This is a genomic window from Halorubrum vacuolatum, assembly GCF_900188065.1.
GTDB classification, from domain to species: Archaea; Halobacteriota; Halobacteria; order Halobacteriales; family Haloferacaceae; genus Halorubrum; species Halorubrum vacuolatum.
In genome coordinates, this window is sequence record NZ_FZNQ01000011.1 from 56,553 (window position 1) to 102,832 (window position 46,280).

Consider the following 46,280-nt stretch of genomic DNA (forward strand, 5'->3'; position numbering starts at 1 on the left):
GGGAACTTTCCGGCGAAGCTCCCGACGAGGAGGAGGCTGCCCTCGCTCGCGCGAAGCGCCGGGAGCGCCGCACGCGTGAGGTAGAAGACGCCGTCGACGTTGGTGTCCTGCATCGCGTGAAACTCCTCGTCGGTCATCGTCTCGACGTCGCCGCCCCGGCCGAGGCCCGCGTTCGCGACGACGACATCGAGACTGCCGAATCGGTCGACCGTCGCCTCGATCGCCGTATCCGAGGTCGATCGCTCCCGCACGTCGCCTGCATGGACGAGGACGTCGACGTCATATGCATCACGGAGCGTCTCCGCGAGCGACGCCAGCCGTTCCTTCCGCCGCGCAACGAGCGTCAGGTCTACGCCCCGTTCCGCCAGCTCGTGTGCTGTCGTCTCGCCGATCCCCGCGCTTGCTCCGGTGACGATCGCGGTTGCATCCTCTAGGGAAGCCATACGATCGGGACCGTCCGAACCGACTTAAAAGGAAACGGGGAAGCGGCGACGGTTCGATTAACCGTTAACCGGTTGACACCACGATATCTTCGTCGGCCTCCGGAAGTCGCTCGGGTTCCGTAGTAACGGCGGCGTCGACGGCAAGCACGTCGGCGACGTGATCGGCGACCGATTCCGCCATGAGCCGATAGGTGGTGAGCTTTCCGCCGCCGACGCTAGAGCAGTTCTGGACGCCGTCCGCGTCGTGATCGAGGAGGGAAAAGCCACGTGAGATGCCACGCTCCGCACCGGTACCGGAGGGTGGATCTGCGTGAAGGCGTCTGCTCCTGTCCCGATTTTACGGAGAATCGAAGCAAGCCGCGCGCTTCAGCGCGTGGAGGATGTCAATCGGTGTTGGCTATGTCCTCGGTCGGACCGCGAACGATGCTTACGTTACCCGTCCCGCTTCGAGCGATCCGCTCGGCGATCGAGCCGAAGAGCTGTCGCACACGCTTGTCCTTCGCTGACAATCCGACACAGACGATGTCGTATTCCGCGGCGGCCGTAACGAGCGCGGAATCGATGTCCTCGGCGACGATGACCTCCGATTCGTACTCACCGGGGTCGAGCCCGGCGCGCTCCGCGATCCACTGGATCGCCTCCTGGCCGCGGTCAAACGGCACAGCACCATCCCCGTCCGGCCGCTGTGCGTTCAGCAACACCGGCAGCGTCCCGGCGGCGTCCGCCAACTGCTTGGCACGTTTGACGGCGGCATCCGTGTTCGGGCCGGGGCCGGCGAGGGCGGCCGCGGTAGTGACCTCCGCCTCGGTCACTTTGACGAGCGAGAGTTCACAGTCGACGTCGGCGAGGACGGTATCGATCACGCTTCCGAAGACGTGGGTACCCTGCTCGATCTCGCCCGTCCAGCCGAGCAGCACCTCGTCGGCATCCACCTCGTCGACGAGGGTGACGATCCCCGACCCGACCTCCTCGGCAACGACCGCCTCGGTACGGATGTTGACCGGGAGCCCCTCGGCGATCTCGGACGCACTGGAGAGGAGTTCGCGCTGGCTCTCGAAGCGTTCCGCCTCGACGTTGCGTCCGTCGGCGTCCGTCGCCTGCACCACGTTGATGACGACGAGTTCCGCGCCGTTTTCACCGGCATGCCGCTCTGCCGCCGCGGCCGCAAAGCGCAACAGCCCCCGCTGTGTCTCCGGGTTCATCACCGGCACGACGACGCGATACGGCTGCTGTCCGCGACTCCGGTACGCCCGCTCTACGACGCCCGCGTCAAGCCCCTTCGGGCGCCCATAGACGAAGTACCAGCCCACCCCGATCCCGACGATACCGGTTCCAACGATGAGGACGAGCGGTGCCATCTGGGAGATAACGACGAACGTCATCACCACCCCGAGGATCGGCACTCCCGGGTAGAGGCCCCGAGGGAGACGGAACGCCGGATCGTAATCGGCCGGCTCGGCATACCGGAATCCAACGAGTGAGATATGAACCAGCGCGTAGGAGACGAGGAAACTGAAGCTTGCGACCTCGGCCAACAGTTCGACGATCGCCTCCACCCCCAGACCGAGGCTGATGAGCAATCCCGTCACGAGGCCGGTCGTGATGACGGCTCGATGGGGCGTGTTGAACGAGCCGTGCGTCTCGTTGAGCCAGGAACTCATCAGCCCGTCTCGGCCCATCGCGTAGATGACCCGTGACGCCGCGAGCGTGGAGGAGTTCGAGCTCGAGATCGCCGCGACGGCGGCGGCGAAGACGATGAGTCCGACGCCGAGCGGGCCGGCGATCACCGAGGCGACGTCCGAAACCGGGACGAGCGACCCGCCGAGCTCCTGATACGGGACCACCCCGGTGGTCACGAGCATCAAGACGACGTAGAGGATCGTCACGAGCACGACCGAGAGGATCATGGTCAACGGGATCAACTTCCCCGGTTTCTTGATCTCGCCGGCTACCGTGGCGATGATCTCAAAGCCCAAAAAGGTGACAAACACGATGCCCGTCGTTGCCACGATCCCGCTCGCGCCCCTCGGTGCGAAGTCGACGAGGTTACCGAGCGAGACGAAAAACAGCCCGAAAACGAGGTACAACAAGACGATCGACACCTGCGTGCCGATCATGATGTTCTGGGCTTTCCCGGTCTCCTCCGTGCCGTAGTAGTTGATAGAGAGGATCAACAACAACCCGATCAGTCCGACCAGTACCACGAGCACCCGCCCGTCGAGAAACGGCAGCGGCTGGACGATATACTGGCCGAAGCCGATCATGTAAAACGCGGTCGCGAACATCAGTCCAGTCCACATCCCCCAGCCGACGATGCTCCCGAAGAGTCCCCCGAGCGATCGATTGACGTAGTGGTAACTGCCGCCGGCCAGCGGCATCGCCGTCGCCAGTTCCGAAAGCGAGAGCGCAGCTAACAGCGCGACGAACCCCGCGATAGCAAACGACACCGAACTCGCCGGGCCGGCACCGTCGGCGGCGATCCCGGGAAGGATGAACATCCCAGCACCGATCATCGTCCCACCGCCGATCGTCATCGCCTCAAGGAAGCCTAAGTTCCGCTCGAGTTCGCCGGATTCAGCAGTCATCGGTCATACGTTGCTGTAACCCGGTCTCTCCAACGGCTGATCGGCCCAACGGCACCCCCGATCAACCTGCATGACCTATCCATGGGAACCCGTCCATGCTGCTTTCGTTTGGATACTGTGGCCGCGCCATAGTAATCCCTCGGATACCCACACGACAGGAGCCCCCACGCTGCCAGTTCATGAGTCGAGACGCCGAACGACGATCTGTGGGATGGTAAGCGTCGGTTGCAGCGCGCGGTATATTCCTCCGAGGATGTTCGTTCGTGATACCGGTTCGCTTTCGCCTGCGACTATCAGATCGAACCCCTCGGCTTTCTCGCGGATCCCTGCCGCGGGGTTCCCGGGGGCGGCGACGTTCGTATCGATTCGGGACGGGCCGATACCTCGGTCGATGAGTTGGTCCCTCGCGGTCGCAAGCAACGCTTCACCCGATTCGACCCCGTCAGCCGCTTCGGGAACGTGAAAGAGCGTTACTGACGTGTCGGCGTCACTGAGGAGATCGGCGGCGACGGCAAGGATCCGCTCGGCGTTGCGTCGGTCACGTAGCGGAACCAGCATCCGTGCGAACGGTTCGTCGGTGCCATCGCCCGGGATCAACACCGCATCGCAGCTTTTCTGTGCGGCGATTCGGTCGATCGGATCCTGGCGGTCGTGGGTGAACACTATCCGCGTCACAAGGCTCCCGTTCGATGAACCGAACTGTCCGGCCACTGCGGACAACCGCCGTTGGGCCTCTTCTCCCTTGGTCTCCCGAAGTTGTGATGGGGCCGTCTGTGCCGGCGTTGGGTAATACCCAAGCAGGACCACGTCGACCTGCTCTAGGAGCGAGACGAGTCCCGGAGAAAGCGTGGCCTCCGCCGAGAGGTCGACGGGCACAAGGACGACCGACTTACCCGTGAGTTCCATACTGGCCATTTGTTCGATCGCCCGATAAGTGTGTGGTGAGTTGTGAGACCGCTCGATCGCCCCTTATCGAACTGGCCGTAACCGACTCGCACCCATGGGAACACTCCAACTCCGGTCGGGATCGGTTGCCGCTACAACGCACCAACTCACGGCTCCAGAGTGGGGTATTAGTTATAAAGAAGCCGCGCCGTATGGGGAATGTTCCTCAGGCGCTCCCGTCATGGACTCGCCGGGATTTGAACCCGGGGCCTCTCCCATGCCAAGGGAGTGATCTACCGCTGATCTACGAGCCCGCGTACGCACTCATCGGTTTCGCCGTGTATCTCTTAAGGGCTTCGACTCGCGGGTAAGCGGGAGCGCTGACTCATGCCGATCGAGGCTTCTCGATGCGACAGCGCGGCTCAGACGACCGCGCTGTCGCCGTCGCCCTCGGAGTTCTCGGGCGACCCATATCGCTCGGTGAGGTAGTCGATCATATAATCGACGGTGCTCGGATCGTAGCTCCAGAAGCCGTAGAACTTCCCGGATTCGCGTTCCTCGGCGAGCAGGGCACACTTCGCTTCATCAACCCCGCCACCGTCGAAGGCGACGAACCACGTCTCGCGTATTTCGGGGGTCCGCTCGATGTGGACGGTGAAGTGTTCGGGCGTCGGCGCATCGCCCTCCGCGACGGCGTACGCGTGGACCTCCAAGTCGGGCTTCTCGCCGAGCCGGTCGTACGTCCGCGTTTCGCCCGTCAAGACGTCGAGCGTCTGAAAGCCGGCATGCAACTCGCCGCGGCCGACCCGCCATGCCCGATCCTCGATCTCGCGTGAGGCGGCGACCATGTCTGCCCGCGAGTAGGAGGTGAACATGGTCTCATCTAAGTGATCAAGGATCGGCTTGCCGGGACGTGCGGGCGTCGCCTGCGGTGACCCATCGCTCCCGGCGTCCGCACCGCGTCCATCCCCGTCCGGGCCGTATTCCGGTAACAGCTCCGAGACCGGCACCGCCGCGACGAACGCACCGTCGCGCGCGAGGACGGTAAACGAATCCGGCGCGTCCGGCGCCACCGCGGACTCGATCCGGATGTTCCGGTCGGAGAAGTACTCCGCGAGGTCCTCGGCGACCCCGGGGTCGGCGTTAAAGACCGTAAGCGTCGCCTCATGGGCCTCAACGCCGGCGATGAGTTCGATCAGCGACATACGTCAGTAGGATCCTCTCGCGGGGGGTATATGGTAGTACCCCTCCCAACAGTATAAGTCGTGTTGTTTGAGAACACGGATCACGGATTGGCGGCAAGCGAACCGATACCGTCACCGGTTCCATCGACCACGAATATGAAGCTATTTGCGCTCACGGCTCACGAGTACCGGTATGTTCATCCTGGTGAACCTGAAGGCGTACCCGTGTGATCCGATCGAGGTCGCGACCGCCGCACGCGACGTCGCGGAATCCTCCGGCGTCCGAATCGCTGTCGCCCCACAGGCGGCGGACCTCTCGCGCGTCGCGGAAACGGATGTGGAGACGTGGGCACAACACGTCTCCTCGAACGGTCATGGCTCGTACACGGGGTCGACGCTCGCGGAGGCGGTCGCGGACAACGGCGCGGCCGGGACGCTCATCAACCACTCGGAGAACCGCCGCAAACTCGCCGACATCGACGGGTCGGTGACCGCCGCCGAACGCGCCGGCCTCGAAACGATCGTCTGTGCGAACAACCCGACACAGACGGGCGCGGCGGCCGCACTCGGACCGGACGCCGTCGCCGTCGAGCCGCCGGAGCTCATCGGCGGGGACGTCTCCGTTTCGACGGCCGATCCCGGCATCGTCGAGGACGCTGTCGCGGCGGCTGCGGCCGTCGACCCCGACGTCGAGGTCTTCTGTGGCGCCGGCGTCTCCACCGGCGAGGACGTCGCGGCCGCCGCCGACCTCGGCGCCTCGGGGATCCTGCTCGCATCGGGCGTGGCGAAAGCCGACGATCCGGAGGCGGCCCTGGTGGACCTCGTCTCCGAGATCTGAGGTCACTCCGGCGGGCGACGAACTGGATTTGCGGATCAGTATAAAGACACCGTCTCACACGACCAGTGGTTTCTCAAAATCGCATGACAGAGCGAGGATACGCTGAACCGCGGTCTCGGCGTATCTAGTAACCTTTAACCGACGGAAGCCGATAGAATATCCCAAGATGGCGAGCAACAAGATCCTCGGTATCGACCTCGGTACCACGAACTCCGCATTCGCGGTGATGGAGGGTGACGAACCCGAGATCATCGCGAACGCGGAGGGCGATCGGACGACGCCTTCCGTCGTCGCGTTCTCCGACGACGGCGAACGGCTCGTCGGGAAGCCGGCAAAGAATCAGGCCGTTCAGAACCCGGACCGGACGATCCAATCGATCAAACGGCACATGGGCGAGGGGGATTACACCGTCGCGATCGGCGACGACGAATACACCCCCGAGCAGATCTCGGCGATGATCCTGCAGAAGATCAAACGCGACGCCGAGGAGTACCTCGGCGACGACGTCGAGAAGGCCGTCATCACGGTCCCCGCCTACTTCAACGACAAACAGCGGCAGGCGACCAAGGACGCCGGCGAGATCGCCGGCTTCGAGGTCGAACGGATCGTCAACGAGCCGACCGCCGCCTCGATGGCATACGGGCTCGACGACGAATCGGATCAGACCGTCCTCGTCTACGACCTCGGCGGCGGCACCTTCGACGTCTCCATTCTCGACCTCGGCGGTGGCGTCTACGAGGTCGTCGCGACGAACGGGGACAACAGCCTCGGCGGCGACGACTGGGACGAGGCGCTCATCGACCACCTCGCCGAGGAGTTCAAAAACGACCACGGTATCGACCTTCGCGAGGACCGTCAGGCGCTCCAGCGGCTGAAAGACGCCGCCGAGGAGGCGAAGATCGAGCTCTCCTCGAAGAAGGAGACGACGATCAACCTCCCGTTCATCACGGCGACCGATAGCGGCCCGGTCCACCTCGAACAGTCCGTCACGCGGGCGACCTTCGAGAGCCTGACGACCGACCTGCTGGATCGGACGGTCGAACCGACCGAGCAGGCGCTTTCGGACGCCGGCTACGCGAAATCCGACATCGACGAGGTCATTCTCGTCGGCGGCTCCACCCGGATGCCACAGGTCCAAGAGAAAGTCGAGGAGCTGGTCGGCAAGGAGCCGAAAAAGAACGTCAACCCGGACGAGGCGGTCGCGCTCGGTGCGGCCGTGCAGGGCGGGGTGCTCTCGGGCGACGTCGACGACATCGTCCTGCTTGATGTCACCCCGCTCTCGCTCGGTATCGAGGTGAAAGGTGGCCTCTTCGAGCGGCTGATCGAGAAGAACACGACGATCCCGACCGAGGAGTCGAAGGTATTCACCACCGCCGCCGACAACCAGACCTCGGTCAACGTCCGGGTGTTCCAGGGTGAACGTGAGATCGCCGAAAAGAACGAGCTGCTCGGCGCGTTCCAACTGTCCGGCATCCCGCCAGCACCCGCCGGCATGCCGCAGATCGAGGTGTCGTTCAACATCGACGAGAACGGGATCGTAAACGTCTCCGCGGAGGACCAGGGCTCCGGAAACGCGGAATCGATCACCATCGAGGGCGGTGCCGGGCTCTCCGATGAGCAGATCGAACGGATGCAGGAGGAGGCCGAGAAACACGCCGAAGAGGACGAGGCCCGCCGTGAGCGGATCGAGGCGCGCAACGAGGCGGAAACGACGATCCAGCGCGCAGAGACGCTCGTGGAGGAGAACGAGGAGAACATCGACGACGATCTCATCGGCGACATCGAGGCCGCCATCGAGGACGTCGAGGCGGTATTGGAGGACGAGGACGCCGAGACCGAGGCGATCACGAACGCGACGGAGGACCTCACCGAACAGCTTCAGGAGATCGGCAAACAGATGTATCAAGAGCAGGCCGCACAGGCCGGACCCGGCGGTGCCGGCGGAGCCGGTCCGGGTGGTATGGGCGGTATGGGCGGCCCCGGAGGAGCCGGACCCGGCGGTGCCGAGGCCGCAGGCGATGACGGGGAGGAATACGTCGACGCGGACTTCGAGGACGTCAAGGACGACGAGGAGTGACACGCGTCCATCGGACCGCCGACGATGTACAGACGGTCCATTTAAGCGGGTAGAAGAGAGACGAAAGCCCAACGACGACGATATATGAGCGAGGACTTCTACGACGTACTCGGGGTTTCACGGGACGCCAGTGAGGAGGAGATCAAAAAGGCGTATCGCAAGAAGGCCGCCGAGTATCACCCCGACGTCAGCGACGCCGAGGACGCAGAGGAGCGGTTCAAGCGGATCCAGAAGGCGAAGGAGGTCCTCACCGACGAGGAGACGCGCCGCCAGTACGACCAACTCGGCCACGACCGGTTCACCGAGGCAGACAAGCGCGGGGCTACGGGCGGCGGTGCGGGCGGGCCGGGCGGGGCAGGCGGCCCGTTCGGCGGCGGCGGCGGGTTCGAGGACCTCTTCAACCAGTTTTTCGGCGGCGGTGGCGGCCGCGACGACCGGCCGCGTCAGGGGCGTGACCTCCGGACGGGACTGACGATCGACCTCTCGGAGGCGTTCGAGGGCACGACGAAGGAGGTGACGCTGACGCGTCCGACCCGATGTGATGAGTGTAACGGCAGCGGGCATCCACCCGACGCAGACATCCGAACGTGTCCACAGTGTAACGGGCAAGGGCAGGTGCGGCAGGTTCAACAGACGCCGCTCGGCCGCGTCCAGCAGACCTCGACGTGTCCGCGCTGTTCGGGCGAGGGAGAGCTCTACAGCGAGGACTGTTCGGCATGTGCCGGCGACGGGATCATCCGTGAGGAGGCGACGCTCTCGGTGGAGATCCCCGCAGGCATCCGGTCTGGTCAGAGTCTTCGGATGGAGCGTGAGGGTGCACCCGGCGAGAACGGCGGGCCGAACGGCGACCTGCTGATCGACGTCGAAGTCGACGTGGGCGAGCGGTTCGAGCGTGACGGCGACGACCTGCGCGTCACGGAGGCTATCTCTTTCCCACAGGCGGTCTTCGGCGACACGATCGAGGTGGAGACCGTGGACGGGGTCGTCGAGATGGACGTCCCCGCCGGCACACAAAGCGGCGAGACGTTCAGACTGCGCGGGAAGGGCATGCCGCGCCTGCGACGGCGCGGGCGTGGACGCAAGCGCGGCGACCTCTACGTACAGGTCGCCGTTGTCGTCCCCGAGCGGCTCAACGACGAACAGCGGGAGGCGCTGAAGGCGTTCGCGGAGGCCGGCGGGGAGGAGGTCGACGTGGGCGGCGGCTTCTTCGATCGCTTGAAGGAGTCGTTCTGACTCACTGATCGTGATCGCCGGCGCGTCGTGACCGTTAACACCGGCTCACCCTGACGGATACCTATGAACGTCGTCGGCGATCTATTGACCCGTGACCGACGTAGCCGTGCGATTGCGCTCGTGACCGCCACGGGAAGCGAACGGAGCTATCACGATCTGATCACGAACGCGTACAAGTCGGCGAACGTACTCAGGTATCTCGGCGCGCGGGAGGGATCGACGGTCGCCATCGATCCGGACCCAGGGATCCATTCGATCACCGCGTTCCTCGGCGCGGCGCGGCTCGGCGCACGGGTCCGCTTCGATCCGGCCGAGGGTGTCGCCGCCGGGGACCGGATCGTGTTCGTTCCGGTCGGGGACGAGGAAAGATATCACCCGGACCCGGGAACGAACCTCGTTACCTACGGCGGTCCGCCAACGCGACCCGAGACTACCCACTGGGAGAAGGAGCTCTGGAGCGAGAACCCAGGGACGCCGCCCGCAACCGTCGGCGCGGACGACCCGTTGTTCGTGATGTCCGCGAGGGAAACGGATGAAACCACCTCGCATGAGGAACGCGAGGTGAGTCACGCGACGGCGATCGAGGCCGCCGACCGCGTCGTCACGGCACATGACCTCACGGCCGACTCACGGGTGGTGTTGCGGACGTCGCTTGTTCATCCCGGCGCGGTCGTCGCGGGCGTCCTCGCCCCCCTCGTTGCGGGCGGGTCGGTCGTGTTGACCGCATCGGAACGAACGAAAAACGGGGGCGAGAAGGATCGGCAGCGACGTGGCGATCTGGCAGTCGTGGCGGATCCGGAGGCTGATGGATCGATGGGATCGCAGACCGTTCCCGAGCCGCGGCGAGTGACGCCGCCGCCGCTCTGGTGACCGACGGTCGGGGCCGCCTTCGGCTTAGTCGAGGATGCCTTCGGCTCAATCGGGGCCGGCCTCCACTCAATCGGGATCTCGTAGCCCCTCCAGCGCCTCCGGGTTTTCCATCGAGGAGAGGTCGCCCGGGTCCTCGCCGGTGTGGACGGCCTCGATGGCGCGACGAATGATCTTCCCGGATTGGGTTTTGGGGAACGCGTCGACGAAGAGGAGCTCCCGCGGCCGGAACGGTTTACCGTGCTCCGCGCCGACGACCTCGCGAAGCTCCTCACGGAGGTCATCGGTGGGTGTTATGCCCGGCTCTAAGACGACGTACGCGACGACGGCCGTCCCGGTCGTGTCGTCGGGGACGCCGACCGCGGCGGCCTGGTTGACCGCGTCGTGTTCGATCAGTACCCCCTCGATCTCCGCCGGGCCGACCTTTCGACCGGCGACGTTCAGCGCGTCGTCCGCGCGGCCGTGGAGGAACCAGAAGCCGTCCTCGTCCTGCTGGGCGAAATCGCCGTGATCCCACAGATCCCCGAATCGCGACCAGTACTCGTCGAGATAGCGTTCATCACCCGACCAGAGGCTTTTCGTCATCGACGGACAGGAATCGCGGGCGACGAGCAGGCCACGTTCGTGCCGATCCCGGACCGACTCGCCGTCGAAATCGACGATGTCGATCGCCATCCCGAGACCCGGGCCGCCGAGCGTACAGGGTTTCAGCGGTTGGGTCGGCATCGGCATCAGAAAACAGCCACAGATCTCCGTTCCCCCGGAGATGTTGATGATCGGTGCCTCGCCGCCGCCGATCACCTCGTGGAACCAGAGCCAGGATTCGGGATCCCACGGCTCGCCGGTCGATCCGAGCAGTCGAAGACTGGAGAGGTCATGCCCCTCGACCCACTCGTCGCCGTGTTTACGGAGCGCCCGGATCGCCGTCGGGGAGATACCGAAGACGGTGAGCCCGTGGCGGTCGATCAGCTTCCAGAAACGGTCCGGTTCCGGGTGATCCGGTGCGCCCTCATACATAAAGACCGTGTTGCCGAAGGTGTGGTTGCCGATGAGCGTCCAGGGACCCATCATCCAGCCGATATCGGAGACCCAGAAGAACCGATCGTGCGGCTTGGCGTCGAAGCCGAAGTAGATCTCCTTTGCACACTGCACCAGCACGCCGGCGTGGGTGTGAACGATCCCCTTCGGCGTGCCCGTCGTCCCCGAGGAGTAGAGCAGCATCGACTCCTGATCGGAGCCGAGCCGCTTCGTCTCGTAGGTCGATGGCTGTGCGCCGATCGCCGATTCATAGGTGGCGTCGCGGTCATCATTCCATGGGACCGATCCGGTGGCTGTGGAGTCAACAGCCTTCGTATCGCTTCCGGATTCCGACGCTGGCGTCTCTCCAAGCCGATCGTAGACGACGACGTGTTCGACGTGGCCCGCCTCCTCGATGGCCGCGTCGGCGTCGCTCTTTAAGTACACCTCGCTCCCGCGCCGATAGAAGCCGTCGGCGGTGAACAACACGCGCGCCTCGGCGTCAGCGATCCGCGTCGCCGTCGCCTCGGTACCGAACCCCGAGAAGATCGGCACGACGATCGCGCCGACTTTTAAACACCCATAGAGGATGGCGACGACTTCCGGCACCATCGGCAGATATAACGCGACGGTGTCACCAGTCCCGATCCCGACCGATTCGAGGTAGTTCGCCACCCGGTTGCTCTCCCGGTGCAGTTCGTGGAAGGTAACCTCCCTGACGTCGCCGGGTTCACCCTCCCAGATCAGTGCGACCCGGTTTCGGTTCTGCGAGTCGATCGCCGCGTGTCGATCAAGCACGTTGTGAGCGATATTGATCTCGCCGCCGGGATACCAGCTCGTAAACTGTGGTCCCTCGGTATCATCACGGACGGCGTCGTACTCGGTATAAAAATCGATCCCGAGGTACTCGATTATCTCGTCCCAGAACCAGTCGATCCCCGAGTCGGGTGCGCCGTCGACCCTCGTCGTCGTCCGTTCGATCAGTTCCTCGTGGCTTTCGATCCCGTGTTCGCGCATGAACGCGGCCACGTTCGTCGACTCGACGAACGCCGGATCCGGCTCGTACACGACCTCGCCGAGTAACTCGTGATCGTCCATCTCGTCCGCCGATTTCCGGCCGAACGGTAAGTAACTTTCCTGAACGATCTGGCCCGGTCCTCAGTCGTCTCCGTGCTCGCTCGAAGCGTCCACGTCGCTACCATCCACGTCACGTCCGTCCACGGATGCGGCATCGTCGCCAGCGTACACCCGTTCCGGAACGATGTCGACGCAGGCGACCTCGTCGTCCTCATCGAGGGACATCACGATGACGCCCATCGTGTTTCGGCCAACCGTGGAGATCTCCTCGACGCGAGTCCGCATGATCTGGCCATCGGCGCTCATCGCGAGCAGGTGATCGCCGTAGGTGACCGCCTCGACGGCGACGACCGAACCGTTTCGGCCGCCAGTCTTGATGTCGACGAGCCCCATCCCGTTCCGTGACTGAGGTCGATATTCGTCGAGGTCGGAGCGTTTTCCGTAGCCGTTTTCGGTAACGGTGAGGACCCAGTTGTGTCGATCCTCGTCGATGGCGGCGACCCCCGCGACCTGATCGCCCTCACGAAGGTCGACGCCGTAGACGCCGCGGGCCGTCCGTCCCATCGAGCGGACCTCCGATTCATCGAAGCGGATCGCCATCCCATCACGGGTGCCGATGACGATGTCCGTCGTGCCGTCGGTCACCTCCACGTCGACGAGTTCATCACCATCATTGAGCGTCAACGCGCGGATCCCCGTCGAGCGGATGTTCTCGAAGGCCGTGACGGCGGTGCGCTTGATGTACCCATCCCGCGTGACCATCGTCAGGAACTCCTCGTCATCGAGGTCCTCGGTGGCGACGACGGCTTCGATCTCCTCGCCGTCGTCCAGATCGAGGAGGTTCACCGCGGACTTCCCGCGTGCAGTCCGTGACATCTCGGGGATCTCATACGTTTTCAGCTGATAGATCTGCCCTTGATTCGTGAAGATGAGGAGATACGCGTGGGAGTTCGCCCGGAAGACCGAAGAAACGCGGTCGCTCTGCTTTAACGCCGTCCCGATGATCCCCTTCCCACCGCGGTTCTGGGCGCGGAAGACGTCGAGCGGCATTCGCTTGATGTAGTCGTCCTCGCTCATCACGACGACGCACTCCTCTTCGGGGATCAGGTCCTCGTGGGTGACCGTCCCGGTGTCCTCGATGAAGCTCGTGCGTCGCTCGTCGCCGTACTCGGCTTTCACCGCCTCCAACTCCTCGACGATGACGGCATCGAGCTCGTCGGGATCGTCGAGGATCGTCTCCAGTCGCTCGATGCGGTCGGTGACGTCCTCGTACTCCGACTCGATCTCCGCGGTCTCCATCGACGTGAGCGAGCCGAGCTGCATCCGCACGATGTGTTCCGCCTGCGGCTCCGAAAAGTCGAATTCGGCTTCGAGCGCCGCCCGCGCCGCGTCGCGATCTTCGGAGTCACGGATCGTCTCGACGACGTCGTCGACCTGCTCCAACGCTTTTAACCGACCTTCGAGGATGTGGGCGCGGTCCGAACGCTCTTCGAGTTCGTGTTCCGAGCGCCGACGAACGACCTCACGTCGATGATCGACGTAGTGTTCGAGCGTCTCTTTTAAATTCAACACCTGTGGCGCGCCGTCGACCAACGCGAGGTTGATCACGCCGAAGGTCCGTTCGAGGTGACTCTCCAACAGCTGGTTTTTCACCACCTCCGCCATCGCATCCCGTTTCAATTCGACGACGATCCGGATCCCGTCACGGTCCGACTCGTCGCGAAGGTCGCGGATTCCCTCGATCGCGCCCTCGTTGACGTCGTCGGCGATGCGTTCGACGAGCCGCGCTTTGTTCTGTTGGAAGGGCAACTCGGTGATGACGATCCGCCCCGCTTCCTCGTCGACCTCGAACTCCGCACGGACGCGGATCCGCCCTCGCCCCGTCTTGTAGGCCTTGTGGACGGCGTTTCGTCCGACGATGTTCGCGCCGGTTGGGAAGTCCGGCCCCTTCACGTGCTCCATCAGGTCGGCGACCGTACAGTCCGGATCCTCGATCAGCTCGACCGTCGCGTCCACGACTTCCCCCAAATTATGCGGCGGGATGTTCGTCGACATTCCGACCGCGATCCCCGAGGAGCCGTTGACGAGCAGGTTCGGGAACGCCGCCGGCAACACCCCCGGCTCCTCCAAGCGGTCGTCGTAGTTCGGCTGGAAGTCGACCGTGTCGCGCTCGATGTCGGCCAACAGCTCCTCGGCGATCGGCGACATCCGCGCCTCCGTGTACCGCATCGCCGCCGGCGGGTCGCCGTCGACGGAGCCGAAGTTCCCCTGGCCGTCGACGATCGGGTACCGCAACGAGAAGTCCTGTGCCATCCGCGCCAACGCGTCGTAGATGGCGCTGTCGCCGTGGGGGTGATAATCACCCATCGTCTCGCCGACGATGGATGAGGACTTTCGGTGCGCCGAACGTGCCGAGATCCCGGCCTCGTTCATCGCGTACAGAATGCGGCGGTGGACGGGTTTCAACCCGTCACGGACGTCCGGCAGCGCCCGGCCGGCGATCACCGACATCGCGTAGTCGATGTACGACTGTTCCATCTCGTCTTCGATGCGTGCGGTCGTGATCCGGGCGGCGCCGACGTCTTCGGGCCCGGGTGCTGGTGTCTCGGAACTCATCAGATATCCACCCACTCGGCTTCGGTCGCGTGCTCTTTGATGAACTGCTTTCGCGGCTCGACGGCGTCGCCCATGAGCACGTTGAACATGCGGTCGGCGGCCGCCGCGTCGTCGATCGTGATCCGTTTGAGGATGCGGTTCTCGGGGTTCATCGTCGTCTCCCAGAGCTGGTCGGGGTTCATTTCGCCGAGCCCCTTGAAGCGCTGGACCTGCGTCGGCGAGCCGTCACACTCCTCCTCGATGATCCGGTCGCGCTCGGCGTCGGTCATCGCGTCGTAGGTCTCACCACCCTTCCGGATCCGGTAGAGCGGTGGCTGTGCCGCGTAGACGTAGCCCGCGTCGATGAGCGGCTTCATGTGGCGATAGAAGAAGGTGAGAAGCAGCGTGCGGATGTGTGCGCCGTCGACGTCGGCGTCGACGAGCAGGACGATCTTGTGATAGCGGGCGTCCTCGATGTCGAACTCCTCGCCGATCCCCGTCCCGATCGCGGTGATGAGCGAGCGGATCTCGTCGTTTTCGAGGATGCGATCGAGGCGGTGTTTCTCGACGTTGAGGATCTTCCCCTTGATTGGCAGGATCGCTTGGTTCTCGCGATTTCGGCCCTGTTTGGCGCTGTTGTGGACGAACACCCCGGATTCGAGCGCAAAGTTGTGCGTGCCGGGAACTTCGAGGTCGTATACGTCCTCTGTCTCATCGATGGGTTCGACCGACACGACGGAGTGGTTGTGTGTCCGAACGGCCTCGATCAGTTCCGATTCGTCCTCGAAGAACTTCTCTATCGTCGTCGACTTCGTGAGCACGTTGGGGCCACCATCACGTCGTCTCCGCTCGTCGTAGTTCTCGAGATCACCTTCTTTTTCAAGAACCTCCTGCATGAACGGGATGGTGTGCTCGAAGTATGTCTGGTTGTATGCCTCCATGCGCTTTTTTCTGAAATCCTCATCCCACTGCGCTTTTGTCTTCTCGCTTCGCCACTCACGAAGATCTTCGTCTTTCCACTGTTTTTCTGCTTCCCGTCTGCGTTCCTCGACTGCTTCCGGATTGTTCTCGTAATACTGCTCGACCCGTTCTGACTGCTCTTCCCGGTTCGATTCATCGGCCCAGTATTCCCTTGCTTCTCGTGTTAAGCGCTCGCGGACGCGCTTTCTGTATTCCGGATGTGTATTGTAATACTTCTGCCACGCGTCCCGCATCTCCTCACGATACTCATCATCTTCCCACTGCTTTTTCGCCTGCTCACGCAGTAACTCAACTGTTTCCTCACGTTGCATGCGTTCGCTCATCTTCTCGCGGAACTCGTCGGTTCGTTTGAGTTCCCGGAGTTTCTCGAACACTTCCTCGGTATGGAGCGTTCGTGTCGCGTGTTCACGGTGTAGCTGAAGATGCTCGTCTTTCGGGAGGCGCTGGATGTTATCCGGCCGATTGTTCCGCTTGTCGAAATCGACGTGATGTTTGTGATCCCCGTCGACTTCGGCATACTGCTCTCGATCGAGATTATAGCGGTCCGCGAGCAAATGCGTGAACTCCCAGAACCCACGCATTGCGGGCTGTTTGACCATCTCGTAGCCGTCGATGGTGATGTTCTTCTCGTCGGAATCCGATGTTTTACGGTACAGCGGCATAAGGGACTGTCCGTCCTCGAGATCCTGCGCCTCACAGTAGCTCCCGTCCCTGAGCATGAACTCGTGATCCGGGGTACATCGTATCGTCTCGCCGTTATCGAGCGTGACTCGAACGAGTTCCGCATTCTCCTTCGTCACTCTCGGATGCGTGATCTCACCGATCTCGATCCGGCCGTCGGGTCCGACGGTGTAACAGTAGTGGGTCTTCCCCTCCTCGTGTTCCTCGACCAGTTGTTCGAACGTGATCGACCGACCGGAAGCGAGGGCAACTTCGGTATCACCAGTAAAACAGCCACCCGCGCTGTCTCCCTCCACCACGAACAGCTCCGAATCGGCCGGATCGCGGGTCTGACAGTCCGCAAGCTTGCCCGGCAACGCCGTCGATTCGAGCGCCGACTTCCGCCGGGTCAGCTCCTCGGCCTTCTTCGCGGCCTTCCGTGCCCGCGCGGCCTCCGCCGCTTTATGAACGACCTTCCGCGCGGTCTCCGGGTTCTCCTCGAAGAAGGTTCCGAGTCGCTCGTGGGTCGCGGACTCAACGACGCCACGAACTTCGGAGTTTCCGAGCTTCGTCTTCGTCTGTCCCTCAAACTGCGGATCGGGGTGTTTCACCGAGATGACGGCGGTGAGCCCCTCGCGGACGTCTTCGCCCTTCAGGTTGGCGTCAAGATCGCTAATGAGGTCGTGTTCGTTCGCGTAGTCGTTGACGACGCGGGTGAGCGCCGTTTTAAATCCGGTGAGGTGGGTGCCGCCCTCGCGGGTATTGATGTTGTTCGCGAAGGCGTGGACGGAGCCCTGTAGCTCCTCGGTCGCCTGCATCGCGACCTCGACGTGGATACCGTCGGACTCGCCGTCGAAGTAGATGACCTCCTCGTGGATCGGCGAGCGCGTCTCGTTGAGGTAGGTGACGAACTCGCGGATCCCGCCGTCGTACTGGAAGGTCTCCGTCTCGCCGTCGCGGTCGTCCGCGAGGGTGATCTCGACGCCGGAGTTGAGGAAGGCGAGCTCACGAAGCCGGTTCGCGAGCGTCGAGAAGGTAAACGTGGTAGTCTCGAAGATATCGTCATCAGGCCAGAACCGAATGTACGTCCCGGTCCCCTCGTTGGCGTCGAGGTCACGAACGCGCTCGAACCCATCCGGTTCGGGTTCGCCGCGCTCGAAGCCGTGACGGAAGACGCCGCCGTCGCGTTTGACCTCGACTTCGAGCCGCTTCGAGAGGGCGTTCACGACGCTCACGCCGACGCCGTGAAGTCCGCCCGAGACCTGATAGGACTTCGAGTCGAACTTCCCGCCCGCGTGCAGGACCGTCATGATGACCTCCAAAGCCGGACGGTCGTACTTCTCGTGGGTGTCGACGGGGATCCCACGGCCGTCGTCAGTGACGCTCACCGAACCGTCCTCGTGGATCCGCACCTCGATCGCCTCACAGTGGCCCGCGAGGGCCTCGTCGATGGCGTTGTCGACGACTTCATAGACGAGATGGTGAAGCCCACGGTCGTCCGTGGAGCCGATATACATCGCCGGACGTTTACGAACGGCCTGCAAGCCCTCTAAGACCTGAATTTGGCCCGCACCGTATTCGCTTTCCTCTGGCATAGAACGTGAGAGAACCTAATGGTCCCCCACTAATAAAGCCGGCGTACGCGCGCGGGCGCGCACGCCGGAACGGTAAGAACAGATCATCGATGGCAACACATGTAGACAGATCACCGATGGCAACACATCACGAAGGAAATAACTCACTACGGCAACACGAATCCGTTCACTTCGATTCGCCTTTCGGTTGGAGCGTCCCGTCGGTGAGTCCATCCCACTCGATCCGGTAGCCAAGCCGTGAGAGCAGCGCGCTGGTCTCCGCGATGGCGTATTCGTCGAGTACGGACTCAGCAGCGTCCCGTGACATTCCGGCGGTCAACTCGTCGTCGATGGCGTCGATCGTCGCCGGGCGGACGAGCGAGCCGCCGACCCGTTCGTGTTCGGGGAACCGGACGCCCGCGAGCGCATCCATCCCGACCCCGTGTTCGGCCGCAAGCGTATCGAGCGTCACGACATCCGGGTCGGGAACGAGTGCCGCGGGCAGCGCGGCCGCCGCATCGGCGACGAGGTCTGATTCGTACTCCCGAAGCACGTCCACGATGTCCTTCACCCGAACCGTCCCCGAGTAGGTGACCACGCGGTGGTCCCGTGCGGCAATCTCCTCGCCGACCCCGAGGCTCTCATCGACGGCGACGAGCATCTCGACGTCCTCCAACTCGCCGAGCTGTGCGAGCTTCTTCTCGACGTATTCGGGGGTCCAAAAGCCCATTACCTCGAAAAAGAGCCGAAAGTCGGCGTGGTCGTACTCGAAGGCGAAATCGGGGATCATCACCCGGGTGCCGGTCTCCAGCGGCTCGGGTTCGCGGACGAGCGTCCAGTCGAGGTCGAGCGCGCGGAACCGCCCGGCGAAGTCGGCCTCGACGCCGCTGTCGAAGGCTGGCTCCGCGAGCGGCTCGACATCCGGCACCGAGATGTCACGGTCGGAGAGCGTGAGCGTCCGTTCGCGGCCGCGGTCGTCGATCGTCGCCGTGAGCCGCCAGTCGGCGGTGCCCGCGACGGTCCGCAGCAGCCGGGCGAACGCCGTGCCGTAGCGTCTGGTCCGCCGAAAGAGCGCGTCGGGGCCGGTGACGACCAGCTCGCGGCCCTCGGACGTCCGTTCGATCTCATACATCAATCGAAGCCGCTTGACGGCCGAAACGAGCGCCTTGGGGTCGTTCGAGCGCACGCGGACCTCGGTGGCGTCGAAAAGCGCCGTCTGGGCCAACGAGAGGTCGTACTGCGCACACAACGTCTCCGGATCCCACGGCACGTCGGCGTCGACGAGGACCTCGTTGACCGCGCGGTCCGCATAGAGGCTCCCCTCGATGGCGTCGGGATCCACCTGGAGTGAGTCGGCAGCCAGACGGATCGCCCGCTCGCGTTCCGCCGCGGAGGCGACGCCGACCGCTGCGGCGGCCTCGAAGGCGGCTCGGCGAACCCGTCGCGGCGGCAGCGGCGCATCGACCTCGAAGGAACATTCCCGTTCGACGAGCGCCGCGAACCCGCGGACGAGTTTGAAGTCCGCCGCTTCGGCCTCCAACTGCTCCAAGGCATCGTCGAGATCAGCGCGGCGGCTCCCGACGTGTTCGGTGAACGTTCCGAGGACCTTCGCCGCGAGGGGCCGGTGGCGTCGCTCGGTGAACTGCGGTCGGTAGCCGCCGCCGGCGCGGGAGACGCGAAGGAGGTCCTTCCGGAGCACAATCAAGGGTCGGATGGAGGGTCCCTAAAGCGCTCGGGTTGATTCCCTGCAGCGGCCGTCCCCTCAGTTACGACGTCTCATCGAGTATCCGCCCGCCGGCGAGGGATCGAGACCGGTGAGGCGGTCGGGGGGCTCGCTTCTGGATAGCGGATATCAGTCCCGACCGGTTCGTTGCGCGACGTACTCGCGCGTGTTCCCGTGCAACACGTAGTCCGTCCGCTGTAAGTCCGCGATCGTCCGTGAACCGGTGACGAACATCGCCGTCCGCAACTCGGCGATCAGGTCCTCGATCTGCTCTATCACCGCCTCGGGCCCGGCGGTGGCTGGCTTCAGGAACGGTTTTGCCAACCCGCCGGCGACCGCACCTAACGCGATCGCCTTCGCGACGTCCAGTCCCGACCGTACGCCGCCGCTTGCGATCACGCAGTCGTGTTCGGTCACACACTCGATCGTACTGACCGCGGTCGGGATCCCCCACTCCCGGAACAGCGTGCCAACCCGCTGCTGTCGTGGTGCGTTCGCCGCGGCCGCGCGGTAGGCCTCGATGCCGGACCACGTCGTCCCGCCCTTCCCGGCGACATCGATCGCGTCGACGCCCGCGTCGGCCAGCTTTCGGGCCGTCCCGGCGGAGATTCCGTTTCCTGTTTCCTTCACGATGACCGGCACGGACAGCCCCTCGACGACCCGGTCGATAGCCGTGAGACAATCGCGACCGTCGACGTCGCCTTCGGGTTGGACGGCCTCCTGGAGGAAGTTGAGATGGACGGCGAGCGCGTCCGCCTCGACCATCTCCACTGCACGCTCAACCGTGTCGAGGCCGTACTCCCGGAGCTGTGCGGCACCGAGGTTGCCGTAGATAAACGCCTCGGGGGCGGCCTCACGGGCGACGGTATACGATTCGAGGACGCTCTCATCGTCGAGTTCGAGGCCGGCACGCTGGCTTCCAAGCCCCATCGCGATACCCGTCTCCCCTGCGGCACGGGCCAGTGCCCGATTGATCTCCGTGGTGTTTCCGTGCCCGCCCGTCATGCTTTCGATAACGATCGGCGCGGAGAGCTCACGGTCGAGAAACTCGACGGAGGTATCGATGGCGTCGTAATGGATCTCCGGAAGCGCCTCGTGGACGAGCTGAACGTCTTCAAACCCCGTTCCGGTCGTCTCGACGTCCCGCTCCTGTACGATCCGAATGTGGTCGTCCTTTCGGCGTTCGATCTCCGGCGAGTGCCGTTCTGTCATTATTCTATCTATCGGGAGCGATTGCAAAATACTACTGATTTACCGCGTTAGTGTTGCTCGACTGGCTGCCGAAACGACGCGCTGCTCGTGGCTGACTCTCCGCGCCGATCCGCACCAGCCATCCTCCGATTTCGGACGATTGACCATATCTGACGTAGATCGGTGATGCCAACGAACCCGCCAGTACCTATAATATATAAGTCAACGAAATGTCTGGTTATCACCTCCAAATGAGTGACCAATCTACACTCACCGATTTTACGCAGGGTGTTGGTTCAGACGGTGACCTGTACGATTGCGAAGTCTGCGGACGGACGTTCGACTCTAATAAGGGCAGGGGGATCCATCGAGCGGCCGCACACAGCGAAGATGAGGTTCGCGGAGTACTGATCACCGAACTACAGAGACTTGCTGAACGACTGGGTCATCCTCCTGGGTTACGGGATATGAATCAGCTCGGAGCTCACAGTTCTAAGACTTACCAGGATATGTTTGGTTCGTGGAATGAGGCGCTCAAAGCCGCCGATTTGGACATTAATATGGAGCAGAATATCAGTAAGTCGGACTTGCTTGATGAATTGGCTAGGCTGGCGGATGAGCTCGGACGGACGCCAACGTCCCGTGACATGGCCCAACTCGGCGAGTACGGAACGGCGACCTACTCTAAGACGTTCGAATCGTGGAACAATGCGGTACAGGAAGCAGGATTGGAAATTATTAGGTATCGTAACATTCCGAGAGACGCCCTTATAAACGAAATCAGGCGGCTCAGCGATTGTCTGGGACGTACCCCAACAGCCGAAGATATGGAAACGGAGGGAGAATTTGGAGCTAAGACGTTCTCAACTAAATTCGGAACGTGGAACAATGCATTGAGATCCGCCGGATTTGAGCCGAACCGTCAGAAGAACCTTTCAAAAGAGGTACTCATTGCTGAACTCACTCGGTTAGAGGACAAATATGGCAGACCACCGACGGCAAAGGAAATGGAGGGTGACGGATTGTACTCGGTTGGCACGTTTTCAAGATCGTTTGGTTCATGGAATGAAGCGCTAATTTCTGCCGGATTTGAGGTTCACAATCGGACCAATATTCCCAAAGAAGAATTACTGACGGAACTCTCTCGTCTTCACGAGAGTCTGGGCAGGACTCCCACTGTCGAGGACATGGACATATTAGGCCGCTTTGCCCATGCAACCTATTCTACAGCTTTTGGAACGTGGAACAACGCCCTCAGGGAGGCAGGCCTCGATCTACACGTCCGATCAGGTATTCCGGAAGCCGAATTATTGGATGAATTGCGGTCGCTTGCTCGGGAACTCGAGATAACACCGGAACGGCGGGATATGGATCAACACGGTCAGTTTGATTCAAAAACATACAGCGCCAGATTCGGTACTTGGAACGACGCACTTCGAGCGGCCGGTCTGGAACCTGTAAGGCGCGTGAACATCCCCAACGACGAACTGAGGAGCGAACTCCGCAGACTGACCGATAAATTCGGTCGGCCGCCAACACGCGACGAAATGACGCAACATGGAAAATTTGGTCACTCTGTGTATTCTCATCGGTTCGGCTCGTGGACCGATGCGCTGATCGAGGCTGGATTAGAACCACATAAGATGCTAAATCCAGACCATCTCGATCATTGGGTGGCTTCGGTTCTCGAATTAAAAGTCGCCGAGTTGTTGGTCGATATCGGCGTAGAGTATGAATATGAAGGGCTCACGATCGAGTACGATGACGGGCGGAGTTATACGCCTGATTTTGTCACGGCTGACTACGTGATCGAGTGCAAAGGCCAAGATTGGGGTGACTTATATAATCAAGACGTGACGGCGGAGGACAAGGCGGAGGCTGCGATGGATAGTCTTGAGACGCGTAAGTATGTGGTCATTGGCGCGAAGATTCCGGCTGATATCCACATCAGATGGGACGACCGCGCGGCAATTCACGAATTGTTCGAGTAGTCGAATGCGACCTTGGTTTACGTACCATCGGTGTTCGGTTAAGCATTAGATGGCCTCACGAAAGCTTTAGCCACACGCTCGTTCAGTAAGACGCGTGATCTCTCTGGTTGACGAGCGTCACGAAACATCAACTCAGCCAAGTTCGGCGGCGGATACCCGAGCGACTGGGCCAGATCTTCGAGGATCAGCTGGGCGACAGACCGAAAGGTCTTCGCCCAGCGTTCTCGCGGGAAGACTGTCTCAGGAAACCGCTCTTGAAACACGCCCAGCAAGGCTCTGCTGACCGTCAGCGTCAGCAGAGCCGCCACCACCAGAAGCTCCACGATTGCTGGATCGCTTGTCTCGAACTTCTCCAGTCCGTACAGCGACTTCAACTCCCGAAACAGCAACTCCACTTCCCACCGCAACCCGTACAGCGCCGCGACCTGTCTCGGAGTGAACTCATCGGGGAGATTCGTCACGTACAGGTGGTAGTCGTCGGTGTCCTCGTTGTGGACACCGACGACGCGAAGCTCCATCGAATCGGTTGACTGCTTCCCAGCGTATGCCCGCCGTTTGAACTCGATCTCCACGGTTACATCGATGATCTCCCGTGTGAGATCTCCTAGAACGTCCCGAAGACGGCGCTTTGGCAAGGAAATGGCGCGCCCGCGCCATTTCCGTCGCTCGCCGACGATCAACGGATTCGCGTTCGACTTCAGCCGAGTCAGAAAGAACCCGCCGTTCTCATCGATCAACGCGAACCGACGGAAACTGTAGAAGCCCAGATCGAACAGTAACAGCCGCCCTCGCAGCCAACTCCCGGTGTGGAGTTGGCTGCTCTCGTGAGTACGTTCATCGGTGAGCTGGAACTGCTCAATCGTCTGCTTGGTCGCGTTCTGTACGAGATGAAGTTTCGCACCGGATTGATCCGGGTGAGTGGCTGGAAACGCATCGAGAAGCCGATGCAACCTGAACACGGTTGCATCGGCGATCAGCACCTCTCGAAACAGTTCGAACTGCGGAGCGATCGTGTGAGGAACCGCGACCTCCTCGAGAGCGTGCTCGAGGAGGTCGCTCAACAGTGCTTCTAGAGCCGGCGTGAACCGATCGTAGAAGCTTGAGCGGGCGACGGTCTGATTGGTTGCTGCGGAGTATGCACGTTGAAATCCGGCGATGGTACGGGCTTCGCCGTCGACGGCGAAGCCCATAATGAGCGTCCAGACGAGCATCGTGATGTCGATCTTCCGGTCACGCTGGACGACATCGCGCTCGCGCGCGATGTCTTCGATAAGCTCAGCAGGAAACAGGGAAGTCAACCGCCGTCGTATGAGATCTGGGGAGAGCGTTTTGAACACATTCTCTCCCCACGCGGTCTACCACGATAACTTCGTCAACAGAGCGCTGTCTGTCGGTTTCTCCCCTTAACCGAACACGGATGGTTTACGTACCCACTGCTGGACTTTCAGGGACATTCAAACTTGGCGACTGTATCTGTATCCCCGAGTCACCGCGTCGTCGGCCGTGAGTCACCGCGTCGTCGGCCGTGGCATCCGTTCGAGTTCCGCGATCTCGTTCGTCTTCTCGACGCGATCGTATTGTCGGGACCACGCATCCTCCGGAAACAGGTCGTTGTCGTCGAACATCTCCCGCGCGTCATCCGATAGCGTGTAGAATTTGTATGGGTACCCACGGATGCGCGACCCTGCAGGGACGACCAATTCCTCGACGACACCGTACGCTTCGAGCACGTTGAGGTGCCGCCTGATCGCGTCTTCACCGAGATCTGGATTCATATAATCGAGTTCTTTGACGCAGGGTGCGCCCTTCGGATGCCCGACGATGTCCGCGAGCACGTTGGCTCGCGGCGTATCCGTGGCCTTCTGTAGGGCGCTCCAGCGGTCAAACGAACCGCCCTCTCCGACCCCCCGATCGCCCGACGGGGGTTGTTGCGTTTCCGGCTTCATATTCCCTACTCGAACGGCGATCGACATAAACACTTGGTCAATGGCGTCAAGTAGTTCTACAAGTGATTGTACAATCAGTTCTCTTATCAATGATTGTAACGGAAGCCAAAGTGGAATGGGTGAACGCGAAGGCGGCGATGAGGAGCTGTTAGTTGGGATCGATCGAAAGGAGGTACGCTTCCCGGAGCGCCTTTCGCTTACTCCTGAACAGCATCAGCGTCTCAAAAATATCGTCAATGCCGACCCGCTTGATGCGATGAAACGGGCATCGCGTAGATATGTGATCGTCGGTAGTGGATCGGGAGAGGCGGGGTTGCGTCGGGAGATGGTCACCGACTGGTTTGATAGCCGTCCGAACGCGGTTGGGATTCGCCTGGAGGATGTCGATCTCGATACCGAGGACATCGATCTCTGGGCACCCGTCTTCGATATTTTGGCGACGCAAGCGACGTGGATCGTGGGTGTACTGGAGAATTTCGATGGCGGCCACGTATGGGAGTTGGGCTACCTGTACCGCGTTCAGACCGAGCTTCGGGACGTGCTATGGATCCTCAAGCGGGTGTACGAGGATCGGGAGCGGATGCGTGAGGAGTACGATAATGGGATGGCCGCGTCCCATCTGAAGGTGCTCGAAGAAGCGGTGGAGACACGTGTGCTCACGTGGGAAGACGAGGGGGACCTCCGGCGCGTCGTTGAAGACGTTCCCTAGACTCGGCCCCATACAGCGAGTCGGAGATACATACACAGCAACTCCCTCGCGTTTATAACGACAAACGCCACGCCCCTCACACCCCCACGGATTCCCCTCACCGCCGCCTGTCGGCAACCCGCTCCTCGGCGGTCTCGGCGCTCACGAGTTCATACAGGATCGCCCGTCCGCCGTCATCTTTCGGTCGGAGGATCCGGCCGAGCCGCTGGGTGAACTCCCGTTCGCTGCCCGAGCCCGAGAGCACGACCGCGACGTTGGCGTCGGGGACGTCAACGCCCTCGTCGAGGACGTTCGCGGCCACGACGCGGCCGTAGGTTCCATCACGGAAGCGTGAGAGAATCTCGCGGCGCTCCTCGGCACCGGTTTCGGCGGTGATCGCCGGGAGCAGGAACCGCTCCGAGAGCCGATAGACGAGGTCGGTGTGGGCGGTGAAGACGATGATCCGGTCCTCACGGTGACGGTCGAGGATCGACGCGAGCCGCTCGATCTTCCGCTCCGCGTTCATCATGATGTCGCGGGCGGCGGACTTCGCGAGCAGCGCCTCCCGTGCTCGGGGGTCGTTGCCGGAGCGTTTGACGAGCTCCTGATAGTCGCTCCCGTTCGTGAAGGTGATCCCGGCCTCCCTGACGTACTCCACGAAGGTCGACTGTTTCGCGTCGTATCGTTCCCGTTCGGCCGGCGTGAGCTCGACCTCGATCCGGCGCACGTCATAGGGGGCGAGATGCTCGCCGGCGAGATCATCGACGTCGACTGAATAGGCCCGGTCGCCGACCAGCTCGGCGACGACCTCATGGGCGTCATCGGGTCGCTCGAACGTCGCGGTGAGTCCCAGACGAGCGGGCGCCGCGAGGAGCCGCGCGATGTCCCGATAGCCCTCCCCTCCGAGATGGTGTACCTCGTCGAAGACGACGAGTCCGAAGGCGTCGCCGACGTCCTCGGCTTTTAAATATGCCGAGTCGTACGTCGAGACCGTGATCGCCTCCTGACGTTGTGTACCGCCGCCGAACCGGCCGATCGGAACGTCGAATTCCGCCTCCAACTCCGTCGCCCACTGTTCGAGGAGGTCGATGGTCGGCACGACGACGAGCGTGGGCGTGCCGAGTTCGACCATCGCCTCGATCGCGATGACGGTCTTTCCGGCCCCGGTGGGGAGTTCAAGCACGCCTCGGTCGTCCGCGTCGCGCCACGCGTCGAGCGCCTCCCGTTGGTATTCACGGAGGTCATACGCCGTCGAGAGGTCAAGCGCCGGGAGATCCAGCACACGATCCTCGACGTGCAATCCGGCCACCGAAAGCGCCCGACGGATGGCGGCGTACCGGTGTGCCGGTGCGCGCCCGTTCCCGGTGCGGGGATCAGCCTCGACGCCGGGGAGCGGCGGGAGGGAGTCGACAGCGCCTTCGGGCGCATCGACCCGGATGGTCCCGTCCTCGTAGGTCAGTCGGACGCTCATCGTCGTCTCCTCGGGGGCAATTCATAAAGGGTCACCGGGTCGCCAGCGTGACGATGGGAGAGGGATCACGCGACGGTCGACGGATGTCGGTAGCCTGAAGTGACCGGCCACGTACCGGCGGATATGAGCCTCATCGGATCGCTGATCGCGTTCGTGGTCGGACTGCTCGTCGGCGGACTCGCCATCTTCATCGCCGCGAGCGTCGTCGCGGATACGCGTGATTACAGCCACGCGGTCTTTACCGCGCTCTTCGGGGCGATCGTCTGGGGGCTCTCGGAGTTGTTGCTCTCGTGGGTCCCGCTGGTCGGCGATTTCATCCCGCTTATCGCCTGGATCTGGGTTATCCGGCGCCGGTATGGGACCTCGTGGCTCCATTCGGGGATCATCGGATTCATCGCGTGGGGGTCGGCGATACTCGTCCTCGCGGTCCTGCCGTTCGCCGGGATCACGGACGCCGTCGGCGTGCCGTTCACGTGATCGGACCGTGTGGCCGTCGCTGCGCGGTCGGCGTTCAAAAAATCGTGTTTTGAGGTGAGTCCGTGTGCCGTTTAGGGCTCGAGCAGGACCTTCGTGACGCCCTCTTCGCGGGCGTCGAACGCCTCGTACATCTCCGGTGCTTCCTCGAGGCTGACGCGGTGTGAGACGACCCAACTCGGGTCCGCGCGGCCCTCGATGATCATGTCGCGGAGGTACCGGTTGTACTGTTTGACGTTACACTGGCCCGTGCCGCACTTGAGGCCCTTCTCGAAGAACTTCCCGAAGTCGATCCCGAGACGGCCCTGAGCGGCCATGTCGTCGGGCGCGCCGGGGTCTTCCGGGACGTACAGACCGGGGATGCCGAGCTGGCCGGTCGGCCGAACGACGCGGATCAGGTTGTTGAGCACGATGGCCGGGTTCTCCTTGGCCGGGTCGTAGGCGTAGTCCTCGGTGTCGGTGTCGACGTCCGCGGGGTCGGTCGCCTGATACCCGACGGCGTCGACGCCCTTGTCGACCATGCCACCGTGGGCGTCGATGATCTGCTCGACCGGGTCGCCCTCGCGGAAGTCGATTGCGTGTGCATCGCAGTTCTCCTCGGCCATCTCGAGCCGGCTCGGTACCTGGTCGACGACGTAGATCTCCGAGGCACCCTGGATCTTCGCGCTGTATGCCGCCATCAGTCCGACCGGTCCCGCACCGAAGACCGCGACGGACTCGCCGGGCTGGAGATCCGCCAGTCGGGTGCCGTGCCAGCCGGTCGGGAAGATGTCCGCGAGCAGCGCGAAGGCGTCCTCGTGTTCGCGTCCTTCCGGCAGTTTGAGCGCGTTGTGATCCGCATATGGGACGCGGAGCTTTTCGGCCTGTCCGCCGGGATACGGGCCCATGGCGACATAGCCATACGCCCCGCCGGCGAAGCCGGGGTTGACGTTGGTACAGAAGCCCGTGAACCCCTCCTCACAGTTCTGACAGAATCCACAGGAGACGTTAAACGGCATGACGACACGATCGCCCTCCTCGAGGGTCGATACCGCCTCGCCGACTTCCGAGACGACGCCCATGTTTTCGTGGCCGAAGACGATCCCTTCCTCGGCCGCGGTTCGCCCCTCGTACATGTGCAGGTCGGAGCCGCAGATGCACGACGTCGTGATGTCGACGATCACGTCGTTCGGGTGTTTGAGTTCCGGGTCCTCGACCTCCTCGACGGCCACCTCGTATGGCCCTTGGTAAACGACTGCTTTCATGGTGTGATCCGTTCGGAGGATCTAACCGACCGTACGTAAACGTATCTACATGACAGTTACACTTAATAAATTCGAGGTGGGTAATGTTAATTAGTTATATATCATTGGCACCCGAAGTAGAGCGTCGAAAAACCATTGACGCCCACGGGACGGACCGTGGATCGTCGGGGGTTTCGATTATATGTCAGCTAACAAACTAAACACGTTTTTGGGGGCGTGCGGACACCGGGTGATCGATCACTCGGCACGGCCGACCGTCGACCTCGACTGACGACGCCGTCAATTGGTCACAGCAACCAGTGGTGCTGGCCGCTGGGCCAAGGTTCTATACCGTGGTTTGTGTAGGCCAAGCCATGACGACGTTTTATAAATGGGGGTCGGGGACGAACCCCGACGCTCCACGGGTCGACCACGCACACGACGAATTTCTGATCACAACGGATGGGGAGCGGATCATCGACGCCGCCTCGGGGGCGCTCGTCGTCAATCTCGGTCACTCGGTTCCGGGCGTGTCGGAGCTGATGGCCGATCAGAGCGAGGCGGTCGCGTACGTCTCGACGTCGTACTTTCGAAACGACCCCGCCGAGCGGCTTGCCGACCGACTCACAGAACTCACTCCGGATCCGCTTTCGGCCGCCTTCTTCGTCGGTTCTGGGAGCGAGGCGAACGAGACGGCGATCAAGCTGGCTCGCGCGTATCATCTCGCGCAGGGAAATCAGCGAAAACAGACCGTGATCTGTCGCCACGGAAGCTATCACGGGGCGACACTCGGCGCGCTCTCGTTGAGCGGGAAACCGACCCGCACCGCGCCGTTCGTCCCGCTGCTCAAACGCGGGCCGCGGATCCCCGCCGCATACCCGTATCGCTGGACGTATGAGGGAACGCCTGAGGAGCAGGCGATCGCCGCGGCGCGCGAGTTGGACGCGGCGATCACCCGTGAAGGACCGGAAACCGTCGCGGCGTTCATCGCCGAACCGGTCTCGGGCTCGACGCTCGGTGCCGCCCATCCCCACCCGACGTACTACCGCGAGATCCGCCGCATCTGTGACCGACACGACGTCTGTTTCATCGCCGACGAAGTGATGACGGGCTTCGGGCGGACGGGGGAGTTCTTCGCCGTCGACCACGCCGACGTCGCCCCCGACATCCTCACCGTCGGGAAGGGGATCTCCGGCGGGTACGCACCGATCGCCGCGGCGATCGTCACTGAACGAATCGCGGAGACGTTCGAGGCGGACTCGGAACACGCCTTCGCTCACGGGCACACGTTCAGCGCCAATCCGCTCTCGACGGCGGTCGCCGATCACGTCGTGGCGCAGTACGACGAGGACGTGCTCGCCGATGTTCGGGATCGGGGGGCGACACTCCGGTCGGCGCTCGCCCCGTTGACGGACCATCCACATGTCGGGGAGATCCGTGGGCTTGGGCTCATGTACGGGATCGAACTCGTGGCCGACGTCGAGACGCAACGTCCGTTCGATCCGGATCGACGGGTGAGCAAGCGGATCTTTGAGACCTGTCTCGCGGAGGGTGTCTACGTCTATCCCGGAAGCGGCTCGGTCGACGGGCGGGCCGGCGATCACCTCCTGTTGGGTCCGCCGTTTATTACCTCACCCGAGTCCATTCAGGAGATCGCCGAAACGGTCATTGGAGCGATCGAGTCGGTTACCGACGAATCGGTGTGACGCCTCGGCGAGGGTGTGGCCGTGCTCCATGTTCCCAGTTAGCGATGGGTTGATACGGCTCGACACCCTCCATTCTCTCACACCGAATCGGCTTCGGAAGCGAACGATGGTGACCTACAGACGGGGCGGGTACGTCCAACACAACGATGATGCGGTCGAACGGGCCTGTGAACACTGCGGCTGGCACGGGGTCGCGGACTCCTACCCGGCGCTCATTCGTGCGTATCAGGCGCATCTCAGGCGTGAGCATCCCCGGGCGTGGGTCCGTTCCTGAGGCCGCACAGATCCGGTGTTATCGTTCGGCGGATTCCTTCCAGATCCGCCAGATCGCCATATAGAGTTCGCGAAGATCACAGTCGAGGTCGCTCGCGAGACCCCGTGACGTTTGAAGGTATCGCGAGTACGCCTCGGCGGTCGGCGGATCCGGATACTCATCCGCAAGCTCCGACAGCGAGGAGACGACGTGCCACTCGCGGTCCCCGATCACGATGAACTCCTCGGGATGTGTGAACGCGAGAAACGCCGAGGCGACCGCGAGGTTCGATCCGGGCAAGTCGGCGAGGGCGGCGAGCGCCTCACGGTACTCGTCGGGAGTCGCCTCTGTCGCGAGCGCGATGGCGTCTCGGACCGTCTCGAAGTCCGCACCGGCGAATCGAGTCTCGATGTCTCGTCGTTCATCGTCGGGAAACGCACCCAGATACCGACGGTAATACCACCGCACCACCCACTGGGCGTCGCGCCTGCCATACTCGCCCGTCCGAAACGCACGCGGAAGCGACTCCACCGACTCCTGTTCGACCGGATACAGCGGCTCCTGTTCGCGATATCGCTCGACGTACTCGTCGATGTCGGCCGTGGTGACTTCCATGGTCCTCTTTCGCGTCTCGGCGGGAAAACCGTTCGGCGCGATGGGGCGGCGGCCGGACTGCCTCGTTCCTGTAGGCATCTCGGATACGGGTGCATGGAGGCGCCAAGTGAATCGTGCGGGCGCCAACCAGGGGCATCGGGATGGTCAATTCCACCGACACACTCATGAATTAGCCATAACAATCATGTCGTATGACGGCACGATCCGTGGGTGATATCCATGTCGAGTGAGGAAGCGGAACCGGTCAAAACCATCTGTCCGTACTGCGGCGTCGGCTGTGGGATCCAGGTAAAACCCGGCGATGAGAACCCCGGCGACATGCGGTTTATGCCGTGGGGCGATGCGCCGGTGAACGAAGGACGTGTCTGCATCAAAGGCGGCGCGGCGACACAGGTCGTCGACCACGAGGACCGCCTGACGGACCCGCTGATCAAGGAGGACGGCGAGTTCCGCGAGGCGACCTGGGAGGAGGCGTACGATCGCATCGTTTCGGAGATGGAGCGCATCCGCGAGGAGCATGGCCCCGACGGGATGGGCTTTTTCGGCTCCTCGAAGACGTTCAACGAGGAGAACTACCTGCTCCAGAAGATCGCCCGTCGGTTCGGAACCAACCAAGTGGACAACTGCACGCGGATGTGTCACGCCTCCACCGTCTGGGCGCTCCGCACCAGCCTCGGCCAGGGTGCGATGACCAACAGCATGGCCGACCTCGAGGAGGCGGCCGACGTGCTCTGGATCCAGGGCGCAAACCCCGGCGAACAGCATCCGATCGCCAACAGCCAGTACTTCAGACAGGCCGTCCTAGAGGGGGCGACGGTCATCCAGGTCGACCCACACAAGAACAAGACCACCCGGTCGTTCAAGATCGACGAGACGGAGCGTCACCAGCACCTCCAGTTGAACCCCGGAACGGACATCCCGCTTCTCAACATCGTCATCAAGACCATCTTGGAGCGCCACGAGGAGGAGCCGGATGCCGGCTGGATCGACGAGGCGTTCATCGAGGAGCGGACCGAAGGGTTCGATCATCTCAAAGAGACGCTCGCGGACTTCGACAAGGAGGCGGCCGCCGAGGAGTGCGGCGTTCCGCTCGAGGAGATCGAACTCGCCGCCGAGAAGTACGCGATGGCGAACAACGCCGCCATCTTCACCGGGATGGGGATGTCCCAACACACCTGTGGCGTCGACAACGTCCAGAACGAGATCAACCTCGCGCTGATCACGGGGAACCTCGGCCGCCCCGGCACGGGCGTCAACCCGCTGCGCGGCCAGAACAACGTGCAGGGCACCTGTGACGTCGGCGCGATGCCGAACGTCCTTCCGGGCTACCAGCTTGTCGACGACGACGAGGCGCGCAAGTCCGTCGAGGAGGTATGGGGCTTCGAGGTGCCCGACGAGCCGGGACTGACGAACGTCGAGATCTCCCACGCCATCGGCGACACGGTACACGGGCTGTACGTGATGGGCGAGAACCCCCTGATGAGCGAGCCCGACGGCCACGCCGCGGAACGACGGTTCAGGGAGGACCTCGATTTCCTCTGCGTGCAGGACATCTTCATGACGGAAACCGCCAAGTTCGCCGACGTAGTCCTTCCGGCGACGACGTGGGCCGAGCGGGGCGGCACCGTCACGAACACCGACCGCCGCGTCCAGCGGATGCGGGGCGTCGAGAAGGTGCACGAGAACACGAAACACGACCTCGAGATACTGATGGAGGTCGGCAGCCGGCTCTTCGGCGAGGACGGCTTCCGGTTCGAAGACGAGGAGGCGGTCTTCGAGGAACTCCGCCAGGTCTGTCCGAGCTACTACGGGATGACCTACGACGCGCTGGGCGAGGAGGGGATCCAGTGGCCGTGTTATGAACCCGGCGACGAGGGCGACCAGTACCTCTATGCGGACTCCTTCGACACCGAGAACGGTCTCGGCAAGATCGAAGGCGTCCGTCACCAGCCGCCCGCGGAGGTGCCCGACGAGGACTACCCGCTCATCCTCACGACGGCCCGGCTGGAGGAACACTACAACACGGGAACGATGAGCCGACGATCCCCGACGCTCAACCGCCAACATCCGGAGAACTTCGTCGACGTGCACCCGAACGATGCCGCAGACTACGGCATCGAGGACGGTGACATGGTGACGCTCAAATCGCGGCGTGGCGAGATCGAGGTCGTCGCGAACGTCACCGAGGACACGAAGGAGGGCGTCGTCTGGACGACCCCACACTTCGCGGCCGCCTCGGCCAACCGCCTCACGAACGACGTGCTCGATGAACGGGCGAAGATACCGGAATATAAGGCGGCCGCCGCGGAGATAGCCGTCAACGTCGACGCACAGGGCGCGGAACCCGCCGACGACTGAGCTAGGTCGCGCCGAAGGCGACGCGACCGTTTCGACGCTTTTTATACGACTTCGATCGCGCCGAGCATTCCGACCCCGATGTGTGGGGTACAGACGTATAGCACGTTGCCCTCGTCCTCGAAGGTGTACTCGTATGTTTCCCCCTCCTCAGCGACTGCGTCGCCGCTGGAGAACTCCGTTACCGACCCCTCGTCGGACTCGACGTTGTGTTCCCCACCGGCGCCGGTCCACTCCCACCGGACGGTTGTGCCGGCGTCGATGCGGATCGCAGCCGGATCGAACGCGAGGCCGTCGTCCCCACCGCCGACGGCGACTTCGACCTGGTCCTCGCCGGTGTGATCGGCGATGGTGCCGTCGTACAGTCGGGCGTCAGCGAGGAACTCGTCGATCTCGGCGGGTGCCTCCTCCGCGCCGTCGTCCGGGTCGCCGGCGTCATTACCGTCGTCCCCGGCACAGCCGGCCAGCGCGCCGAGCGTCATGACCGCCCCGGTTCCGGCTACGTACCGCCGTCTCGACAGTTTCTGTGACATCACTATTTAGTAGGTGTCGAGGCCTTACAAACCCCTCGATCGGATCGTCCGTATCCGTGTGTTTTGAGTCTTCTATCGCCAAAATGTTCATATTCGTTCAGCACTTACCTTGTCGGGGATATCGTACCCATGGGGAACTTTCACATAGCACATTTATCAAATGTTGTATTATATTTGAAAACTATCATGATGCCGGCTCCGGGATCTCCCAGCCGGGGTGTTTAAGCGCCGACGGGCCCCGGATCCGACCGATGCGGGAGGACGAACTGGCGACACGGCTGGTTGAGCACTACACGGCCGCCTATGACGACGCGACGGTCGCGCTAGAAGAGCCGTACGATGCGGAGGGTCGTCGAGGCCTCGTCGACGTCTACGTCCAACTTCGGACGCCTGAACGGGTTGATCACGTCATCGAACTTAAAAGCGATGCGGCCGTTCGACGCGCAACCGGTGCGAATGAACTCCTCAGACAGTTCCGTCGGGCCGAACGGTACTTCTATGAAGATCCCAGACACGCCGTGCGGCCGAAGCTCTCCCGGCGAGGGCCCGCGGTTCACCTCCTCCTGTTTTTCGCACCGACGCCGACCTGCGTCCATCACGTCGCCACCCACGCGCGGTTGTACGAGTCTATCGACGTGGAGGCGCGGATAGGCGACGTCCAAGCCGTCCGAAAGGTCGCGTTTCTTACCGGCCTCGAGGGCGGCCCGACCGAACTCGGCTTCCTCTCGATCAACGGCGACGTCCCGTTCGGCTCGCCAGCCTTCCGCGCGGCGGTTCCGGACGGATCACGGCTTGCGGAGAGTCTCCGGGGGGTCGATGACGACCTGATCCGGTTCGAGTGATCCACCGAACCCGGCGTTCCAGCTCACTCCGGCGTCCCCCCTTTCGGCTCACTCCGGCGTCGTTCCGTTCGCAAGCGCGGTCAACACATCCGCGGTTCCGTCCATATATCCGCGGGCCAGAACGTGATCGGCCGCGTCGCGGGCAGCTTGGTCCGCGTTCGCGACCGCATAGGCGTCGCCGGCGACCGTGAACGTGGAAACGTCGTTTTCGCTGTCGCCGATCGCCACGAACGACCCGGGATCGATCCCCAACACCATCGAGAGGCGTTCGAGCGCGCGTCCTTTGTCGATGCCTGCGGGCTTGAGATGGTAGGCGTAGCCGGTGTCGACGACCTCGACTGCTCCATCGGCCTCGTCGGCGACGGCTCGCAACAGCGACTCGTCCGCATCGAGCGGCAGTGCGACCTCGGTCTCACGCCATCGGTTCACCGTTCCATCGGCCGGCCACGCAACCTCGCCGCCCTGTTCGACGTAGGCCTCAAGCGCCGCACGCGGGGCCGCCGGATCGCCGAGGAACGTCGTCTCCTCGCCGTCGTGTATGACGCCGCCGTTCTCGGCGATAACGAGTTCCGGTCGTCCGAGGAAATGTGCGAGCGCGACGGGGTACGGAAACGCCTTGCCGGTCGCGAACACGACCGGCGCGTCCCACTCGGGTAACAGCTCGAAGACCCGCGGATCCATGCGGTGATCCGGGGTAGTCAACGTCCCGTCGATGTCGAGCGCGAGCGGTGGCACCATCGATCGGATCGTGCTGTCGACGGCCCAACCGTCTTTCGTTCCCGGTATGGGATAACAGCCGTCTCAGCGTCGCTCGAACAGTTCCCGAAAGACGAGCGTCGGAAATCGCGGAACGAGCCGGCTCGGCGGCCGTCCCTTCCCGTTCGATCGACTCACGGTCACCCGGTCGAGCAAGCCCACGTCGGCGAGCTCATAGAGGATCCGCCGAACCGTCGATGCGGAGAGATCGACCGCGGGCGTCGCCGCGATCGACTCGGTCGCCGCGTTGACCGACTTTCGATCCGACTCCGAGAGACGAACGAGTTCGTACAGCAGACGCTGTCTGCTCTCCGAGAGCGCCAGTACCCGCCCTAACGCGACACACGGTTTCGGTACACCCTCGATACCGGCATCGAGATCCTCGGGAGCGATCGTGGTGGCGTCCGTTCGTTCGGCGTGCCACGCCGCCCCTGTGATCGCCGAGAGCGCGTCGTGTGCGTCCCCCGCGGCCCATTCGGACACTTCACGGACCTGCCCGTGGGTCAGCGCGTTCCGGGTGAGTCCCGAGGAGACCCGACTGGTCAGCAGTTCGACGAGGACGTGGTGGCGATACCGATCGAACTCGAACGTCACCTCCGGTAGCCAGTCGATCTCGGCGGGCGGCTCCCGGCTCAAACAGACGGGGACGATACGCTCGCTGACCGACGAGAGCCAGTCGATGACCGTCGAGACGTCCGGAGACGCCGGCTCGTTCGTGTGATCAAGCGCCACGACGACGTCGATCGGTCCACGAACGGTGTCGGCAAGCGTCGAGGCGAGTTCCTCCGTTCCGATCCCGTGATCCGGGACCTCATCGCCGCCGACAGTACAGAGGATATCATGATAGAGCCGAAACCGGGTCCGGGCGTGTCTCACGTCGACGTAGGCGAACTCGGGGAGGACCGGTTCGACGGCACGCGTCGACGTCTGGATCGACTGCCGCCGGCCACCGTGTGCCGCGAGCCGATCGAAGAGCGCCTTCACGACCGCCGACTTTCCGCTTCCTTTCGGGCCGTAAATATACATACTCGGCGGCAACGAGCCGGCGAACGCCGGATCGAGCGCGTCGAGAAGCCGTTCGAGGTCGGGACCGCGGCCCACCGGTGAACGTGGATGCGATACCGGCGAGATGGCGTCCGGATCGGCGACGACACCGGTGACGGCATCGAACCCGAGTCGACGTTCGATACGGTCGTCGATGTTCACGTTTCTCCCTCCGTGGGTAAGGGAGAAGACGCGTTTGCCATACAGGAAAGGGGCTGCCAATTGAGAACGACATCGAACGGCTGCCTCGACGCGTCTGCCGCGACGGTCCCGTGCGAGGCACTTTTCGGCCCGGACGAGGCACTTATCGGCCCGTGCGAGGCGACTACCAGTGATCCGGTTTGTACCGTCTGATGAGGACCGTCGTGATCACGAACACGAGGGCGCTTACGAGCCCCATGATCATCCCGGCTATCAGCCGGGCGACGATCGGCGCATCGATGACGATCGTCATCACGGCCGTCATGATCGCGGCGACCACGAGGAGGTTCCGTCCGTCCCGTCGCTCGAATCCGAAACGCGCCATCATTCCGAGAGGTGACCTGCCGGGGTAGTAAACCCACCCCTCCATCGATCAGTCCGAACCTCCCGAGTTGTGCCTTCGCGTGTTTCGTATACTTAATCATGGGTGCCACCGACGTGAGGGATATGTCGGAACCGGAGTTTCACGAGTCGGTCGTCGTTGCGAGCCGGCGGAGCAAGGTGCTCGCGCTGTTCGTCGCCATCGCAGTCTTTCTGCCCGTTACGACCGCAACTGGTGACATTCAATTTTCCTCGATCGTCGCGGCGGGCGCGGCGATCGGCGCGCGGTTTTATTGGCCGTATCGAGCCAGTATAAAAGTGCCCGAGTCGGAGCGGACTCCGCTCAGCGAACATCCGGCCGCCGGGAACTACCACCACGGGGCTGCGGGCATCGCGCTCATGATCGCATCGGCCCTCGCCGTCGCCGTCTTTCTCGTCGCTCATGCCTTCCTCACCGCCATCGCGATCGGGGGCGTTCTCGGGGTCGGATCGTATTTCATGCTCAGGTCTCAGCTACCCGCCTGATAAAGGGGTGAACCGCTGGTTGGTGAATCGCGTCGGGCGCGATTAGACTGCGCCCGGAACCCACACGGCCGTCCCCAAGATCCCGAGGATCGAGAGGATGCCGATGATCGTGTGGGTGATCGCGATGGACGCCGCCGGCGGGTCGACGTGGGTGTCACCGTGCGCGTAGAAGACGCGCTGGAACGCCTCACCGACGAGCGCACCGAGGATACCGAAGAACCCAGCGACGAGGAGTGCCGCGGTCGGACCGAATCCGGTCCCCTCGGTCGCGAGGAACGCAGTCGCGGCCGGGAGCGTCATGTGATGGGTGACCGGAAGCTTCGCGACACCCAGGTTCAAGAAGAGCAGCGACGCCGCGCTGATACCGAACCCAAGGAAGGGATTTCCGGTCTGAATGGCCGCGTACGCGCCGGCGAGACCGGCGACCAGCCCGATGGATGCGACATGTGACCACTTGTACATGTTGGGCAGCCACGGCTCGACGGCTAACCGATCCTCGCTCTCCTTCTCGGCGTCGCCCGGTACCTCTCCGGGCTCGCGCATCTCCCCGCGCTCGAACGGCCCCATGTCCATGTAGCCGTCCGCCTTGGCGCTGAGGTTCCCGATGATCGAGTAACCGAAGACCGCCCGGTGCAGGAGCGCGCTGGCGACGACCGTGAACGCGATGGGGTCGGTCGGGATCGCGAGGTTTCGAAGCACCTGCTCCAGTGCGATGCCGAACACACCGAACGCCGCACCGACGGCGAGGATGTCAGGTTTGCTCCCCAGCGCGACGGTGATGTCCTTCGCGTTGTGGTAGTCGAAGCCGGATTCCACGTACCCCTTCTTGGCCGCGTACGCATGGGCCGCCGCACCGCCGGCGAAGGAGATGTGTGGACCGAATACCGGACCGAACCCGACGTCGACGCCGACGCCCTGGGCGGCGTCGGGGCCGCCCCAGACACCCGCGATGACGAGGAAGCCGGTGAAGACGAACGCCGGGAGTGCACCAATGGCGGCGCCGAACGCACCGCCGGCGGCCGCACCCATCCAGATCGTCGGGTCACTGAGGACATCGATGACGACATCGATCGACCCTGCGTCCCAGCCTTGTGCGAGTACGCCCGTGAGGGCGAACTCAACTGAGCTTACTCCCGTCATTACTCATCATCCTCATCACGGGCCCAGTCCTTCGCGCGCTCGACGGCGTCCGCCCAGCGTTCATACTGCGCGTCGACCGTTGCGGGTTCGGCCTCCGGCTCGAACTCGCGGTCGATCTGCCAGTTGTCACGGAGCTCGTCGATCGTCTCCCAGTAGCCGACGGCGAGGCCGGCGGCGTATGCGGAGCCGAGCGCCGTGGTCTCGTCGACCTCCGGGCGCGCGATCTCCGTCTGGAGGATGTCCGACTGGAGCTGACACAGGAAGTTGTTCTTCACCGCGCCACCGTCGACACGGAGGCTCGTGAGCTCGACGCCGGAGTCGGCCTCCATCGCCTCCCCGATGTCGCGGGTCTGGTAGGCGATGCTCTCCAACGTCGCCCGGACGATGTGCTCCTTGCCCGTTCCGCGGGTCATCCCGACGATGGTCCCGCGGGCGCGCCCGTCCCAGTGCGGGGCACCGAGACCGGTGAACGCCGGAACCATGTAGACGCCGTCGGTGGAATCGACGGACTTCGCCAACTCGGCGGTCTGTGCCGCGTTGTTGATGAGGTCGACGTCCTCCAGCCATTCGATGGCGGCACCGGTGATGAAGATGGAACCCTCAAGCGCGTACTGGACGGGTTCGCCGGACATCTGGAACCCGATGGTGGTGAGCAGGCCGGTGTCGGAAGAGACCGCCTCCTCGCCCGTGTTCATCAGGTAGAAGGACCCTGTGCCGTAGGTGTTCTTGGCGTCGCCGGCGTCGAAACAGGTCTGGCCGAACAGCGCGGCCTGCTGGTCGCCTAGCGCGCCCGCGACGGGTACCTCGGCGCCCAGGAAGCCGTCGGGATCGGTGTGGCCGTAGTAGTCCTCATCGGAGGATGGCCGAACCTCGGGGACCATCTCTTTGGGCACACTGAACTCCTCTAAGAGCTCGTCATCCCACTCCAGATCCCGGATGTTATACAGCATCGTCCGGGAGGCGTTGGTGACGTCCGTGATGTGGTTGCCCGTCAGGTTGTAGATCAGCCAGGTGTCGATGGTCCCCATCAGGAGCTCGCCGTCGCGAGCCCGTGCGCGGAGGTCGCGTCCACGCGAGGAGGACATCTTGAGCGGCTCCGCGTTGTCGAGGATCCACTCGGTCTTCGTCGCCGAGAAGTACGCGTCACACTCCAGACCCGTCTTCTCGCGGATCTCCTCGACCTTGCCGGCCTCCTGGATCTCCTCGACGCGGTCCGTCGTTCGGCGGTCCTGCCAGACGAGCGCGTTGTGTACGGGGCGTCCGGAGTCCTTGTCCCAGACGACGGTCGTCTCCCGCTGGTTCGTCACGCCGAGCGCGGCGAGCTGCTCGGGGTCGACGTCCGCCCGTGAGAGCGCCTCCTGGATGACGCTCTGGGTGTTCTCCCAGATCTCCATCGCGTCGTGCTCCACCCAGCCGGGCTTTGGATAGATCTGTTCGTGCTTCTCGTAGGCGTTCGCGACCACCTGCCCGCTGTGGTCGAACACCATGAATCGCGTCCCTGTCGTACCTTGGTCGATCGCACCGACGTACTGTGTCATGTTTTTGTCCCTCCTGCGGCGGTGTGCCGGCCGCAACGGTGCGTCCCGGCCCTCGATCGGGCCCTTCACGGCCGAGAGTGGCCGCAAATCGCCGTCCTACGGTGGACGGGTCGGACGCCACGGCATATCTTTACGTATGCTGCCGTGCCGTTCGTGAACATAATGGATAAGCATTTTAATCTTACTGTTCGATCCGTCGATTGCCGGCTGAGTAATACTCCCCCAGCCCGAAATCAGCCATATATTCGGCCATGACCATTCGGAACGATAGACATAGTTACGACCATCCCCCCCACAGGGGGTAAAGTAAAGTGGACCCAACCCAAATCACGGGTGTCATGAGCGAACAGGCGGACGTCATCGTGGTCGGCGGTGGTTCGACCGGCTGCGGCGTCGTCAGGGACCTTGCGAGACGGGGGCTCGACACCGTGCTCGTCGAAAAGGGGAACCTCACACACGGTACCACGGGACGCATGCACGGGTTGCTTCACAGCGGCGGTAGATACGCGGTTTCGGACCGCAAAAGCGCCCGCGAATGCATCGAGGAGAACCTCGTTCTCCGCGACATTGCTGGCCACTGTGTCGAGGAAACGGGCGGGATGTTCGTGAAACGTCCCGAGGACTCGGAGGAGTACTTTCAGGAGAAACTCGAGGGATGTCGCGCGTGCGACATTCCCGCTGAGGTGATAGACGGCGAGGAGGCCAGACGCCGGGAGCCGTACCTCGCACGGGACGTCGAAAAGGCGATCGTCGTCCCCGACGGCGCGGTCGACCCGTTCAGATTGTGTGTCGCGAACGCGGCCGACGCGCGCGAGCACGGCGCGCGAATAGAGACCCACGCCGAGGTGACCGACGTCCTCATCGAGGACGGGGAGGTCGTCGGCGTCGAGGTCGAACACGACACCGGCCCCGGAAAGCGGGTTCACCGCGAGCCGGGGACGACCGAGGAGATCCGCGCCCGGTATGTCGTCAACGCGACCGGTGCGTGGGCCGGCCAGCTCGGTGAGATGGCCGGCGTCGACGTCGAAGTTCGTCCCTCGAAGGGTGTGATGACGGTGATGAACGTCCGGCAGGTCGACACCGTCATCAACCGCTGCCGGCCGAAGGGCGACGCGGACATCGTGGTCCCGCACGAGACGGCCTGTATCCTCGGCACGACCGACGAGGAGGTCGAAGACCCCGAGGACTATCCGGAGGAGGAGTGGGAGGTCGATCTGATGATCGAGACGCTCTCGGAGCTGGTTCCCGCGTTGAAAGACGCCCGGACCCTCCGGTCGTTCTGGGGCGTTCGACCGCTGTATGAGCCGCCGGGAACCGGGACGGACGACCCCACGGACATCACCCGCGACTACTTCCTCCTCGATCACGACGAGCGCGACGACCTGCCGGGGATGACGAGCATCGTCGGCGGAAAGCTTACCACCTACCGGATGATGGCCGAGTCCATCTCCGATCACGTCTGTGAGAAACTCGAATACGAAGCCGAGTGTGACACCGCCGAGGTTCCGTTACCCGGTTCGGAGGACTTCAGCGTCCTCAGGGAGTACATGGAGGAGTTCGGGATCCGATCGCCCGTCGGGAGGCGCTCGGCACAGCGGCTCGGCTCGAAGACGGACGACGTGCTGTCGAGCGTCTCGCCGAACCCGGTCGTCTGCGAGTGTGAGGGGGTCACCCGTGCGGAGATCAGTCACGCGATCGGGGAGGCCGGATCCGACCTCAACGCCGTCCGCCTGCGGACCCGTGCATCGATGGGCAACTGCCAGGGGGGCTTCTGTACCCATCGGATCGCCGCCGAGTTGACGCAGGAGTATCCGGAACCGGTCGTCCGTGATGCCGAGGACGAGCTGTATCAGGAACGCTGGAAGGGCCAGCGACACGCCCTCTGGGGGCGACAGCTCTCCCAAGCGATGTTAAACCATCTGTTGCACGCGACGACGATGAACCGCGACGGCGATCCGGCCGGCCTCGATGCGGGCGTCGACTTCGCCGCGTTCGACGCCGGACCCGATGCCGCTGACGATCCGACGGGCGGTGACGCCGGCGCTGACTCGGGGACGGCGGCCGCCGATGGCGGTCGACCCTTCGACGAGGGAGGTATCGATGGCGATCGATAGCGACGTCCTCGTCGTCGGCGGCGGGCTCGCCGGAATTACCGCCGCGGTCGCGGCCGCTCGTGAGGGGGTCGATGTCAGGCTCGTTTCGTATAAAGCGAGCACGCTCCGGCAGGCGTCCGGGCTGATCGATGCGCTGGGCTATCTCCCACCCACGGAGCCGGCGAAGCCGCTCCGTGACGGCCCGCCGACCGCCGGACGGGGGATCGATCCCGATGAGTGGGACGATCCGGAAGGTCCGCTCGCGGACCCGTTCGCGGCGATCGACCGGCTCCCCGAGGAACACCCGTACCGGATCCTCGGTGCGGACGCGCTTCGCGACGGTCTCGCGCTCTTCGATGACCTCGTCGGCGACGCGTATCTCGGAAGTCACACCGATCGAAACGCGCTCCTTCCGACCTTCGGCGGGAGCGTGAAGCCGACCGCACGCTACCCGCGGGCGGCCGCCGCGGGACTCGCAAGCGACGACGCGTCGACGTTGATCGTCGGCTTCCGGTCGCTGACCGAGTACGACGCCCGCACGTTCGCCGATCGGCTCGCCGCCGCCGGGGTACCGTTCCCCGTCGCCGGTGCGGAGGTCGAGTTCGCGGAGGCGTTCCAAACGGACGCGAAGATCACCCGATTCGCGGGCGCGCTCGATCTGAACCAACCGATCGATGGGACGCCGGCCCGCGAGGCGTTGGCGAAGGCGGTTGCCCCGCACTTACACGACATCGTCGATGCCGACGGTGGCGTCGAGCGAGTCGACCGAATCGGATTCCCGTCGTTCCTCGGGGATGAACACGCCGACGAGGTTCGTTCGGAACTCGCCGACCGGCTGGGCGCGGACGTCTTCGAGATCCCGATGGGACCGCCGAGCCTTCCAGGGCTTCGGCTGGAGGACCGGCTTTATAAAGCGCTGGACGCAGAAGGCGTCCGGTTCGAGACGGGTAACCCCGTCGTCGGGATCGAAACGAACGACGCAGGTCTGGTCGACCACGTCCTCGTGGACCGGAAGGGACGGGAGATCCCCTACTCGGCGGACGCGTTCGTCGTGGCGACCGGTGGGCTCGTCGGGAAGGGGCTCGATTCGGATCGGACGGGGGTCCGTGAACCCGCGTTCGACCTGCACGTCCCACAGCCGACGAACCGATACGAGTGGTTCGTCGACGACGTCTTCGGCGAGCAGCCGTACGCCCGGTTCGGCGTCCGGCCGAACGACCGTGGACAGCCGCTCGATGCGGACGGTGAGGTACAGTATGAAAACGTCTTCGCGGCCGGATCGGTGGTCGGGGGCGCGGACGTCGCGCGGGAGAAGTCCGCGAGCGGCGTCTCACTCGCGACCGGGGTAACTGCGGGGACGGAGGCAGCGGCGGCGATCGAACGCGCGACGGAACCAGCACAATGACAGGACACGACGAACGCGATACGACGACGGATGCGGACCGGATCGATGACGGGGACAACGCGGGGGACGTACACGAGCCCCACCCGGGGGTGCCGACACTCGGACGGGATGAACAGCCGTCCATCTTCGTCCCCGACGACGGGGAGCCGGAGGTGGCCGACGGCGGGGACGAACGGTCGGCGGCGACCGACGGCGGTGTAAAAAGCGCGACGGGCGGGAGCGACTCGGCGGAGCTCGATCCGACGACGTACGATCCAGTCGACGTGTTCCCGGGCGGCGATCTCGATCTGCGTGATGGGGCCGACTCCTGTTATAAATGCACCTCCTGTGACACCTCCTGTCCGGTGGCTGCGGTCGATGACGAGTTCCCGGGACCGAAGTTCCAGGGGCCCGAACAGTGGCGGTTGAAACGGAAAGACGATCACGACATCGACGCGTCGATCACCTCGTGTTCGAACTGTATGCGCTGTGATGACGCCTGTCCATCGTCGGTGCCGCTCTCACAGATGCACAACGAGGCCCGCGGCCAGTTCGTCGAACGGCAGATGGAGAAGCTCTCGCGGGAGTACGTTCGCAACCGTATCCTCTCGAATTATCGCTTCTTCGCCTCCATCGCGAGCAAGGTTCCACGGTTGGCGAACTTCGCGACGAACCTCCCGGGTGCGATGTGGCTCGCCGAGAAGACGCTCGGCGTGACGGGTGAGCGGGAGTTCCCCCCGTTCGCCACACAGACCTTCCGGTCGTGGTGGCGTGAACGTGGCGGCGCACAGGTTGAAAACCCCGACAAGCGCGTGGCGTACTTCCACGGTTGCTACTCGAATTACAACACGCCGGAGGTCGGCAAGGCGATGGTCCGCGTGTTCGAGCACTTCGGTTATGAGGTCCTCGTGCCGCCTCAGAAGTGTTCGGGGACGCCGATGTTCGCGAACGGGATGTTGAAGGACGCCCGTCGGCACGCGGAGACGAACGTGGAGGAGCTGGTCGCCGCCATCGGGGAGGGTGCGGACATCATCGCGTCCTGTACCTCCTGTTCGATGTCGCTCAGGCAGGAGTATCCCGAGCTGTTCGACATCCACGGGATCGAGGACGTCTCGAATCACACGTTCGAGGCGCTCGAATACCTCCGGATCTACGAGGACTTGGAGGGCGCGCTCGCCGACAGCGAGCTGGACGAGGAGCGCGCCTTCGCCTACCATGCGCCGTGTCACGCACGGAACCAGGGACTTGAACGACAGGCCGTCGAGACGTTCCGCGACGTCGACGGCGTGGTCATCGAGGACGTCGGCGACTCCTGTTCGGGGATCTCCGGAACGTACGGCTGGAAGAAGGAGAAGTACGAGACGTCGATGAAGATCGGCGAGGAGATGTTCGAACACATGGAACACGCCGAGGGCGACGTCGGAATGACCGAGTGTCCCACCTGTGCGATGCAGATGGAACACGGCACCGGCTATGAGATCGAACACCCGCTGCAGCTGCTGGCCGACGCGTTGCCCATCGACGCCTGAGTCGGCACATTGATAAACGGGTGATCCATCGACGCGTGAGCACCCCCATCTGAGGGCCGACGCAACCGATAGATCAGCCTAACGGTTCGCCAATTCTCACCGATGGTAACGCCCGCCAAAACATTTTATCCAGATGATGACTGTAGCCCACTAACGTGAGTCTCGTGGACATGATCGATCGGTTCGACGGCGTTGAGCGTTCGTTGGCCGTGGTCAATCGAACCGAACCGGATCCGGTACGGAACATGCTCGTCGAGACGTTTAACGGCGGACAGGTCGATGTCAGCGACGTGCGGCCGACCGCCGAAGCTGGAACCGACGATGGAACCGACAAGGACGATTCCGAGGAAGTACTTTCGGCGTTGATCGGTGACGGAGGAACGACGACGGACGTCGCGGTGGACACGTTAACCGTTCGGGACTCGGCCGGCCTCTCGGAGGCGGACCTCACCGCCGTTGAGAACCTCGTAGTGCTGATCGAAGGCGACGAGATAATCGCCGCATCGCCGCTTTCGGAGCTAGTCGAGGCCATCCTGCTCGTGAACTCGGACCTGTACATTACGGGAGCGCGACAGCTCGACGCGATCGAGTTGCCGCCGGTCGTCACCGGGCTCGATGGCACGCTTTTTACGGAGAGTCAAGGAGAAAGCCTCGCCGTTCACGGCGGGGATGAATCCGACAAAAACATACGCAAACCACCGGTCGATAGCACGGCAGGATAT

At 63.3% G+C, this 46,280-nt stretch carries 35 protein-coding genes, 1 tRNA gene and 1 pseudogene (1 of these 37 only partly in view); 16 read left to right on the forward strand and 21 right to left on the reverse strand.

Annotation, left to right across the window (positions count from 1 at the left end; all coding sequences use genetic code 11):
• The 5 genes from CHB65_RS11010 to CHB65_RS11030 form a co-directional block, all read right to left on the reverse strand.
• Nucleotides 1-443, reverse strand: partial view of an SDR family oxidoreductase gene (locus CHB65_RS11010; protein ID WP_089385120.1) — the 5' portion only. Its footprint begins 295 nt before the window's first position; only the first 443 of its 738 coding nucleotides appear in the window; its start codon is at nucleotides 441-443; its stop codon lies off the left edge, out of view.
• Between the two features lie 383 nt (nucleotides 444-826).
• The gene (locus CHB65_RS11015) at nucleotides 827-3,028 is read right to left on the reverse strand and encodes an amino acid permease (RefSeq protein WP_089385121.1); all 2,202 of its coding nucleotides are present in this window, start codon (nucleotides 3,026-3,028) and stop codon (nucleotides 827-829) included.
• A 177-nt stretch (nucleotides 3,029-3,205) separates the two neighbouring features.
• Nucleotides 3,206-3,934 carry a universal stress protein gene (locus tag CHB65_RS11020; RefSeq protein ID WP_089385122.1) on the reverse strand — a complete coding sequence of 243 codons (729 nt, stop codon included), beginning with the start codon at nucleotides 3,932-3,934 and terminating at the stop codon, nucleotides 3,206-3,208.
• 221 nt (nucleotides 3,935-4,155) lie between these two features.
• A tRNA-Ala gene (locus CHB65_RS11025) sits at nucleotides 4,156-4,227 on the reverse strand.
• A 108-nt stretch (nucleotides 4,228-4,335) separates the two neighbouring features.
• Nucleotides 4,336-5,118 carry a DICT sensory domain-containing protein gene (locus CHB65_RS11030; RefSeq protein WP_089385123.1) on the reverse strand — a complete coding sequence of 261 codons (783 nt, stop codon included), beginning with the start codon at nucleotides 5,116-5,118 and terminating at the stop codon, nucleotides 4,336-4,338.
• A gap of 172 nt (nucleotides 5,119-5,290) precedes the next feature.
• Between CHB65_RS11030 and tpiA the strand changes: the two genes are divergently transcribed.
• The 4 genes from tpiA to CHB65_RS11050 all read left to right on the forward strand — a co-directional run bounded on the left by tpiA (nucleotide 5,291) and on the right by CHB65_RS11050 (nucleotide 10,115).
• Nucleotides 5,291-5,935, forward strand: coding sequence for a triose-phosphate isomerase (gene tpiA / locus CHB65_RS11035; RefSeq protein ID WP_089385124.1), 645 nt, complete (start codon nucleotides 5,291-5,293; stop codon nucleotides 5,933-5,935).
• Nucleotides 5,936-6,101: 166 nt separating this feature from the next.
• Nucleotides 6,102-8,012 carry a molecular chaperone DnaK gene (gene dnaK / locus CHB65_RS11040; RefSeq protein WP_089385125.1) on the forward strand — a complete coding sequence of 637 codons (1,911 nt, stop codon included), beginning with the start codon at nucleotides 6,102-6,104 and terminating at the stop codon, nucleotides 8,010-8,012.
• A gap of 84 nt (nucleotides 8,013-8,096) precedes the next feature.
• Nucleotides 8,097-9,245, forward strand: coding sequence for a molecular chaperone DnaJ (dnaJ, locus tag CHB65_RS11045; RefSeq protein WP_089385126.1), 1,149 nt, complete (start codon nucleotides 8,097-8,099; stop codon nucleotides 9,243-9,245).
• A 63-nt stretch (nucleotides 9,246-9,308) separates the two neighbouring features.
• Entirely contained in the window at nucleotides 9,309-10,115 is an 807-nt protein-coding gene (locus CHB65_RS11050) for an acyl-CoA synthetase family protein (protein WP_089385127.1), read from the forward strand.
• A gap of 66 nt (nucleotides 10,116-10,181) precedes the next feature.
• Here CHB65_RS11050 and CHB65_RS11055 read toward each other — a convergent pair whose 3' ends face one another.
• From CHB65_RS11055 to fni, 5 genes are all read right to left on the reverse strand, one after another.
• The gene (locus tag CHB65_RS11055; RefSeq protein WP_089385128.1) at nucleotides 10,182-12,227 is read right to left on the reverse strand and encodes an AMP-binding protein; all 2,046 of its coding nucleotides are present in this window, start codon (nucleotides 12,225-12,227) and stop codon (nucleotides 10,182-10,184) included.
• Between the two features lie 60 nt (nucleotides 12,228-12,287).
• On the reverse strand, nucleotides 12,288-14,822 hold the full coding sequence (gene gyrA, locus CHB65_RS11060) for a DNA gyrase subunit A (RefSeq protein ID WP_089385129.1): 2,535 nt from the start codon (nucleotides 14,820-14,822) through the stop codon (nucleotides 12,288-12,290).
• Nucleotides 14,822-18,037 (reverse strand): DNA topoisomerase (ATP-hydrolyzing) subunit B, encoded by a 3,216-nt coding sequence (gene gyrB, locus CHB65_RS11065; RefSeq protein WP_089385130.1) that lies wholly within the window; start codon nucleotides 18,035-18,037, stop codon nucleotides 14,822-14,824. The genes gyrA and gyrB overlap by 1 nt, the downstream gene beginning before the upstream one ends.
• A 166-nt stretch (nucleotides 18,038-18,203) precedes the next feature.
• On the reverse strand, nucleotides 18,204-19,715 hold the full coding sequence (locus CHB65_RS11070) for a DUF790 family protein (RefSeq protein WP_089385131.1): 1,512 nt from the start codon (nucleotides 19,713-19,715) through the stop codon (nucleotides 18,204-18,206).
• Nucleotides 19,716-19,868: 153 nt separating this feature from the next.
• Entirely contained in the window at nucleotides 19,869-20,951 is a 1,083-nt protein-coding gene (fni, locus tag CHB65_RS11075; RefSeq protein ID WP_089385132.1) for a type 2 isopentenyl-diphosphate Delta-isomerase, read from the reverse strand.
• Between the two features lie 230 nt (nucleotides 20,952-21,181).
• On the opposite strand from fni, the gene CHB65_RS11080 reads away from it, so the two are divergent.
• Complete coding sequence (locus tag CHB65_RS11080; protein WP_143420408.1) at nucleotides 21,182-22,921, forward strand: homing endonuclease associated repeat-containing protein; 1,740 nt, start codon at nucleotides 21,182-21,184, stop codon at nucleotides 22,919-22,921.
• A gap of 38 nt (nucleotides 22,922-22,959) precedes the next feature.
• Here CHB65_RS11080 and CHB65_RS11085 read toward each other — a convergent pair whose 3' ends face one another.
• Both CHB65_RS11085 and CHB65_RS11090 read right to left on the reverse strand, forming a co-directional pair.
• Nucleotides 22,960-24,258 carry an IS4 family transposase gene (locus CHB65_RS11085; RefSeq protein WP_089385134.1) on the reverse strand — a complete coding sequence of 433 codons (1,299 nt, stop codon included), beginning with the start codon at nucleotides 24,256-24,258 and terminating at the stop codon, nucleotides 22,960-22,962.
• A 171-nt stretch (nucleotides 24,259-24,429) separates the two neighbouring features.
• Nucleotides 24,430-24,867: a helix-turn-helix domain-containing protein gene (locus tag CHB65_RS11090; RefSeq protein ID WP_089385135.1), complete on the reverse strand. Its 438-nt coding sequence runs from the start codon at nucleotides 24,865-24,867 to the stop codon at nucleotides 24,430-24,432.
• Nucleotides 24,868-24,982: 115 nt separating this feature from the next.
• Here CHB65_RS11090 and CHB65_RS11095 point away from each other — a divergent pair, with 115 nt between their 5' ends.
• Nucleotides 24,983-25,576: a hypothetical protein gene (locus CHB65_RS11095; RefSeq protein ID WP_089385136.1), complete on the forward strand. Its 594-nt coding sequence runs from the start codon at nucleotides 24,983-24,985 to the stop codon at nucleotides 25,574-25,576.
• A gap of 97 nt (nucleotides 25,577-25,673) precedes the next feature.
• On the opposite strand, the gene CHB65_RS11100 is transcribed toward CHB65_RS11095, so the two are convergent.
• On the reverse strand, nucleotides 25,674-27,026 hold the full coding sequence (locus CHB65_RS11100) for a DEAD/DEAH box helicase family protein (protein WP_089385137.1): 1,353 nt from the start codon (nucleotides 27,024-27,026) through the stop codon (nucleotides 25,674-25,676).
• 123 nt (nucleotides 27,027-27,149) lie between these two features.
• Between CHB65_RS11100 and CHB65_RS11105 the strand changes: the two genes are divergently transcribed.
• A complete protein-coding gene (locus tag CHB65_RS11105; protein WP_089385138.1) occupies nucleotides 27,150-27,503 on the forward strand; it encodes a hypothetical protein in 354 nt (117 codons plus the stop codon).
• Between the two features lie 71 nt (nucleotides 27,504-27,574).
• Here the strand turns inward: CHB65_RS11105 and CHB65_RS11110 are convergent, their stop codons facing one another.
• Nucleotides 27,575-28,744, reverse strand: a complete 1,170-nt coding sequence (locus CHB65_RS11110; protein ID WP_089385139.1) for a glutathione-independent formaldehyde dehydrogenase — start codon at nucleotides 28,742-28,744, stop codon at nucleotides 27,575-27,577.
• A gap of 353 nt (nucleotides 28,745-29,097) precedes the next feature.
• Here CHB65_RS11110 and CHB65_RS11115 point away from each other — a divergent pair, with 353 nt between their 5' ends.
• Entirely contained in the window at nucleotides 29,098-30,429 is a 1,332-nt protein-coding gene (locus CHB65_RS11115) for an aminotransferase family protein (RefSeq protein WP_089385140.1), read from the forward strand.
• A gap of 28 nt (nucleotides 30,430-30,457) precedes the next feature.
• Nucleotides 30,458-30,703: a hypothetical protein gene (locus CHB65_RS16935; protein WP_143420409.1), complete on the forward strand. Its 246-nt coding sequence runs from the start codon at nucleotides 30,458-30,460 to the stop codon at nucleotides 30,701-30,703.
• A gap of 18 nt (nucleotides 30,704-30,721) precedes the next feature.
• Here CHB65_RS16935 and CHB65_RS11120 read toward each other — a convergent pair whose 3' ends face one another.
• Nucleotides 30,722-31,297 (reverse strand): hypothetical protein, encoded by a 576-nt coding sequence (locus tag CHB65_RS11120; RefSeq protein ID WP_089385141.1) that lies wholly within the window; start codon nucleotides 31,295-31,297, stop codon nucleotides 30,722-30,724.
• Between the two features lie 219 nt (nucleotides 31,298-31,516).
• Here CHB65_RS11120 and fdhF point away from each other — a divergent pair, with 219 nt between their 5' ends.
• Entirely contained in the window at nucleotides 31,517-33,655 is a 2,139-nt protein-coding gene (gene fdhF / locus CHB65_RS11125) for a formate dehydrogenase subunit alpha (RefSeq protein ID WP_089385142.1), read from the forward strand.
• A gap of 41 nt (nucleotides 33,656-33,696) precedes the next feature.
• Here fdhF and CHB65_RS11130 read toward each other — a convergent pair whose 3' ends face one another.
• On the reverse strand, nucleotides 33,697-34,185 hold the full coding sequence (locus CHB65_RS11130; RefSeq protein ID WP_089385143.1) for a halocyanin domain-containing protein: 489 nt from the start codon (nucleotides 34,183-34,185) through the stop codon (nucleotides 33,697-33,699).
• Nucleotides 34,186-34,436: 251 nt separating this feature from the next.
• Between CHB65_RS11130 and CHB65_RS11135 the strand changes: the two genes are divergently transcribed.
• A complete protein-coding gene (locus CHB65_RS11135; RefSeq protein WP_089385144.1) occupies nucleotides 34,437-35,027 on the forward strand; it encodes a hypothetical protein in 591 nt (196 codons plus the stop codon).
• A 48-nt stretch (nucleotides 35,028-35,075) separates the two neighbouring features.
• Here the strand turns inward: CHB65_RS11135 and CHB65_RS11140 are convergent, their stop codons facing one another.
• The 3 genes from CHB65_RS11140 to CHB65_RS11150 form a co-directional block, all read right to left on the reverse strand.
• The gene (locus tag CHB65_RS11140; protein ID WP_089385145.1) at nucleotides 35,076-35,765 is read right to left on the reverse strand and encodes an HAD-IIB family hydrolase; all 690 of its coding nucleotides are present in this window, start codon (nucleotides 35,763-35,765) and stop codon (nucleotides 35,076-35,078) included.
• Nucleotides 35,766-35,828: 63 nt separating this feature from the next.
• A complete protein-coding gene (locus tag CHB65_RS11145; RefSeq protein ID WP_089385146.1) occupies nucleotides 35,829-36,989 on the reverse strand; it encodes a Cdc6/Cdc18 family protein in 1,161 nt (386 codons plus the stop codon).
• Nucleotides 36,990-37,152: 163 nt separating this feature from the next.
• A complete protein-coding gene (locus CHB65_RS11150; protein ID WP_245809962.1) occupies nucleotides 37,153-37,398 on the reverse strand; it encodes a hypothetical protein in 246 nt (81 codons plus the stop codon).
• Between the two features lie 77 nt (nucleotides 37,399-37,475).
• Between CHB65_RS11150 and CHB65_RS11155 the strand changes: the two genes are divergently transcribed.
• Complete coding sequence (locus tag CHB65_RS11155; protein ID WP_089385148.1) at nucleotides 37,476-37,874, forward strand: hypothetical protein; 399 nt, start codon at nucleotides 37,476-37,478, stop codon at nucleotides 37,872-37,874.
• Between the two features lie 42 nt (nucleotides 37,875-37,916).
• Here CHB65_RS11155 and CHB65_RS11160 read toward each other — a convergent pair whose 3' ends face one another.
• Nucleotides 37,917-39,014: a hypothetical protein gene (locus CHB65_RS11160; RefSeq protein ID WP_089385149.1), complete on the reverse strand. Its 1,098-nt coding sequence runs from the start codon at nucleotides 39,012-39,014 to the stop codon at nucleotides 37,917-37,919.
• Entirely contained in the window at nucleotides 39,014-40,552 is a 1,539-nt protein-coding gene (gene glpK, locus CHB65_RS11165) for a glycerol kinase GlpK (RefSeq protein ID WP_089385150.1), read from the reverse strand. Before glpK ends, CHB65_RS11160 begins: the two co-directional genes overlap by 1 nt.
• Before the next feature lie 338 nt (nucleotides 40,553-40,890).
• Here glpK and glpA point away from each other — a divergent pair, with 338 nt between their 5' ends.
• From glpA to CHB65_RS11185, 4 genes and pseudogenes are all read left to right on the forward strand, one after another.
• Nucleotides 40,891-42,666 (forward strand): anaerobic glycerol-3-phosphate dehydrogenase subunit GlpA, encoded by a 1,776-nt coding sequence (gene glpA, locus CHB65_RS11170; RefSeq protein WP_089385151.1) that lies wholly within the window; start codon nucleotides 40,891-40,893, stop codon nucleotides 42,664-42,666.
• Nucleotides 42,653-44,050 carry a glycerol-3-phosphate dehydrogenase subunit GlpB gene (gene glpB / locus CHB65_RS11175; protein ID WP_089385152.1) on the forward strand — a complete coding sequence of 466 codons (1,398 nt, stop codon included), beginning with the start codon at nucleotides 42,653-42,655 and terminating at the stop codon, nucleotides 44,048-44,050. The genes glpA and glpB overlap by 14 nt, the downstream gene beginning before the upstream one ends.
• On the forward strand, nucleotides 44,047-45,558 hold the full coding sequence (locus CHB65_RS11180; RefSeq protein WP_089385153.1) for an anaerobic glycerol-3-phosphate dehydrogenase subunit C: 1,512 nt from the start codon (nucleotides 44,047-44,049) through the stop codon (nucleotides 45,556-45,558). The genes glpB and CHB65_RS11180 overlap by 4 nt, the downstream gene beginning before the upstream one ends.
• A 155-nt stretch (nucleotides 45,559-45,713) precedes the next feature.
• A pseudogene (locus CHB65_RS11185) lies at nucleotides 45,714-46,280 on the forward strand (hypothetical protein); the annotation flags it as partial.

Excerpts from the sequence above, each read along its gene's own strand:
- CHB65_RS11015 (WP_089385121.1), bottom strand. The coding sequence starts at position 3,028 with ATGACTGCTGAATCCGGCGAACTCGAGCGGAACTTAGGCTTCCTTGAG.
- CHB65_RS11020 (WP_089385122.1), bottom strand. The coding sequence starts at position 3,934 with ATGGAACTCACGGGTAAGTCGGTCGTCCTTGTGCCCGTCGACCTCTCG.
- CHB65_RS11030 (WP_089385123.1), bottom strand. The coding sequence starts at position 5,118 with ATGTCGCTGATCGAACTCATCGCCGGCGTTGAGGCCCATGAGGCGACG.
- tpiA (WP_089385124.1), top strand. The coding sequence starts at position 5,291 with ATGTTCATCCTGGTGAACCTGAAGGCGTACCCGTGTGATCCGATCGAG.
- dnaK (WP_089385125.1), top strand. The coding sequence starts at position 6,102 with ATGGCGAGCAACAAGATCCTCGGTATCGACCTCGGTACCACGAACTCC.
- dnaJ (WP_089385126.1), top strand. The coding sequence starts at position 8,097 with ATGAGCGAGGACTTCTACGACGTACTCGGGGTTTCACGGGACGCCAGT.
- CHB65_RS11050 (WP_089385127.1), top strand. The coding sequence starts at position 9,309 with ATGAACGTCGTCGGCGATCTATTGACCCGTGACCGACGTAGCCGTGCG.
- CHB65_RS11055 (WP_089385128.1), bottom strand. The coding sequence starts at position 12,227 with ATGGACGATCACGAGTTACTCGGCGAGGTCGTGTACGAGCCGGATCCG.
- gyrA (WP_089385129.1), bottom strand. The coding sequence starts at position 14,822 with ATGAGTTCCGAGACACCAGCACCCGGGCCCGAAGACGTCGGCGCCGCC.
- gyrB (WP_089385130.1), bottom strand. The coding sequence starts at position 18,037 with ATGCCAGAGGAAAGCGAATACGGTGCGGGCCAAATTCAGGTCTTAGAG.
- fni (WP_089385132.1), bottom strand. The coding sequence starts at position 20,951 with ATGACAGAACGGCACTCGCCGGAGATCGAACGCCGAAAGGACGACCAC.
- CHB65_RS11080 (WP_143420408.1), top strand. The coding sequence starts at position 21,182 with ATGAGTGACCAATCTACACTCACCGATTTTACGCAGGGTGTTGGTTCA.
- CHB65_RS11090 (WP_089385135.1), bottom strand. The coding sequence starts at position 24,867 with ATGAAGCCGGAAACGCAACAACCCCCGTCGGGCGATCGGGGGGTCGGA.
- CHB65_RS11095 (WP_089385136.1), top strand. The coding sequence starts at position 24,983 with ATGGGTGAACGCGAAGGCGGCGATGAGGAGCTGTTAGTTGGGATCGAT.
- CHB65_RS11100 (WP_089385137.1), bottom strand. The coding sequence starts at position 27,026 with ATGAGCGTCCGACTGACCTACGAGGACGGGACCATCCGGGTCGATGCG.
- CHB65_RS11105 (WP_089385138.1), top strand. The coding sequence starts at position 27,150 with ATGAGCCTCATCGGATCGCTGATCGCGTTCGTGGTCGGACTGCTCGTC.
- CHB65_RS11110 (WP_089385139.1), bottom strand. The coding sequence starts at position 28,744 with ATGAAAGCAGTCGTTTACCAAGGGCCATACGAGGTGGCCGTCGAGGAG.
- CHB65_RS11115 (WP_089385140.1), top strand. The coding sequence starts at position 29,098 with ATGACGACGTTTTATAAATGGGGGTCGGGGACGAACCCCGACGCTCCA.
- CHB65_RS16935 (WP_143420409.1), top strand. The coding sequence starts at position 30,458 with ATGTTCCCAGTTAGCGATGGGTTGATACGGCTCGACACCCTCCATTCT.
- CHB65_RS11120 (WP_089385141.1), bottom strand. The coding sequence starts at position 31,297 with ATGGAAGTCACCACGGCCGACATCGACGAGTACGTCGAGCGATATCGC.
- fdhF (WP_089385142.1), top strand. The coding sequence starts at position 31,517 with ATGTCGAGTGAGGAAGCGGAACCGGTCAAAACCATCTGTCCGTACTGC.
- CHB65_RS11130 (WP_089385143.1), bottom strand. The coding sequence starts at position 34,185 with ATGTCACAGAAACTGTCGAGACGGCGGTACGTAGCCGGAACCGGGGCG.
- CHB65_RS11135 (WP_089385144.1), top strand. The coding sequence starts at position 34,437 with ATGCGGGAGGACGAACTGGCGACACGGCTGGTTGAGCACTACACGGCC.
- CHB65_RS11140 (WP_089385145.1), bottom strand. The coding sequence starts at position 35,765 with ATGGTGCCACCGCTCGCGCTCGACATCGACGGGACGTTGACTACCCCG.
- CHB65_RS11150 (WP_245809962.1), bottom strand. The coding sequence starts at position 37,398 with ATGGAGGGGTGGGTTTACTACCCCGGCAGGTCACCTCTCGGAATGATG.
- CHB65_RS11155 (WP_089385148.1), top strand. The coding sequence starts at position 37,476 with ATGTCGGAACCGGAGTTTCACGAGTCGGTCGTCGTTGCGAGCCGGCGG.
- CHB65_RS11160 (WP_089385149.1), bottom strand. The coding sequence starts at position 39,014 with ATGACGGGAGTAAGCTCAGTTGAGTTCGCCCTCACGGGCGTACTCGCA.
- glpK (WP_089385150.1), bottom strand. The coding sequence starts at position 40,552 with ATGACACAGTACGTCGGTGCGATCGACCAAGGTACGACAGGGACGCGA.
- glpA (WP_089385151.1), top strand. The coding sequence starts at position 40,891 with ATGAGCGAACAGGCGGACGTCATCGTGGTCGGCGGTGGTTCGACCGGC.
- glpB (WP_089385152.1), top strand. The coding sequence starts at position 42,653 with ATGGCGATCGATAGCGACGTCCTCGTCGTCGGCGGCGGGCTCGCCGGA.
- CHB65_RS11180 (WP_089385153.1), top strand. The coding sequence starts at position 44,047 with ATGACAGGACACGACGAACGCGATACGACGACGGATGCGGACCGGATC.